At 61.2% G+C, this 57,671-nt stretch carries 53 protein-coding genes and 1 tRNA gene (1 of these 54 running past the window's edge); 22 read left to right on the top strand and 32 right to left on the bottom strand.

The genetic code is table 11. The features are described from left to right. Window positions 1-1,205, bottom strand: partial view of an ATP-binding protein gene (locus ACK59L_RS02175; RefSeq protein WP_058637485.1) — the 5' portion only. 52 nt of this gene lie to the left of the window's left edge; 1,205 of the gene's 1,257 nt are visible here — the first part of the coding sequence; its start codon is at window positions 1,203-1,205; its stop codon lies beyond the left edge, outside the window. Window positions 1,206-1,406: 201 nt separating this feature from the next. Here ACK59L_RS02175 and ACK59L_RS02170 point away from each other — a divergent pair, with 201 nt between their 5' ends. The 9 genes from ACK59L_RS02170 (at window position 1,407) to ACK59L_RS02130 (ending at window position 13,058) form a co-directional block, all read left to right on the top strand. Beyond that, a complete protein-coding gene (locus tag ACK59L_RS02170; protein ID WP_058604393.1) occupies window positions 1,407-2,123 on the top strand; it encodes an SIMPL domain-containing protein in 717 nt (238 codons plus the stop codon). 374 nt (window positions 2,124-2,497) lie between these two features. Further along, window positions 2,498-4,123: an ABC transporter substrate-binding protein gene (locus tag ACK59L_RS02165; protein WP_409271592.1), complete on the top strand. Its 1,626-nt coding sequence runs from the start codon at window positions 2,498-2,500 to the stop codon at window positions 4,121-4,123. Window positions 4,124-4,261: 138 nt separating this feature from the next. Then, entirely contained in the window at window positions 4,262-5,854 is a 1,593-nt protein-coding gene (locus tag ACK59L_RS02160; protein WP_409271590.1) for an ABC transporter substrate-binding protein, read from the top strand. A gap of 161 nt (window positions 5,855-6,015) precedes the next feature. Beyond that, window positions 6,016-7,395, top strand: a complete 1,380-nt coding sequence (locus ACK59L_RS02155; protein WP_409271588.1) for an OprD family porin — start codon at window positions 6,016-6,018, stop codon at window positions 7,393-7,395. Between the two features lie 69 nt (window positions 7,396-7,464). Then, a complete protein-coding gene (locus tag ACK59L_RS02150; protein WP_196136149.1) occupies window positions 7,465-9,075 on the top strand; it encodes an ABC transporter substrate-binding protein in 1,611 nt (536 codons plus the stop codon). Between the two features lie 88 nt (window positions 9,076-9,163). Next, on the top strand, window positions 9,164-10,174 hold the full coding sequence (locus ACK59L_RS02145; protein WP_058604498.1) for an ABC transporter permease subunit: 1,011 nt from the start codon (window positions 9,164-9,166) through the stop codon (window positions 10,172-10,174). A gap of 9 nt (window positions 10,175-10,183) precedes the next feature. Continuing rightward, complete coding sequence (locus ACK59L_RS02140) at window positions 10,184-11,110, top strand: ABC transporter permease subunit (RefSeq protein WP_409271585.1); 927 nt, start codon at window positions 10,184-10,186, stop codon at window positions 11,108-11,110. 11 nt (window positions 11,111-11,121) lie between these two features. Beyond that, a complete protein-coding gene (locus ACK59L_RS02135; RefSeq protein ID WP_196136147.1) occupies window positions 11,122-12,090 on the top strand; it encodes an ABC transporter ATP-binding protein in 969 nt (322 codons plus the stop codon). After that, window positions 12,090-13,058: a peptide ABC transporter ATP-binding protein gene (locus tag ACK59L_RS02130; RefSeq protein ID WP_409271582.1), complete on the top strand. Its 969-nt coding sequence runs from the start codon at window positions 12,090-12,092 to the stop codon at window positions 13,056-13,058. The genes ACK59L_RS02135 and ACK59L_RS02130 overlap by 1 nt, the downstream gene beginning before the upstream one ends. Before the next feature lie 221 nt (window positions 13,059-13,279). On the opposite strand, the gene ACK59L_RS02125 is transcribed toward ACK59L_RS02130, so the two are convergent. Next, window positions 13,280-14,179: a hypothetical protein gene (locus ACK59L_RS02125; protein ID WP_027913710.1), complete on the bottom strand. Its 900-nt coding sequence runs from the start codon at window positions 14,177-14,179 to the stop codon at window positions 13,280-13,282. 211 nt (window positions 14,180-14,390) lie between these two features. On the opposite strand from ACK59L_RS02125, the gene ACK59L_RS02120 reads away from it, so the two are divergent. The 4 genes from ACK59L_RS02120 (at window position 14,391) to ACK59L_RS02105 (ending at window position 18,162) form a co-directional block, all read left to right on the top strand. After that, window positions 14,391-15,191 carry a helix-turn-helix domain-containing protein gene (locus ACK59L_RS02120; RefSeq protein ID WP_409271580.1) on the top strand — a complete coding sequence of 267 codons (801 nt, stop codon included), beginning with the start codon at window positions 14,391-14,393 and terminating at the stop codon, window positions 15,189-15,191. 63 nt (window positions 15,192-15,254) lie between these two features. After that, a complete protein-coding gene (locus ACK59L_RS02115) occupies window positions 15,255-16,661 on the top strand; it encodes an FAD-binding oxidoreductase (protein ID WP_058637476.1) in 1,407 nt (468 codons plus the stop codon). 28 nt (window positions 16,662-16,689) lie between these two features. Next, the gene (locus ACK59L_RS02110) at window positions 16,690-17,031 is read left to right on the top strand and encodes a cupin domain-containing protein (protein WP_058604382.1); all 342 of its coding nucleotides are present in this window, start codon (window positions 16,690-16,692) and stop codon (window positions 17,029-17,031) included. Between the two features lie 51 nt (window positions 17,032-17,082). After that, complete coding sequence (locus ACK59L_RS02105) at window positions 17,083-18,162, top strand: polyamine ABC transporter substrate-binding protein (protein ID WP_027913706.1); 1,080 nt, start codon at window positions 17,083-17,085, stop codon at window positions 18,160-18,162. Window positions 18,163-18,271: 109 nt separating this feature from the next. On the opposite strand, the gene ACK59L_RS02100 is transcribed toward ACK59L_RS02105, so the two are convergent. Beyond that, entirely contained in the window at window positions 18,272-19,855 is a 1,584-nt protein-coding gene (locus tag ACK59L_RS02100; protein ID WP_409271577.1) for a peptide chain release factor 3, read from the bottom strand. 512 nt (window positions 19,856-20,367) lie between these two features. On the opposite strand from ACK59L_RS02100, the gene ACK59L_RS02095 reads away from it, so the two are divergent. The 6 genes from ACK59L_RS02095 (at window position 20,368) to ACK59L_RS02070 (ending at window position 28,188) form a co-directional block, all read left to right on the top strand. After that, the gene (locus ACK59L_RS02095) at window positions 20,368-21,081 is read left to right on the top strand and encodes an ABC transporter permease (protein ID WP_027913703.1); all 714 of its coding nucleotides are present in this window, start codon (window positions 20,368-20,370) and stop codon (window positions 21,079-21,081) included. Between the two features lie 13 nt (window positions 21,082-21,094). Then, a complete protein-coding gene (locus tag ACK59L_RS02090; RefSeq protein ID WP_144964423.1) occupies window positions 21,095-22,006 on the top strand; it encodes a glycine betaine ABC transporter substrate-binding protein in 912 nt (303 codons plus the stop codon). Continuing rightward, a complete protein-coding gene (locus tag ACK59L_RS02085) occupies window positions 22,003-22,656 on the top strand; it encodes an ABC transporter permease (protein WP_409271574.1) in 654 nt (217 codons plus the stop codon). Before ACK59L_RS02090 ends, ACK59L_RS02085 begins: the two co-directional genes overlap by 4 nt. Beyond that, window positions 22,653-23,810 (top strand): betaine/proline/choline family ABC transporter ATP-binding protein, encoded by a 1,158-nt coding sequence (locus ACK59L_RS02080; RefSeq protein WP_409271572.1) that lies wholly within the window; start codon window positions 22,653-22,655, stop codon window positions 23,808-23,810. Before ACK59L_RS02085 ends, ACK59L_RS02080 begins: the two co-directional genes overlap by 4 nt. 468 nt (window positions 23,811-24,278) lie before the next feature. Next, complete coding sequence (locus ACK59L_RS02075; protein ID WP_058637467.1) at window positions 24,279-25,442, top strand: type III PLP-dependent enzyme; 1,164 nt, start codon at window positions 24,279-24,281, stop codon at window positions 25,440-25,442. Between the two features lie 190 nt (window positions 25,443-25,632). Continuing rightward, the gene (locus ACK59L_RS02070; protein WP_409271570.1) at window positions 25,633-28,188 is read left to right on the top strand and encodes a PepSY domain-containing protein; all 2,556 of its coding nucleotides are present in this window, start codon (window positions 25,633-25,635) and stop codon (window positions 28,186-28,188) included. A gap of 58 nt (window positions 28,189-28,246) precedes the next feature. On the opposite strand, the gene ACK59L_RS02065 is transcribed toward ACK59L_RS02070, so the two are convergent. The 22 genes from ACK59L_RS02065 to trmJ all read right to left on the bottom strand — a co-directional run bounded on the left by ACK59L_RS02065 (window position 28,247) and on the right by trmJ (window position 47,697). Next, window positions 28,247-29,038 carry an amidohydrolase gene (locus tag ACK59L_RS02065; protein WP_058604374.1) on the bottom strand — a complete coding sequence of 264 codons (792 nt, stop codon included), beginning with the start codon at window positions 29,036-29,038 and terminating at the stop codon, window positions 28,247-28,249. Continuing rightward, window positions 29,026-30,174 (bottom strand): pyridoxal phosphate-dependent aminotransferase, encoded by a 1,149-nt coding sequence (locus ACK59L_RS02060; protein WP_409271568.1) that lies wholly within the window; start codon window positions 30,172-30,174, stop codon window positions 29,026-29,028. The genes ACK59L_RS02065 and ACK59L_RS02060 overlap by 13 nt, the downstream gene beginning before the upstream one ends. Window positions 30,175-30,307: 133 nt before the next feature. Further along, a complete protein-coding gene (locus tag ACK59L_RS02055; RefSeq protein WP_196136139.1) occupies window positions 30,308-30,862 on the bottom strand; it encodes a hypothetical protein in 555 nt (184 codons plus the stop codon). Window positions 30,863-31,137: 275 nt separating this feature from the next. Then, window positions 31,138-32,601 (bottom strand): ribosome biogenesis GTPase Der, encoded by a 1,464-nt coding sequence (gene der, locus ACK59L_RS02050; protein WP_023533412.1) that lies wholly within the window; start codon window positions 32,599-32,601, stop codon window positions 31,138-31,140. 115 nt (window positions 32,602-32,716) lie between these two features. Continuing rightward, entirely contained in the window at window positions 32,717-33,859 is a 1,143-nt protein-coding gene (bamB, locus tag ACK59L_RS02045) for an outer membrane protein assembly factor BamB (protein WP_409271565.1), read from the bottom strand. Next, complete coding sequence (locus ACK59L_RS02040) at window positions 33,860-34,501, bottom strand: tetratricopeptide repeat protein (protein WP_058604369.1); 642 nt, start codon at window positions 34,499-34,501, stop codon at window positions 33,860-33,862. It abuts the gene before it with no gap. A 39-nt stretch (window positions 34,502-34,540) separates the two neighbouring features. Next, complete coding sequence (gene hisS / locus ACK59L_RS02035; RefSeq protein WP_058604368.1) at window positions 34,541-35,830, bottom strand: histidine--tRNA ligase; 1,290 nt, start codon at window positions 35,828-35,830, stop codon at window positions 34,541-34,543. Window positions 35,831-35,855: 25 nt separating this feature from the next. Further along, window positions 35,856-36,965, bottom strand: coding sequence for a flavodoxin-dependent (E)-4-hydroxy-3-methylbut-2-enyl-diphosphate synthase (gene ispG, locus ACK59L_RS02030; protein WP_409271562.1), 1,110 nt, complete (start codon window positions 36,963-36,965; stop codon window positions 35,856-35,858). A 3-nt stretch (window positions 36,966-36,968) separates the two neighbouring features. Beyond that, entirely contained in the window at window positions 36,969-37,979 is a 1,011-nt protein-coding gene (locus ACK59L_RS02025) for a RodZ family helix-turn-helix domain-containing protein (RefSeq protein ID WP_196136137.1), read from the bottom strand. After that, the gene (pilW, locus tag ACK59L_RS02020) at window positions 37,976-38,737 is read right to left on the bottom strand and encodes a type IV pilus biogenesis/stability protein PilW (protein WP_409271559.1); all 762 of its coding nucleotides are present in this window, start codon (window positions 38,735-38,737) and stop codon (window positions 37,976-37,978) included. The genes ACK59L_RS02025 and pilW overlap by 4 nt, the downstream gene beginning before the upstream one ends. Before the next feature lie 13 nt (window positions 38,738-38,750). Continuing rightward, the gene (gene rlmN / locus ACK59L_RS02015; protein WP_023533387.1) at window positions 38,751-39,896 is read right to left on the bottom strand and encodes a 23S rRNA (adenine(2503)-C(2))-methyltransferase RlmN; all 1,146 of its coding nucleotides are present in this window, start codon (window positions 39,894-39,896) and stop codon (window positions 38,751-38,753) included. A 28-nt stretch (window positions 39,897-39,924) separates the two neighbouring features. Next, complete coding sequence (gene ndk / locus ACK59L_RS02010; RefSeq protein ID WP_023533373.1) at window positions 39,925-40,350, bottom strand: nucleoside-diphosphate kinase; 426 nt, start codon at window positions 40,348-40,350, stop codon at window positions 39,925-39,927. 88 nt (window positions 40,351-40,438) lie between these two features. Beyond that, the gene (gene iscX / locus ACK59L_RS02005; RefSeq protein WP_023533289.1) at window positions 40,439-40,639 is read right to left on the bottom strand and encodes a Fe-S cluster assembly protein IscX; all 201 of its coding nucleotides are present in this window, start codon (window positions 40,637-40,639) and stop codon (window positions 40,439-40,441) included. Between the two features lie 10 nt (window positions 40,640-40,649). Next, complete coding sequence (gene fdx, locus ACK59L_RS02000) at window positions 40,650-40,991, bottom strand: ISC system 2Fe-2S type ferredoxin (protein WP_078479079.1); 342 nt, start codon at window positions 40,989-40,991, stop codon at window positions 40,650-40,652. Between the two features lie 3 nt (window positions 40,992-40,994). After that, on the bottom strand, window positions 40,995-42,860 hold the full coding sequence (gene hscA / locus ACK59L_RS01995; RefSeq protein WP_409271555.1) for a Fe-S protein assembly chaperone HscA: 1,866 nt from the start codon (window positions 42,858-42,860) through the stop codon (window positions 40,995-40,997). A gap of 42 nt (window positions 42,861-42,902) precedes the next feature. Further along, window positions 42,903-43,424, bottom strand: coding sequence for a co-chaperone HscB (gene hscB / locus ACK59L_RS01990; protein WP_027913687.1), 522 nt, complete (start codon window positions 43,422-43,424; stop codon window positions 42,903-42,905). Window positions 43,425-43,432: 8 nt separating this feature from the next. Then, entirely contained in the window at window positions 43,433-43,756 is a 324-nt protein-coding gene (gene iscA, locus ACK59L_RS01985) for an iron-sulfur cluster assembly protein IscA (RefSeq protein WP_023533425.1), read from the bottom strand. A 29-nt stretch (window positions 43,757-43,785) separates the two neighbouring features. Further along, window positions 43,786-44,172, bottom strand: a complete 387-nt coding sequence (gene iscU, locus ACK59L_RS01980; protein ID WP_003248539.1) for a Fe-S cluster assembly scaffold IscU — start codon at window positions 44,170-44,172, stop codon at window positions 43,786-43,788. A 46-nt stretch (window positions 44,173-44,218) separates the two neighbouring features. After that, window positions 44,219-45,433 (bottom strand): IscS subfamily cysteine desulfurase, encoded by a 1,215-nt coding sequence (locus ACK59L_RS01975; protein WP_058637453.1) that lies wholly within the window; start codon window positions 45,431-45,433, stop codon window positions 44,219-44,221. A gap of 45 nt (window positions 45,434-45,478) precedes the next feature. Next, on the bottom strand, window positions 45,479-45,970 hold the full coding sequence (gene iscR / locus ACK59L_RS01970; RefSeq protein WP_023533322.1) for a Fe-S cluster assembly transcriptional regulator IscR: 492 nt from the start codon (window positions 45,968-45,970) through the stop codon (window positions 45,479-45,481). Between the two features lie 182 nt (window positions 45,971-46,152). Continuing rightward, window positions 46,153-46,938 carry a serine O-acetyltransferase gene (gene cysE, locus ACK59L_RS01965; RefSeq protein ID WP_023533458.1) on the bottom strand — a complete coding sequence of 262 codons (786 nt, stop codon included), beginning with the start codon at window positions 46,936-46,938 and terminating at the stop codon, window positions 46,153-46,155. Between the two features lie 3 nt (window positions 46,939-46,941). After that, window positions 46,942-47,697, bottom strand: coding sequence for a tRNA (cytosine(32)/uridine(32)-2'-O)-methyltransferase TrmJ (gene trmJ, locus ACK59L_RS01960; RefSeq protein ID WP_409271552.1), 756 nt, complete (start codon window positions 47,695-47,697; stop codon window positions 46,942-46,944). A gap of 150 nt (window positions 47,698-47,847) precedes the next feature. On the opposite strand from trmJ, the gene suhB reads away from it, so the two are divergent. Then, entirely contained in the window at window positions 47,848-48,666 is an 819-nt protein-coding gene (gene suhB, locus ACK59L_RS01955) for an inositol-phosphate phosphatase (RefSeq protein WP_058604358.1), read from the top strand. Between the two features lie 102 nt (window positions 48,667-48,768). On the opposite strand, the gene ACK59L_RS01950 is transcribed toward suhB, so the two are convergent. The 6 genes from ACK59L_RS01950 to queA all read right to left on the bottom strand — a co-directional run bounded on the left by ACK59L_RS01950 (window position 48,769) and on the right by queA (window position 54,835). Next, on the bottom strand, window positions 48,769-49,311 hold the full coding sequence (locus ACK59L_RS01950; RefSeq protein WP_058604497.1) for a glycine zipper 2TM domain-containing protein: 543 nt from the start codon (window positions 49,309-49,311) through the stop codon (window positions 48,769-48,771). A gap of 118 nt (window positions 49,312-49,429) precedes the next feature. After that, entirely contained in the window at window positions 49,430-50,338 is a 909-nt protein-coding gene (gene secF, locus ACK59L_RS01945; RefSeq protein WP_058637451.1) for a protein translocase subunit SecF, read from the bottom strand. 10 nt (window positions 50,339-50,348) lie between these two features. Beyond that, window positions 50,349-52,211, bottom strand: coding sequence for a protein translocase subunit SecD (secD, locus tag ACK59L_RS01940; protein WP_027913681.1), 1,863 nt, complete (start codon window positions 52,209-52,211; stop codon window positions 50,349-50,351). Between the two features lie 64 nt (window positions 52,212-52,275). Continuing rightward, window positions 52,276-52,611, bottom strand: coding sequence for a preprotein translocase subunit YajC (yajC, locus tag ACK59L_RS01935; protein WP_023533309.1), 336 nt, complete (start codon window positions 52,609-52,611; stop codon window positions 52,276-52,278). Between the two features lie 44 nt (window positions 52,612-52,655). Next, on the bottom strand, window positions 52,656-53,771 hold the full coding sequence (tgt, locus tag ACK59L_RS01930) for a tRNA guanosine(34) transglycosylase Tgt (protein ID WP_167339778.1): 1,116 nt from the start codon (window positions 53,769-53,771) through the stop codon (window positions 52,656-52,658). Between the two features lie 14 nt (window positions 53,772-53,785). Beyond that, complete coding sequence (queA, locus tag ACK59L_RS01925) at window positions 53,786-54,835, bottom strand: tRNA preQ1(34) S-adenosylmethionine ribosyltransferase-isomerase QueA (protein WP_196136132.1); 1,050 nt, start codon at window positions 54,833-54,835, stop codon at window positions 53,786-53,788. Window positions 54,836-54,940: 105 nt separating this feature from the next. On the opposite strand from queA, the gene ACK59L_RS01920 reads away from it, so the two are divergent. Further along, a tRNA-Leu gene (locus ACK59L_RS01920) sits at window positions 54,941-55,025 on the top strand. Between the two features lie 485 nt (window positions 55,026-55,510). Further along, the gene (locus tag ACK59L_RS01915) at window positions 55,511-56,995 is read left to right on the top strand and encodes a TIR domain-containing anti-phage reverse transcriptase (RefSeq protein WP_409271547.1); all 1,485 of its coding nucleotides are present in this window, start codon (window positions 55,511-55,513) and stop codon (window positions 56,993-56,995) included. Between the two features lie 212 nt (window positions 56,996-57,207). Here the strand turns inward: ACK59L_RS01915 and ACK59L_RS01910 are convergent. Next, a partial coding sequence (locus tag ACK59L_RS01910; protein WP_409271545.1) for a hypothetical protein occupies window positions 57,208-57,671 on the bottom strand: 464 nt, incomplete at its 5' end.

Here is a 57,671-nt window from a genome sequence, read left to right as displayed (position 1 = left end):
CCTTGTTCATGACTATAGAGTTTCACTGAGCCACCCGCACGGGTGACGCTGGCCTTGCTCAGGAACAGGCCCAGGCCGAAGCCCTTGCCTTTGGTGGTAATGAAAGGTTTGCCAATGGCTTCGGCGATGGCTGGCGGTACGCCAGGGCCATGGTCGCGGATGCTGATGACGATGTCCTGGTGATCCCAGTCCAGGCGCACCTCCAGGTCATCAGGACAGGCGTCGGCGGCATTGTTCAACAGGTTGAGCAGCGCCTGGGTCAGGTCAGGCGGTGGCGTCAGCCGGGGGACAAGACCATCACGCAGGCGCTGGAAGCGGTAACTGGCTTCCGGGCGCATCAGGTGCCAGCGGTTGAGGGCCTCGTCGAGCCAGACGGTGACGTCCTGCTCGACGATGGCCAGCCGGCGATTGGCCTCGGCTGCGCGAACCAGCTGTTGCAGGGTTTCCTTGCACAGCTTGACCTGGTCCTGAAGGATCTGCAGGTCTTCCTGCAGCAGCGGATCGGTGTGATCCTGGCGCATCTCGTTGAGCAACACGCTCATCGTCGCCAGCGGCGTACCCAGCTCGTGGGCTGCGCCCGCAGCCTGGGTGGCCACGGCCAGCAATTGCTCATCGCGCAGGCTTTCTTCGCGCCGCTCCGAGCGCAGGTGCTCCTGGCGCCGAAGTTCCTCGGCCATGCGCGCGGCAAAGAACGTGATCACCGCCGCGGCCAGCGCAATGCTCAGCCACATGCCGTAGACCTGCATCTTGTCCCGTGCCAGCGGCAGGCCTTCGAGCGGGTAGAACTGCACCAGCAGCAGGCTGTAGGCCGTCAGCGCGATGCCCGACAGAATCAGCGAATACAGCCAGGGCAGCGTAACCGCCGCGATCGCCAGCGGCACCAGGTAGTAGGACACGAAGGGGTTGGTCGAGCCGCCGGAGTAGTACAGCAGGGCGCTGTGTATCAACAGGTCGCACGCCAGTTGCAGGGCATATTCGAGTTCGGTGACCGGCAGCGACAGGCGCAGGCGCAGCGCCGTGAACGCGCACAGCAGCGAGGACAAGGCCAGGGTGCCGGCCAGCGACAGCCAGGGCAGTGGCAACAGCTCGGTCCAGTAGGCCACGCCCACCGAGCCGGCCTGGGCGGCCAACACAAGAACGCGAATGACGGTCAGTCGCCAGAGGTTCTGGCGTGTAGCGGACAGCGGTTGTACGGCGGCGAGCATGAGCTCTCCTGATGAGTGCTCCAGAAAATCGGCTGGAGTATACCGAAGCGGGGCATGCTGCTGCAGTGATGCGGCAAACCGCCACACTTTGTCACAGGTTCAACGGGCCAGCGCTGAACCCACTACACTGTTCCCGGTCTGATGCGCCATGCGTGGAATGGATGGCCACACCCCACGCTTTCATCTGCCAAGGAGCACCTTATGCTAATCCAACGTCGCGGCGCTGCCCTTCTCTTGTCCTGCGGTCTGCTGGCCAGCCTGCCAGCGCTGGCCGCCGATGAACCGCGCTTCAACCAGGTGTCGCTGCGCGCCGAAGTGAGCAAGGAAGTGGCACGCGACCTGATGGTCGTGACCCTCTACAGCGAAGCGCAGAACACCGACCCGAGCAAGCTTGCCAAGCAGATCACCGAGACCATGAACAAGGCCGTGCAGCAGTCGCGCCAGGTCAAGGACGTCAAGATCAGCCAGGGCAGCCGCAACAGCTACCCGGTGTACGACACCAAGGGCCAGAAAATCACCGGCTGGCGCGAGCGTGCCGAGCTGCGGCTCGAAAGCGCGGACTTCCCGGCGCTTTCACAGCTCACCGCCGAGCTGCTGCAAGACCTGAAAATGGGCGGCATGGACTTCTCCATTGCACCGGCTACCCGCAAGTCCAGCGAAGACGCGCTGCTCAAGGAGGCCGTCGACGCGTTCAAGGCGCGCGCCCAGTTGGCCACCGAAGCCCTGGGCGGCAGCGGTTACAAGGTGGTCAGCCTCAACTTGAACAGCAGCGGCTACCCACGTCCTTACCTGCGCAGTGCGCCGATGGCAATGAAAGCCATGGCAGCAGACGAGGCTGCGCCCGCGCCGGACATCGAGGCAGGCACCAGCGAAGTGAGCATGAACGCCGATGGCTTGATCGAAGTTCAGATGCCCTGACCGCAAGGCGGCAGGGGTAGGTCCAAGGCCAGCCCCTGACCAGCAGCAGATGCCCTGGCGCCTTCACTGGCCCGCCAGGGCTTTTCTTCTTCCCCTAACGGGTAGCCCGCATTTTAAGAGATTTCCTACACCCTCTTAAGCCTTTCCCGACATCTTCCTTTAATCAGCAATATTCCGCAAAAAGCCACCATTCTGCCCTCGCAAACGTTTAACTCCGTCAAAAGTTACACCGATGCGACATTCATGTACTGCCGTGCCACATTTCAAGTCCCGACTAACCTTGTGCATATTGCATTGGGCCCACCCCTGCATAAGTATCCGCAGGTCGGCTCACGAGGCCGCCTCTTCTGAACAATGACAACAATGAGGCCAACATGCTCAAACATGCAGTCATTCCGTTCCTGCTAGGCGCAGGTTTGCTCACCGGCGCCCCGTCGGCCTTCGCCGCTTCCAACCTGGTGTTCTGTTCAGAAGGCAGCCCGGCCGGTTTCGACCCGGGGCAATACACCACCGGTACCGATTTCGACGCCTCTGCCGAAACGGTTTTCAACCGGTTGACTCAGTTCGAGCGAGGCGGCACCGCGGTCATTCCTGGGCTGGCAACGCGCTGGGAGGTGGCGGAGGATGGCAAGACCTACACCTTCCACCTGCGCGAAGGCGTGAAGTTCCACACCACCGATTACTTCAAGCCCACCCGCCCGTTCAATGCAGACGACGTGCTGTTCACGTTCAACCGCATGCTCGACAAGGACCATCCGTTCCGCAAGGCCTACCCCACCGAGTTCCCGTACTTCACCGACATGGGCATGGATAAGAATATCGCCAGCGTCGAGAAACTGGACGACCACACGGTCAAGTTCACTCTCAACGACGTCGACGCCGCTTTCATCCAGAACCTGGCCATGAGCTTTGCGTCCATCCAGTCCGCCGAGTACGCCGACCAGTTGCTCAAGAATGGCAAGGCCGCCGACATCAATCAGAAGCCGATCGGCACCGGCCCGTTCGTGTTCAGCAAGTACCAGAAAGACGCGCAGATCCGCTTCAAGGGTAACAAGGACTACTGGAAACCCGAGGACGTGAAGATCGACAACCTGATCTTCGCCATCACCACCGACGCTTCGGTGCGCATGCAGAAACTCAAGAAGAACGAGTGCCAGGTCACGCTGTTCCCGCGCCCAGCCGATATCGCCCCGCTCAAGCAGGACCCCAAGCTGCAGATGCCCCAGCAGGCGGGCTTCAACCTGGGCTACATCGCCTACAACGTGATGGACCAGCTCAAGGGCAGCAATCAGCCCAACCCCATGGCCCAGCTCAAGGTGCGCCAGGCGCTGGACATGGCCGTGGACAAGCAGAAAATCATCGAGTCGGTGTACCAGGGGGCAGGCCAGCTGGCGGTCAATGCCATGCCGCCGACCCAGTGGTCGTATGACAGCAGCATCAAGGACGCTCCCTACGACCCCGACAAGGCCCGCCAATTGCTCAAGGAAGCCGGCATCAAGGACGGCACCGAAATTACTCTTTGGGCCATGCCGGTCCAGCGCCCGTACAACCCCAACGCCAAGCTGATGGCCGAGATGCTCCAGGCAGACTGGGCCAAGGTCGGTATCAAGGCCAAGATCGTCAGCTATGAATGGGGCGAGTACATCAAGCGCTCCAAGGCGGGCGAACAGGGCGCCATGCTCATTGGCTGGAGCGGGGACAATGGCGACCCTGACAACTGGCTGGGCACCTTGTATGGCTGCGACGCCATCGACGGCAACAACTTCTCCAAGTGGTGCTACAAGCCCTACGATGACTTGATCAAGCAGGCCAAGGCCACCTCCGACCAGGCCAAGCGCACCGAGCTTTATCAGAAAGCCCAGCACATCCTCAAGGAACAGGTGCCGATCACCCCGATCGCCCACTCCACCGTCTACCAGCCCATGAGTGCCAAGGTGAAGGACTTCAAGATCAGTCCATTTGCCCTGAACGCGTTCTACGGCGTCAGCGTGGACAAATAGCCTGAGGGCTGCGCCCGCCTGACGGGCGCCTGACCCACCCAATCCATACCCAGTCGTCCCGCTGCCAAGCGTGCGGGACAGGCGAACTGTTGCCGCGATTCGTGCCCGGAGCCGGCCCCGCACCCAAAAGGACTTAGCATGCGCCACCTGACCCGACTTTCTACGCTGCTCGCCCTGGCCCTCGTCGGCCAGACGCCAGCGGTGATGGCCAACAACCTGGTGTTCTGCTCCGAAGGCAGCCCGGCCGGTTTCGATACGGCCCAATACACCACCGCCACCGACAATGACGCCGCCCAGCCGATCTACAACCGCCTGGTGGAGTTCGAACGCGGCGGCACGGCGGTACACCCTGCCCTGGCCACCCGCTGGGAAGTCAGCGAGAACGGCCTGCGCTACACCTTTCACCTGCGCGAAGGCGTGAGCTTTCACAGCAACAAGGCCTTCACCCCCAGCCGTCCCTTCAACGCAGACGACGTGCTGTTCACCTTCAACCGCATGCTCGACAGGCAGCACCCGTTTCGCAAGGCCTACCCTACCGAGTTTCCCTACTTCGTCAGCATGGGCCTGGACAAGAACATCGCAGGCGTCGAAAAGATCAACCCATACACCGTGGTGTTCACGCTGCACACGGTAGACGCCGCGTTCATCCAGAACCTGGCCATGAGCGTTGCATCGATCCTGTCCGCCGAATACGCCGAGCAACTGATCAAGACCGGGCGGCCCAGCGACATCAACCAGCAACCGATAGGCACCGGCCCGTTCGTGTTCCAGCGTTACCAGAAGGACTCGCAGATCCGCTACAAGGCCAACCGTGCCTACTGGGCGCCCGAGCAGGTGAAGCTCGACAACCTGGTGTTCTCGATCAATGTCGACCCGTCGGTGCGCATCCAGAAACTGCGCCGCAACGAGTGCCAGGTCACCCTGCATCCGCGGCCGGCCGACCTGCCAGGGCTCAAGCAGGACCCCAAAGTGCAGGTCTTGCAGCAAGCAGGGTTCAACCTGGGCTATATCGCCTACAACACCCAGCACCCGCCATTCGACCGGCTTGAGGTGCGCCAGGCCATGGACATGGCGGTCAACAAGCAAGCCATCCTGCAGGCGGTGTACCAGCAAGCCGGGCAACGGGCGGTCAACGCGATGCCGCCCACACAGTGGTCCTACGACACCAGCATCACCGATGCACCCCATGACCCGGACAAAGCCCGCCAGCTGCTCGAACAGGCCGGGGTCAAGCCTGGCACCGAAATCACCCTGTGGGCCATGCCGGTGCAACGCCCCTACAACCCTAACGCCAAGCTGATGGCCGAAATGCTCCAAGCCGATTGGAGCAAGCTGGGCTTTAAAGTGCGCATCGTCAGCTACGAATGGGGCGAATACATCAAGCGCCTCAAGAGCGGTGAGCACGATGTGGCGCTGATCGGTTGGACAGGTGACAACGGCGACCCCGACAACTGGCTGGGCACGCTGTACAGCTGCGATGCCATTGGCAGCAACAACTACTCGCAATGGTGCGACCCGCAGTACGACAGCCTGGTCAAGCAAGCCAAGCAGGTCACCGACCAGGCCCAGCGCACCACGCTCTATCAGCAAGCCCAGCAGCGGCTCAAGCAGCAGGTGCCGATCACGCCAGTGGCCCACTCAACTGTCAATCAGCCCCTGAGCACCCAAGTGTCCGGGTTCAAGGTCAGCCCGTTCGGACGCAACGATTTTTCCGGCGTCAGCGTCGATTAGCACCGCCGGACAGGCGTGGCGCGCAGGTGGGGAGACCCGCGCGCCATGCATGACCATCGTCAGCTTCAGCCTCGGTGATCCCGGGGCGCTCCAGGCAACACGGCAACACCCACCCGGCCCAAAAGGCCGGCAATAACTAGAAATGAAAAGGAGCTTCTATCGTGAGACTGTTCAATTCGAGCGCGCTGGCGTTAGCCATAGGCGCGGCAACCACCACCGCCCACGCCGACCCACAGAGCCAAGCCTACCTGCCGCTCACCGTCGCAGCCCAAAGCGCCCAGGCGCAGGCCAAGGGTTTCGTCGATGGCCAGAGCTTGAGCGGGACGACGCGCAACTGGTACGCCCGCGAACGCGCCACCCGCGCACCGCTATGGCGCTACTACAAGAGCGACGGTACCCGTCACCCCACCCACACGCGTGAAAACTGGGTGCAGGGCACCATCCTCAACTACACCTCGGGCTTTACCCAGGGCACGGTGGGCTTTGCCGTGGAGGCAGCCGGCTACAATGCCATCGCCCTGCAGCAGGATCGCGAAGCGATTGCAGGGCCCAACAACCGTACCCTGACCCACAGCGACGGCGATGCCATCGGCCAGTGGAGCAAACTGGGGTTGGGCAACGTCAAGGCGCGTATGTCCAATACCACCCTGACCCTCGGTCGTCAGGCCGTCGATACCCCGATGATCGCTTTCATCGGCAACCGCGCCCTGCCCTCCAGTTTTCAGGGCGCATTCCTGCACAGCGCTGAATTCGACAACCTGACGTTCGACCTGGGTACCTTCGACCGGGTCTCGCCACGTACCGAGCAGAGCCTGAGCAAGTTCCGCAGCGAATACGGGGCGGCCGGGGTGGAAACCGACCGCGCCAGCACGGTCGGTATCAACTACCAGCCCCTCAAGAGCCTGACCACCAGCCTGTACGCCACCAAGGTCGACGATTTCTGGAACCAGTATTATTTCGGCGCCAATCACCTGTTCGGCGACAGCGCCGTGCTCAGCCTGTCCACGGGTCTTAACTACTACAAGACGGTGGACGCCGGCAGCCGCAAGATGGGCGACATCGACAACGACACCTACAGCCTGTCGCTGGGCCTGACCCATCAGGCGCACACCCTTACCGCCGCCTGGCAGCAGGTCAATGGCAACGAGTATTTCGACTACCTCCACGAAACCAACGGCATCTACCTGGCCAACTCGCTGCTGTCGGACTTCAACGGCCCGAACGAGAAATCGCTGCAGCTATCCTATGTGCTCAACATGGCCTACTACGGCGTGCCAGGGCTGAAATTCAACCTGTACAACGCGCGTGGCTGGGGCATCGACGGCACCCATTACCGAGGCAGCGCCTACGACGTCCAAGGCCTCGATGGCGAGACCCATTACGAGTGGGGCATCGGCACCAGCTACGCGGTACAGAGCGGACCGCTCAAGGACACCAGCATCCGCGCTACCTACACCACGCACCGCGCAAGCAAGGCACAGGGCGATGGCAGCCTGAACGAATTCAGGCTCGTGACCACCATTCCGTTCAACATCCTCTGACCGGCCGCCCGGCCCGCTTGCCAGCGGGTCGGGCGTCAGGCTGGAGCACAACGCAGGGAGAATTGATCCATGCAAGCTGTGACCAAGAAGACATCGGCACTGCGGCTGTTGCTGGCAACGCTGATCCTGGGCAGTACGTCTCAGCTGGCCGCCAAGCCGCTGGTGGTGTGCACCGAGGCCAGCCCCGAAGGGTTCGACGTGGTGCAATACACCACGGCGGTGACGTCCGACGCTGCAGCTGAAACCCTCTTCGACCGCCTGGTGGACTTCAAGCCCGGCACCACGGATGTACAACCAGCCCTGGCCGAGCGCTGGGACATTTCTGCCGACGGCCTGACCTATACCTTCCACCTTCGCCGTGGGGTGAAGTTCCACACCACCGACTATTTCAAGCCCAGCCGCGATCTGAACGCCGACGATGTGCTTTGGAGCTTGCGCCGCCAGCTTGACCCGAACCACCCCTGGCACGACAAGACCAGCATCGGCTACCCCTACTTCGAGAGCATGGCCTTCAAATCGTTGCTCAAGTCGGTGGACAAGACCGACGACTACACCGTAGTGATCACCCTGACCCGGCCCGAGGCGCCTTTCCTGCGCGACATGGCCATGGGCTTCACGTCCATCTATTCCGCCGAGTACGGCGATCAGTTGTTGGCAGCCGGCAAAACGGCAGAGCTCAACAGCAAGCCAATCGGCACCGGGCCGTTCATTTTCCAGCGCTACAACAAGGATGCCCAGGTCCGCTTCAAGCCCAACCCGGACTACTTCCGTGGCAAGCCGCCCGCCGATGCCCTGGTTTTCGCCATCGCCACCGACAGTAACGTGCGCCTGCAGAAGTTGCGCGCCAACGAGTGCCAGGTTGCGCTGTATCCCAAACCAGACGATGTGCCGTCGATCATGGCGGATCCGCGCCTGAAGGTCGCGCAGACCGAAGCGCTGGTGACCGGCTACATTGCCATGAACACCCAGCATCCGTACCTGAGTGATGTACGCGTGCGCAAGGCGATCAACATGGCCTTCGACCGCCAGACCCACGTCGACCAGCTGTTCGGCAAAGGCAATGCGCTGGTCGGCGTCAACCCGTATCCCCCTTCGATGATCGGCTACAACACCGCCAACCAGAACCCGCCACGCGATCTGGACCAGGCGCGTGCGCTGCTTAAACAAGCCGGTGTGCCCCAGGGCACGGTCATCACCCTGTTCACCCGCAATGGCGGCGGCCCGACCAACCCAAACCCGCGACTGTCCGCCGAGATGCTTCAGGCCGACCTGGCGCAGATCGGCCTTAAGCTGGATATCCGTGTCATGGAATGGGCCGAAATGCTGCGCCGTGCCAAGAAAGGCGAGGCGGACCTGGTGTCCAGTGGCTGGGCCGGCGACAACGGCGACCCGGACAACTTCCTCACCCCCTTGCTTAGCTGCGAGGCGGCCAGCAATGGCGAGAACTATGCACGCTGGTGCAACTCGAAATTCCAGGCACTGATCACCCGCGCCCGCGAGGTGAGCGACAACGACGAGCGTGCCAGGCTCTATAGCGAGGCATTGACGGTGTACGATGAGGACCAGCCCTGGATCAGCATGGCCCACCCCAAGGTGTTCACGGCCATGCGTGACAACGTGGAGGGCTACGTGATCAGCCCCCTGACCAGCAACAACTTCGCTACCACCCGAGTGAAGTAGAACAACAACGACCGCCGTTGCCCTGTGGGCAATGGCGGCTCTGCCGTGGCAGGTACCTGCCATGCGGCCTGATGAGGTAACTGCGACCATGTTGAGTTTTATTGCCCGGCGCCTCGGCCTGTTGATCCCGACCTTTTTCGGCATCACCTTGCTGACCTTCGCGCTGATACGCCTGATCCCCGGTGACCCGGTGGAAGTGATGATGGGCGAACGCAGGGTCGACCCGCAAATGCACGCCCAGGCCATGGAACGGCTGGGCCTGAACAAACCGTTGCCAGCCCAGTACCTGGACTACATCGGCAAGCTGGCCCAGGGCGACCTGGGCGAGTCGCTGCGCACGCGCGAGAGCGTATGGAGCGAGTTCACCACCTTGTTCCCGGCCACCCTGGAACTGGCCATGGCCGCCTTGCTGTTCGCCGGCGTGGTCGGCTTGCTGGCTGGGGTGATCGCCGCGCTCAAGCGCGGCTCGCTGTTCGACCACGGGGTGATGGGGATTTCGCTGGCCGGCTACTCGATGCCGATCTTCTGGTGGGGCCTGATCCTGATCATGTTCTTCTCGGTGAGCCTGGGCTGGACTCCGGTATCCGGGCGCATCGACCTGCTGTATGACATCGAACCCAAGACCGGCTTCATGCTCATCGACACCCTGCTCAGCGATGAAGAAGGCTCGTTCAAGGATGCGGTGATGCACCTGATTCTGCCGGCCATCGTCCTCGGTACCATCCCGCTGGCCGTGATCGCACGCATGACGCGCTCCTCCATGCTCGAAGTGCTGCGCGAGGACTACATCCGCACGGCGCGCGCCAAAGGGCTTTCCCCGGCCCGGGTCGTGTTCATGCACGGCTTGCGCAACGCCCTGATTCCCGTCTTGACTGTGTTCGGCCTGCAGGTCGGCACCTTGCTGGCCGGTGCAGTGTTGACCGAAACCATCTTCTCCTGGCCGGGCATCGGCAAATGGCTGATCGAAGCCATCGGTGCCCGTGACTACCCCGTGGTCCAGAACGGCATTCTGTTGATTGCCTGCCTGGTGATCCTGGTCAACTTCGTCGTGGACATTCTCTACGGCCTGGCCAACCCACGCATCCGTCATCAGCGCTGAGGCCCCGTCATGACCAACCCGACTGCAAAAAACCTGTCCCCGGTCAGCCCGGTGGACCAGAGCCTGCTCTACCCCTCGCCCTACAAGGAATTCTGGCAAGCCTTCGCGCGCAACAAGGGCGCGGTGATGGGCCTGGCGTTCATGTGCGTGGTGGTGTTCTGCGCGCTGTTTGCGCCCTGGGTCGCACCCCACGACCCCAGCGAACAGTACCGCGAATTTCTGCTCACCCCTCCGGTGTGGCTGGAGGGCGGCACCTGGCAGTTCATCCTGGGCACTGATGAGCTTGGCCGCGACCTGCTCTCGCGCTTGATCCAGGGGGCGCGCCTGTCCTTGCTGATTGGCTTGTCATCGGTGGTGATATCGCTGATCCCCGGCATTCTCCTCGGGTTGCTGGCAGGCTTCTTCCCGCACTTCGTCGGCCCTTCGATCATGCGCCTGATGGACGTGATGCTGGCCCTGCCCTCGCTGCTACTGGCCGTCGCCATCGTCGCCATCCTCGGCCCTGGCCTGATCAACACCGTGATCGCCATTGCCATTGTCTCGCTGCCCTCGTACGTGCGCCTGACCCGCGCCGCCGTGATGGGCGAGCTTAACCGCGACTACGTCACCGCCGCCCGGCTGGCGGGCGCTGGGCTGTGGCGCCTGATGTTCGTGACCGTGCTGCCCAACTGCATGGCGCCGCTGATCGTGCAGGCCACCTTGAGCTTTTCCTCGGCCATCCTCGATGCCGCCGCCTTGGGTTTCCTGGGCCTTGGCGTGCAACCCCCGACGCCGGAGTGGGGCACCATGCTGGCCTCGGCCAGGGATTACATTGAGCGCGCCTGGTGGGTGGTGAGCCTGCCGGGCCTGACCATCCTGCTCAGCGTACTGGCGATCAACCTGATGGGTGATGGCCTGCGCGATGCGCTCGACCCCAAACTCAAGAACGCCGCCTGAGGAGCACACCCATGTCTTTGTTGCAGATCAACAACCTCAACGTGCGTTTTGGCGACGCGGACGCCGTGCCGGTGGTGGACGGGCTGGACTTGCAGGTTCAATCCGGCGAAATCCTGGCCATCGTCGGCGAGTCCGGTTCGGGCAAATCGGTGACCATGATGGCCCTGATGGGCCTGGTTGAGGCCCCGGGCCGGATCACCGCCGATGCCATGACCTTCGACGGTACCGACATGCTCACCCTCAGCGGCCGGCAACGGCGCAAGGTGGTGGGCAAGGATATCGCCATGGTCTTCCAGGACCCGATGACGGCCCTGAACCCCAGCTACACCGTGGGTTATCAGATCGAAGAAGTGCTGCGTCAACACTTGGGCCTCAAGGGCAAGGCGGCGCGGCAACGGGCCCTGGAACTGCTGCAGAAGGTCGAGATCCCGGCCGCCGAGAGTCGCCTGGACGCCTATCCGCATCAACTGTCCGGCGGCATGAGCCAACGGGTGGCCATCGCCATGGCCATTGCCGGCGAGCCCAAGCTGCTGATCGCCGACGAGCCGACCACGGCGCTGGACGTGACCATCCAGGCGCAGATCATGGAGCTACTGGTCAACCTGCAGCAGGAGCGCAACATGGCCCTGATCCTGATCACCCATGACCTGGCGGTCGTGGCCGAGACCGCGCGCCGGGTGTGCGTGATGTATGCAGGCCAGGCTGTGGAGGTGGGCCAGGTGCCAGAGCTGTTCGACATCCCTGCCCACCCCTATACCGAAGCCCTGCTGGCGGCGATTCCCGAGCACAGCCTGGGTGCCGAGCGATTGGCCACCCTGCCCGGCATCGTTCCGGGCCGCTATGACCGCCCCACGGGTTGCCTGCTGTCGCCACGTTGCCCGTATGTGCAGGACAACTGTCGACACCAGCGCCCGGCCCTGGACCCCAAAGCCCAGAGCCTGGCCCGCTGTTTCTACCCACTGAACCAGGAGGTGGCGTGATGGCCGTCGTTCTATCGGCCCGGGACCTGACCCGGCATTACGAAGTCTCCCGCGGGTTATTCAAGGGCCATGCGCTGGTACGCGCGCTCAATGGCGTTTCGTTCGAGCTGGAGGCGGGCAAGACGTTGGCGGTGGTCGGTGAGTCTGGTTGCGGCAAGTCGACCCTGGCCCGCGCCCTGACCCTGATCGAGCAGCCCACCTCAGGCTCGCTGCAGATCGCAGGTACCGAGGTAACCGGTGCCAGCAAGGTCGAGCGCAAGCAACTGCGCCGGGACGTACAAATGGTCTTCCAAAGCCCTTACGCCTCGCTCAACCCGCGGCAGAAGATCGGTGACCAGCTGGCCGAGCCGTTGCTGATCAACACCACGCTGAGCAAGGCGCAGCGGCGTGACAGGGTGCAGAAGATGATGGAGCAGGTGGGGCTGCGCCCGGAGCATTACCAGCGCTATCCGCACATGTTCTCGGGTGGACAACGCCAGCGTATCGCGCTGGCACGGGCCATGATGTTGCAGCCCAAGGTGTTGGTGGCCGACGAACCGACGTCTGCGCTGGATGTGTCGATCCAGGCCCAGGTGCTGAATTTGTTCATGGACATGCAACAGCAGTACGGTACCGGTTACGTGTTCATCTCCCACAACCTGGCGGTAGTACGGCACGTGGCCGACGATGTACTGGTCATGTACCTGGGCAGACCGGCGGAGATGGGGCCCAAAGCCGACATCTACGAAAAGCCGCTGCATCCGTATACCCAGGCCCTGCTGTCTGCCACACCCGCTATTCATCCAGATCCGTCCAAACCGCGTATCCGCATTGCCGGCGAGCTGCCCAACCCGCTCAACCCGCCGGATGGCTGCGCTTTTCACAAACGCTGCCCCTACGCGACCAATCGCTGCGCCAATGATGTACCGGCATTCAGGCAGGTGGAGACCCGGCAGGTGGCTTGTCACTATGCGGAGCAGTTTCTCTAAGGAAGGTATGGATCGGCCGGTCCGGCGGGCCGGCAAGACCGCTGCCAATTCACTGGCTTTCAGAACCGGTGCAAAACGACAGATCGACAAGTAAGACATAAACGAAAAGGGCCGCTAAGCGGCCCTTTTCGTCAGTGCATGAACAGTGCAATCAGAATGATGATTGGAATCGGTACACCCAGCATCCATAGCAATATCGAGCGCATGTTCGTTCTCCTTACTTAGCGTTGAATAGTGCGGTGAGCGACGTAGTCGCCTTCAAGCCACTGGACCTGGTCGCGACGACGACCACCGTACAGCGCGGCGAGGCTGGCGAAGAAGGCGCCGCACAGCAGGGCCACGAAGGTCCACAGGGCAGTCCAGGCAGCCACTTTGGCAGCGGTGTCTGCAGCCTGCTTGGCATCGGTCTTCAGTTGTTGAACTTGAGCCATGACCTGATCGACGCGCGCTTCAGCTTCCGGCTGGGACAGGCGGGTGCGCTGGGCAACCAGCTGCGCCAGGTAGGCACGGTCTTCAGGTGCCAGGGCACCGTCACCGGCAAAGCCTTTGGCCAGAATGCGAGCGGCAACGCCGTTGGCCGCATCATCGCTGACAGGCGCTGGGCCCTCGCCACGGAACAGGCCGTCGACGAAGTAGTCCAGGGACTCGTCCGAGGCATTGGAGGCGGCAGCACCACCGGCAGCGGCGGTCATGCCGGCCGCTTGAGTCGCTGCACTGGCACCTGCACCGACGATGTTGCCGGCGGTACCCAGTACCAGCATGGCCGTCACCAAGGTAGCCACGGCCCACGACAGGAAGCCGTGTGCAGTGTCGCGGAAATACACTTCGTCACCGTGCAGGTTGGCCCATTTCACGCGCAGCCGGCCGGCAATGTAGCCGCCCATGCCCGAAGCGATGATCTGGGTCAGCAGCAACCAGACAATGGTGGAAATACCCAGGGCTTTGGCACTGGCCCCTTCATCTGCCCACGGCGAGGTCGCGGCAAAGCCGAGCCCTGCACCGAGCACTACCAGAAGGAGAGAGATGGCAGCAGCACCGGCTGCGCCAGCGAAGATGGCTGCCCAGGAAACACCTGAGCGGCTTTGTGTATCGACAACGGGATAGTCGGCAGATGAGATCATGATGTGGTCGCCTGTGTTGTTAGCGAGAAGTCCATTCGCGCATTAAACGTTGCAGCCGCTGTGCCAGTTGCCATAAAAAATCCCGCCCTTTTAAATCAAGGAGTTACAAAAACAGGTTAATTATTGACCGTGCAAAATGCGCGAATCGGCCTCCAGCATCAGGTGTTCTGCAATTCTTGTCGCCACGCCAGGGAACAGGCATGATCCTGCCATGACCCTGCCCGATGGCCCGTCCCAGACGCCGATCACCGCCGACACCGTGATGCGCTACCACCTGTGCTGGAAGCATCGCGATCTCGATGGCGTGATGGCGCTGTACCACCCCGACATTCAATACCACGACTTCTTCCAGAATCGCGTGCTGAGCCATGCCGAGCTGCGTGCGTACGTGAGCGCCTGCCTGCCCCATGCCGCCGGCGAGGACATCGTGCACAGCGACCGTATCCGCGTCGATGGCTGTACGGCGTACATTCAGTACCAGGTCACCGTGCAGGGCGGGGACGGCCTGGTGGCGTTCCAGTCCAGCGAGGCGATCACGGTAAAGGACGGCCTGATCTGGCAGGTCAATGAGTACGCCACACTTGTGCGTCAGCAAAGTGCCGGCAGCACCCGCCGCACTTCACGGCCCGCCACCAGCCGGCTAGGGCTGTCCCCGCGTCAGTTGTCGACCATGGCGCAAGACCTTGAACACTACTTCCAGCGACAACGCCCGTACCTGGATCCTGAGCTGAGCCTGCAACAGGTCGCTCAGGCCAGCGGTTACAGCCGCAATCAGATCTCCTACCTGTTGAACCAGGTGCTGGGCCAGAGCTTTTATCGCTACGTCAACCAGGCGCGCCTGCAGCACCTGATGACGATCCTGGCAACTGACAGCGGCCAGGCGTCCATCGATGACGTGGCGTTCAACGCCGGTTTCAACTCGCTGTCCGCGTTCTACAAGTGCTTTCGCGAGCATACCGGGCTGACGCCCAAGGCCTACCTCAAACAGATTTCCTCGCGTGCACGCACGTAAGACAACCGCTGCCGTTGCCCACTAGCATCGCTCCATCACCTGACCGCTTGTGGAGCCCGGCCCATGCAGCCCCTGCGTACCCTCAGCTTGTGGATGGACCAGCTGCAAGAGCCGCTGCGCGCGCGCCCTGCCCTGCGTGAAAACGTCGAGGCAGACGTCTGCATCATCGGCGCTGGCTACACAGGCCTGTGGACCGCTTACTACCTCAAGCGCCAGGCGCCGCACCTCAACATCGTGGTGATCGAGGCCAACATCGCCGGGTTCGGTGCCTCGGGGCGCAACGGCGGATGGCTGATGGGCAATTTGCTGGGTGAAGATCGCCTGCTGGCCAGCCTGTCACCGCTGCAGCGCCGCGCCAGCATCGACCTGCTGCATGACATTCCGGACGAAGTACAGCGCGTCTTGCACCGCGAACAGCTCGATTGCGACTACCGCAAGGGCGGCGTGTTGTACTGCGCGGCGCGGTATCCCGAGCAGGAGCGAAGCCTGCGTGCCTACCTGGACCACTTGTACAACCTGGGCATGACCGAGGACGATTACCGCTGGCTGCGCCCAGCACAGCTGCAGGGCCAGTTGCGCGTGAGCAACGCCTATGGCGCCATCTACAGTCCGCACACGGCCACGATACAGCCGGCCAAGCTCGTCCGTGGCCTGGCCAGCGCGGTCGAGGCCATGGGGGTGCCAATTTACGAGAACACACCGGCGCTGGACTGGCAGCCTGGCGAAGTGACCACCCCGTTGGCACGCCTGCGGTGCAACTGGATCGTCCCGGCGGTGGAAGGCTATGCCGCCAGCTTGCCGCCGTTGGGCAAACACCAGTTGCCGGTTCAGAGCCTGATGGTGGCCACCGAACCCTTGCCGCAAGCCACGTGGGCGCAGATCGGCCTCGACCAGGGGCAAGCCTTCAGCGAGGGCAGCCGGCAAGTGACCTATGGTCAGCGCACCGCCGACGATCGCCTGGTGTTCGGTGCCCGAGGTGGCTACCGCTTCGGTGGCAGGTTACGCGAGGACTTCAACCTCCAGGCCCATGAGATCGAGCTGCGTCGCTACCTGTTCAGCGAGCTGTTTCCACAACTGCGCCATGTGCGCATCACCCATTCGTGGGGCGGCAACCTAGGGATGGCGCGGCGCTTCCGGCCGCACATGCTGTGCGACCGACAGCGGGGTATCGCGTTGGCCGGTGGCTATGGCGGCGAAGGCGTAGGCGCGACCAACCTGGGCGGTCGCACCCTGGCCGCACTTATCCTGAATCAGCAGAACGCGCTTACCGGACAGCCCTGGGTACACGACAACAGGCCGCTATCGAGCTTGGCCAGCTGGCCTGCGGAGCCCAGCCGCTGGCTGGGGTACAACGCCATCATCCAGAGCTTCGTCCACGAGGATCGCACCCTGGCCAACCCCGCGACACCGCCATGGAGACGGCAACTGGCCACCAAACTGGCAGATTTCATGGAAGGCTTCATGCACTGATTCTTCACCCAAACAGGATCGACCTGTCATGAGCATCACTCAGTTCAAACGGGCAGACAGCGCCGTTTTGCAGTCCAGCAGCCCTGTTGCCGTACCCCTCGGCCAGCCCGTGGCGGTGACATCGATCACGTGCGTGCAACGCAGCGATGGCGTGGAAACGGGCATCTGGGAATGCACCCCAGGACGCTGGCGACGGCAAATCACGCAACAGGAGTTCTGCCATTTCATCAAGGGCCGCTGCACCTTCACCCCTGACGATGGCGAACCCTTGGTCATAGAAGCCGGAGACGCATTGATGCTACCGGCCAACAGCACCGGCACCTGGGATATCCAGGAAACCGTGCGCAAGACCTACGTACTCATCTTCTGATCCGCTGATCGCCTGCCTTCGATAACAACACACAAAGCAAGGTAACCCGACATGCGCACGCTAATCATCGCCCCCTTGATGCTGGCCGCCAGCGTGGCCAGCGCGGCAGAAACCGTCAAGATCTACAACTGGTCCAGTTATATAGCGCCCGACACTTTGAAGCAGTTCCAGCAAGCCACCGGCATCGTGCCCACCTACGACGTCTACGACAGCAACGAGACCCTCGATGGCAAGTTGATGACCGGCAATTCCGGCTACGACGTGGTGTTTCCCTCCAACCATTTCATGGCCCGGCAAATCCAGGGCAAAGCCCTCAAGCGGCTGGACAAGTCGCAGTTGCCCAATTGGAAGAACCTCAACCCGGTGCTACTCAAGGCACTGGAGGGCAATGATCCGGGCAACCAGTACGGGTTCCCGTACCTCTGGGGCAGCACGGGCATCGGCTACAACATCGACAAGGTCAAAGCCGTATTGGGCGACGACGCGCCGGTCGATTCCTGGGACCTGATCTTCAAGCCGCAGTACATGAGCAAGCTCAAAGGGTGTGGCGTGGCGGTACTGGACAATGGCCCCGAGTTGCTGCCCATCGCCCTGCACTACCTGGGTCTGCCCCACCACAGCCAGAACCCGGCCGACTACGACAAGGCCAAGGCGCTGCTGATGCAGGTGCGACCGTACATCAGCTATTTCCATTCATCCAAGTACACGGCGGACCTGGCCAATGGCGACGTCTGCGTCGTGGTCGGGTTCTCGGGGGATGTGCTCCAGGCAAAAAATCGCGCCGAGGAGGCCCACAACGGGGTCAAGGTCGGATACTCGATACCCAAGGAGGGGGCGCCGATGTGGTTCGACATGGTGGCCATGCCCGCCGATGCGCCGGACGAAAAGGCCGGGTATGCCTACATGAACTACCTGCTGGAGCCGCAGGTGATGGCCGCCATCAGCAACCACGTGCAATACGCCAACGCCAACCTGCAAGCCGATGCACTGGTTGACCCGGCGCTCAAGGCCAACACCATGATCTATCCGAGCGAAGCGGTGATGGGCAAGTTGTACGCGCTTGAAGCGATGCCAGCCAAGATTGACCGTATCAGGACACGTATCTGGACCAGTGTGAAGGCGGGCAACTGATGCCTGCCCTTGCGGGAACGGCGTCGAACGGTTGAGATGAGCGAGACGGGCGTCGAGCCGCCCTGTTCGCCCAACGGCCTGGCCACCGAAGTGGCCGGGCCCTTTACGCTCAGTGGTGCTCGCGCGTGGCGCGGAACTTGACGTCAGGCCAGCGCTCTTCCATCAGCGACAGGTTGACCCGGGTAGGTGCCAGGTAAGTCAGGTGCCCGCCACCATCGATGGCCAGGTTCTCCATGGCCTTGTTCTGGAATTCCTCCAACTTCTTCTTGTCATCGCAGGCGATCCAGCGCGCCGACCATACGGTGATGGGCTCATAGGCGCACTCGACCTTGTACTCTTCCTTCAGGCGGCTGGCCACCACGTCGAACTGCAGCACACCGACCGCACCGAGGATGATGTCGTTGCTGCGCTCGGGGAAGAACACCTGGGTAGCACCTTCTTCGGCCAGCTGCTGCAGGCCCTGACGCAACTGCTTGGACTTCAGCGGGTCTTTCAGGCGCACGCGGCGGAACAGTTCCGGGGCGAAGTGCGGGATACCGGTGAAGCCCAGTGCCTCGCCTTCGGTGAAGGTGTCACCAATCTGGATGGTGCCGTGGTTGTGCAGGCCGATGATGTCGCCGGCAAAGGCCTCTTCCAGTTGCTCACGCTCGGAAGAGAAGAAGGTCAGCGCATCACCGATGCGCAGGTCCTTGTTCAGCCGCACGTGGCGCATTTTCATGCCCTTTTCGTACTTGCCCGAGCAGATACGCATGAAGGCGATACGGTCGCGGTGTTTCGGGTCCATGTTCGCCTGGATCTTGAACACGAAACCGGTGAATTTCTCTTCCACGGGCTCGACGGTACGCTCGTGGGCAACACGGCCCAGCGGACGCGGCGCCCAGTCGACGACGGCATCGAGCACGTGGTCGACACCGAAGTTACCCAGTGCGGTACCGAAGAACACAGGGGTCAGTTGACCGTTGATGAATTCGTCCTGGTCGAACGCGTGGCAGGCGCCCTGCACCAGCTCCAGCTGCTCGACGAACGCGTCGTACTGGTCGCCCAGGTGAGCGCGGGCTTCGTCCGAGTCCAGCTTGCGAATGATCTTGGCTTCGGTACGCTCGTGGCCATGGCCCGGCGTGTAGACGATGATGTAGTCACCGGTCAGGTGGTACACACCCTTGAAGTCACGGTAGCAGCCGATAGGCCAGGTAATCGGCGCAGCCTTGATCTTCAGAACGGCCTCGATTTCGTCGAGCAGTTCGATCGGGTCGCGGATGTCACGGTCGAGTTTGTTGATGAAGCTGACGATGGGCGTATCGCGCAGGCGACACACGTCCATCAGGGCGATGGTACGCGGCTCTACACCTTTACCGCCGTCGAGCACCATCAGCGCCGAGTCCACGGCCGTCAAGGTGCGATAGGTGTCTTCGGAGAAGTCTTCGTGGCCGGGGGTGTCGAGCAGGTTGATCATGTGCTCGCGGTACGGGAACTGCATCACCGAGGTGGTGATGGAGATGCCGCGCTGCTTTTCCATTTCCATCCAGTCGGAGGTGGCGTGGCGGTCGGACTTGCGCGACTTCACGGTGCCGGCGACGGAGATGGCCTTGCCCATCAGCAACAGCTTCTCGGTGATGGTGGTCTTACCGGCGTCGGGGTGGGAAATGATTGCGAAAGTGCGGCGCTTCGCGACTTCGGCGGCCTGGTTGGTCATGGGAAATCGCCTGACTGGGGGATCAAAAAGGGGCAGCATCATACCTGAAATTCGACTCGGCGAAAATCGGCCAGTGGCGGACGGTTGGGTACCGCGCCGTCCCTCGCTGGCAAGCCAGCGCCTACCTGAGGTGCGCAAACGCCTGCCGTGCGGGGATGGGAACTGGCGCTGCACAGGCAGAACGCGAATACGTGCAAGACCAGTGCTTTCAACGTCTCCAGCTGCATTTATCGATTCTTTTCACTTGCTAGATCGCTGCTAGCCAGTGATTAGTGCTGGCCAAACGCCCCCTGAGATGGGAACCTTTGCCCCCGAGGAGACGTCCACTCCCCTGTAAACCGCTTCGGTTGGGGAACGGTTTCACCAGCGTTTTCGAACCCGACGGGGTTTGGCTCATGGCCTGATCGGCGCCTATGGCTCGCATCGGGCTGCTAATCGCGAACACACCACCGCTGCCTCTCGGGGCTGGCCAAGAAGAAGTGTGCTCGCCGACGACAAGAAGGAGTCCACCTGTGGCGACACGCTACGGAAAAGGGCTGTTGGGATGGGCCGCCGTGCTCGTCATCCTGGCCCTGCTGGTCCATTGGATCGGCCTCGACACAATCGCGCGCTACCGCGATGATCTGACGTTCTACCTGCAAGCGCACCTGGTTCTGGTGCTGGCTTCGATGGCGGCGGCATTGGCCGTGGGCATTCCCGCCGGCATTGCCTTGAGTCGACCGCATAGGGTCGACAAAGCCGAGCGGTTCATGCAGTTCTTCAACATTGGCAACACCATCCCCCCCCTGGCTGTACTGGCCATCGCCCTGAGCGTACTAGGTATCGGCGCAGGCCCTGCCATTTTCGCCCTGTTTCTCGCCTCCCTCCTGCCCATTGTGCGCAACACCTACGAAGGGCTTAAAAACGTTCCCGCCTCGCTCAAGGAAGCCGCTACCGGTATCGGCATGACGCCGCGCCAGCAGTTGTGGCAGGTGGAGCTGCCCAATGCCGTGCCCATCATCGTCGGTGGCGTGCGTGTAGCACTGGCGCTGAACGTGGGCACCGCCCCGCTCGCCTTCCTGATCGGTGCCAACAGCCTGGGCAGCCTGATTTTCCCCGGCATTGCCCTGAACAACCAGCCCCAGCTTTTGCTGGGCGCCGCTTGCACGGCACTGCTGGCATTGCTGCTGGACGCACTGGTGACGTTCGCCAGCAAGCGCTGGCTGGAACGTGGCCTGGCCCAATAACCCGAGGAAAACCATGAAGAACGCAATCGCCTTGCTCCTGGGCGCGGTCCTGCTGTCGGCGGGTTTTGCCCAGGCGGCAGACAAACCGTTGATCCGTATCGGCGCCCGGGTGTTCACCGAACAGACCGTGCTGGCCGAAATCACTGCTCAATACCTGCGCGCCAATGGCTTCGAGGTGCGCGTCACTGGCGGCCTGGGCAGCAGCCTGGCCCGTCAGGCGCAGGAAACCGGGCAGCTTGACCTGATGTGGGAATACACCGGGGTCTCGCTGGTGTCCTACAACCATGTGGAAGAACGCATGCCCAGCGCGGCGGCCACCTATGCCCGGGTCAAGGCTCTGGATGCCGAAAAGGGACTGGTCTGGCTCAAGCCTTCCAAGTTCAGCAACACCTATGCATTGGCATTGCCCAGCGAAGTGGCCAAGGCCTACCCACAGGTCAACACCATCAGCCAGTTGAACCAGGTGTTGATGGACGAGCAGGCGCGCAAGCATGTGGTTGCGCTGGACACCGAGTTCGCCAACCGGCCCGACGGCCTGGATGGCCTGCAGGCGCGATATGGCATGCACCTGGGGCGCGCCAACATCCGTCAGATGGACGCAGGCCTGGTCTACACCGCGCTGCGCAATGCCCAGGTGTTCGCAGGCCTGGTGTACACCACCGATGGCCGACTCAACGCGTTCAAGCTCAAGCTGCTTGAAGACGACAAGCACTACTTCCCGGATTACACGGCAGGCCCGGTGGTGCGCAAGGCCGTGCTCGACGCTCACCCGCAGTTGGCCAGCCTGCTCGCCCCCCTTGCCGAACAATTGGACGACGAGACCATGCGCCAACTCAACGCCAAGGTCGATGTGCAGCACCAAAGCCCCTCCTCGGTCGCGGCCGCCTTCCTGCGAGAACATCCCCTGAAGGAGGTGACGCCATGACATTGTTCGATACCTTCGCGCACCTGGACTGGGTCCTGGTGTTGCAGCTGACCTGGCAGCACATCATGTTGGTGGGCGTGGCCGTGGGCCTGGCCATCCTGATCGGCGTGCCGCTGGGCATCGTCATGACCCGCTTCCCCTTCCTGGCCGGGCCCGTGCAGGCCAGCGCCACGGTGCTGCTGACCATCCCGTCGATCGCCCTGTTCGGGCTGCTATTGCCGTTCTACTCCACCTTCGGCCAGGGCCTGGGCCCGCTGCCTGCCATCACGGCGGTGTTCCTCTATTCCCTGCTACCAATCTTGCGTAACACCTACCTGGCGCTGACCAACGTCGAGCCCGGTATTCGCGAGGCTGCCCGGGGCATCGGCATGACCTTCGGTCAACGCCTGCGCATGGTCGAGTTGCCCATCGCAGTACCGGTGATCCTCGCCGGCGTGCGTACTGCCGTGGTGATGAACATCGGCGTGATGACCATCGCCGCCACCATCGGAGCCGGTGGCCTGGGCGTACTCATCCTCACCTCCATCAGCCGCAGCGACATGTCGATGCTGCTGGTCGGCGCAGTACTGGTCAGCCTGCTGGCGATCATCGCCGACCTGCTCCTGCAAACCCTGCAACGTGCCCTGACTCCAGAAGGAATGCGCTCATGATCGAACTGAAGAACCTCAGCAAGACCTTCAACGTCAACGGCAAGGACGTCAAGGCCGTGGACGCGGTCAGCCTCACGGTCAACGAAGGCGAAATCTGCGTGTTCCTGGGCCCGTCAGGGTGCGGCAAGAGCACCACCCTGAAGATGATCAACCGCCTGATTACCCCCACCTCGGGGCAGGTGTTCATCAATGGCGAAGACACCAGCGGCCTGGACGAAGTCAGCCTGCGTCGTCACATCGGCTATGTGATCCAGCAGATCGGCCTGTTTCCGAACATGACCATCGAGGAGAACATTACCGTCGTGCCGCGCCTGCTCGGGTGGGACAAGCAGCGCTGCACCGAGCGCGCTCGCGAGCTGATGCACATGATCAAGCTCGAGCCCAAGCAGTACCTGCAGCGCTACCCCCGCGAACTCTCCGGTGGCCAGCAGCAGCGGATCGGGGTGATCCGCGCCCTGGCAGCCGATGCCCCGGTGCTGTTGATGGACGAACCGTTCGGCGCCGTGGACCCCATCAACCGGGAGATGATCCAGAACGAGTTCTTCGAGATGCAGCGGGCCTTGAACAAGACCGTGATCATGGTCAGCCATGACATCGACGAGGCTATCAAGCTGGGCGACAAGATTGCCATCTTCCGGGCGGGCAAGCTGTTGCAGCTGGATCACCCAGACACCTTGCTGGCGCACCCGGCCGATGACTTCGTGAGCAACTTCGTCGGCCAGGACAGCACCCTCAAGCGGCTACTGCTGGTCCGTGCCGAAGATGCGGCTGACAATGCCCCGGCGGTGAGCCCGCAGACCCCAGTGGCTGATGCGCTGGAACTGCTGGACGAACATGATCGCCGCTACGTGGTGGTGACCGACGCCGCGAACAAGGCGCTCGGCTATGTGCGTCGACGCGACATGCACCGCCAGCAAGGCACGTGCGCCGACTTCCTGCGGCCATTCAACGCCACGGCGGCACACGATGAAAACCTGCGTATCCTGTTGTCGCGCATGTACGAGTTCAACCGCGCCTGGCTGCCGGTACTGGACGCCGAGCAGGTGTTCCTGGGCGAGGTCACCCAGGAGTCGATTGCGGCCTACCTGAGCTCGGGCCGCTCGCGCGGGGCGAAATCCACCATCGTCTCGCCCGCCGAGATGGTGACGTCCTAAAAGCCTTACATCGCAAAAAAGGCGTGACGAGGGCGGACGGAACAAAAAATTCATGGACCGTTTTCTGAACGCCAGTACCAGGCTCGGGTGGCCATAAATATGAACACCCGAGCCTACCTGCCGCACCGCTCGATCATCTCCAAATGCGCCTCGTGCCCAAGCAGAGGGGCTTGGGTTTACGCACCCTGCCCAAGGCTATTCCACAATTCTTTACGTCTGAAGCGCACTGGGGAACATCAGCCGTTCACATGGGTCGTTTATCCCGGGCGTGGCAACTCGAACATCGCCGATTCGTCAGGGATTGCCTGTTGATTCTGCCGAGTTCACGCCCTAAAGTGCGCGCCGAACGTCCATGCTGGAAACGATCCATCCGGCTCAAGTACTGAGTAGGCGAACCAAAGTGGGGATACGGAGGGCGTTCAGTTTGCAGCCACTTAAATTTTCAGTTTGCCCATGGAGTCCCTGAGCATGTCGATCCAGGTCGAAGACTATTTCGCACGCGACACCTTCCAGAAGATGAAGGCGTTTGCCGACAAGCAGGAAACGCCGTTCGTACTCATCGATACCCAGATGATCAGCAAGGCTTATGACGACCTGCGCGCCGGGTTCGAATTCGCCAAGGTGTACTACGCCGTCAAGGCCAACCCAGCCGTCGAAATCATCGACCTGCTCAAGGACAAGGGCTCGAACTTCGACATCGCCTCCATCTACGAGCTGGACAAGGTGATGAACCAGGGTGTCAGCGCCGATCGCATCAGCTACGGCAACACCATCAAGAAATCCAAGGACATTCGTTACTTCTTCGAGAAGGGTGTGCGCCTGTACGCCACCGACTCCGAGGCCGACCTGCGCAACATCGCCAAGGCCGCGCCGGGCTCGAAGGTGTATGTGCGTATCCTGACCGAAGGCTCCACCACTGCCGACTGGCCGCTGTCGCGCAAGTTCGGTTGCCAGACCGACATGGCCATGGACCTGTTGATCCTCGCCCGTGACCTGGGCCTGGTGCCCTATGGCATCTCCTTCCATGTGGGCTCGCAACAGCGCGACATCAGCGTGTGGGACGCCGCTATCGCCAAGGTGAAGGTGATCTTCGAGCGGCTCAAGGAAGAAGACGGCATCGAACTGAAGCTGATCAACATGGGCGGCGGCTTCCCGGCCAACTACATCACCCGCACCAACAGCCTGGAAACCTACGCCGAGGAGATCATTCGCTTCCTCAAGGAAGACTTCGGCGACGATTTGCCGGAAATCATCCTGGAGCCGGGCCGCTCGCTGATTGCCAACGCCGGCATCCTGGTCAGCGAAGTGGTGCTGGTGGCACGCAAGTCGCGCACGGCCGTCGAGCGCTGGATCTACACCGACGTCGGCAAATTCTCGGGCCTGATCGAAACCATGGACGAGTCCATCAAGTTCCCGATCTGGACCGAGAAAAAGGGCGAAACCGAGGAAGTGGTCATTGCCGGCCCTACCTGTGACAGCGCCGACATCATGTACGAGCACTACAAGTATGGTCTGCCGCTGAACCTGGCAATCGGCGATCGCCTGTACTGGCTGTCGACCGGTGCCTACACCACCAGCTACAGCGCGGTGGAGTTCAATGGGTTCCCGCCGCTCAAAGCCTACTATCTGTAATTTATGACGGGGCCCAAAGGCCCCGTTTTCATGCCTGCGCAATAAAGCCGACCGCACCTCGATCACCGGCGTTACACCCGCAGCTACTCACCTTGTGAATGTGAACGGATCTCAATTGCCGCGTGCTGGAGCTTCCATTAACATCCGCCAGCGCGACGCAGGGTGCGGCGGCGACACAGGGTGATCGAAGGTGTTGAAGAAGACGCTGTTCCAGCTGCATTGGTTATTCGGCATCACGGCCGGGCTGGTACTTGCAGTAATGGGTATCACTGGGGCGCTCTATTCGTTTCAGGACGAACTGCTGAGCGCGTTCAATGCCGATGTACTCAGCGTGAAGGTCCATCCTGAGGGTGTGCTGCCGCCCGCTGAACTGGTGCGGCGCGTCGAGGCCCAGCAACACGACAAGGTCGCCATGCTGTGGGTCGATGTTCGTGAGGGCGAAGCTGCCAGGATCTTTTTCACCCCTGCAGCGGGCGAGCGGCGCGGTCCGTTGCGCTACGCAGACCCGTATACGGGCCAGCTGCTGGGCGAAGTGTCGGGGCAAGGCTTCTTCACCCTCATGCTTACGCTTCACCGCTTTCTGGCCATGGGCGACACGGGCAGGCAGATCACCGGTGCCTCGACGCTGCTGCTGGTGTTCTTCTGCCTGTCGGGCCTGTACCTGCGGTGGCCGCGCCATGCCACAAACTGGCGAACCTGGCTGACGCTGGATTGGGCCAAAAAAGGGCGCGCGTTCAACTGGGACCTGCACGCCGTAGCAGGCACCTGGTGCCTGCTCTTCTACCTGTTGTTCGCCCTGACGGGTCTGTTCTGGTCCTACGAATGGTACCGGGCAGGCCTGAACCGGCTAATGGTCGATCCGCCGGTCGCCGGGCAGCCGCAGCCGCAACTGAAAAAAGGCCGGGGCTCCGGCGCTGCGCCCATCGACCCAAAGGCACCGGCGCTGAACGTCGACTACGACGCCATCTGGGCCAGCCTGCGCAACGCCGCAGGTCCAGGCCTTGCCAGCTACAACCTGCGCCTGCCCCCAGTTGGCGGCCAACCGGCCAATCTGTTCTACCTGCTTGATGATGCCGAGCATCCCAGGGCCTTCGACACCTTGGTCCTGGACCCTGCCAATGGCAAGGTCAGCCGTCACGAACGCTACAGTGACAAGTCATTCAAGGCCCAACTGCTCCAGAGCGTGTACGCACTGCATGTCGGGGAATATTTTGGCCTGGTGGGGCGCATCGTTCTGACCCTGGCCAGCCTGGCCATGCCGGTCTTCTTCGTCACAGGCTGGCTGCTCTACCTGGATCGACGGCGCAAGAAACGTCAGGTTAGGGCTGCCCGCCGCCACGTGACCCGCGATGAGGTCACTAGCGAGAGCTGGCTGATCGGCTACGCCAGCCAGAGTGGTATGGCCGAGCAGCTGGCCTGGCAAAGCGCCGGGCAACTGCAGGCGGCGGGCTTGCCGGTGCAGGTCAAGGCGTTGGGTACGTTGTGTGAAGAAGATCTGCGTGCGGCACGCCGTGCGTTGTTCGTCGTCAGTACCTTCGGGGATGCAGAAGCCCCTGACAACGCGCGAGGCTTTGAGCGCAACGTGCTGGGTCAGCCTTTGCCCTTGCATACACTCAGCTATGCACTGCTGGCGCTGGGTGATCGTCAATACCCACAGTTCTGCGGGTTCGCCCGGCGGCTTCAGGCGTGGTTGACCGAGCGTGGTGCTCACTGTGCATTTAGCCCCGTGGAGGTCGACAACGCTGATCAGGCAGCCCTTCAGCAATGGCATCAGGCGCTGGCACTGCTGACCGGCACCGCGCCGGTATCCGCTTGGCAAGCCCCCCGTTTCGGCAACTGGTCGCTGATCCGCCGTGAACTGCTCAACCCTGGCAGCCAGGGCCAGCCGGTGTATCTGCTCGGCCTGCAGGCGCAGGAGCCTGCCGTGTGGGAAGCCGGCGACCTGGTGGAGATTATGCCGCTCAACGGTCGGCCGAGGGTCGATGCCTTCGTCAGAGACCTGGGGCTGGACGCCGACACGCACGTGCAGGTCGAGGGGGTGGTAGTCAGGCTTGCTCAGGCACTCGCAGGCCGTCAGTTACCTGCCGTCGGTGGGCATCTGGTCGGGCTGCATGCCCAGGCGGTGGTGGACGCACTGGTGCCGCTCGGCAGCCGCGACTATTCCATCGCCTCGATTGCCAGTGACGGGGTGCTGGAGCTGATCGTGCGCCAGGAGCGACACCCAAGTGGCGACTTGGGCGTAGGCTCTGGTTGGCTGACCGAATACCTGCCGCTCGACGGCACACTGAGCCTGAGGCTAAAGCGCAACAGTGGCTTCCATATGCCCCAGAGCAATGTACCGATGATCCTGATCGGCAACGGTACTGGCCTGGCGGGCCTGCGCAGTCTGCTAAGGGCCCGCGTCGCTGCGGGCGAGCGGCGTAACTGGCTGCTGTACGGCGAACGCAACCGCGCCCATGATTTTCTGTGTGGCGAGGAGCTGCAAGGGTTGCTCGCCGCTGGGGAGCTGGCACGGCTGGACCTGGCGTTCTCTCGCGACCAAGCCGAAAAAATCTACGTGCAGGATGTGTTGTTGCAACAGGCCGCGCTGTTCGAACGCTGGATGGATGAAGGTGCCTGCGTGTACGTCTGCGGTAGCCTGCAGGGCATGGCCGCTGGCGTCGATGCGGCACTTGCAGGCCTGCTTGGAGATGCTGCCGTGCAACGTCTGATCGAGGAGGGGCGATACCGGCGGGATGTGTACTGATCGGCAACAGGCAAAGCCGGCGTCCTGGCAGTAATCCTCCAGGATGCCGGCGCTGCGATCAGTGCAACTCGAAGGTATCGGCATCCAGGTTGGCCGGGAACTTGGCTCTGTAGGCAGCCAGTTCCGAGGCACTCAATACCACGGTGAACACGCCATCGGCCTCTCCAGCACTGAGCAAGCTCTCGCCCTGAAAATCCAGCACCTGGCTGTCACCGCTGTACGCGAAGCTCTTGCCGTCAATGCCCACCCGGTTCACAGCCGCCACATAGCACAGGTTTTCGATCCCTCGGGCCGGCAACAGGCGGTTCCAGTGCAGGCGCCGTGCCGCCGGCCAGTTGGCTGTGTACAACAGCAGGTCGGTGTCGGTGGCATCTCGGCTCCAGACCGGGAAGCGCAGGTCGTAGCAGATGAGCGGGCGAATGCGCCAGCCCTTGAGCTCGAACTGCACCTGCCGCTCGCCCGGCGTGTAGTGCTCGTGCTCACCGGCCATGCGGAACAGGTGACGCTTGTCGTAGTGCAGGATCTCGCCATCAGGCCGTGCCCAGAGCAGGCGGTTCCGGTGGCTGCCATCGGCTGCCTGAATGATCACGCTGCCCGTGACCACGGCGTTGCACTTCTGCGCTTGAGCCTTGAGCCACTTGTACGTGGGGCCATTCTCCGGCTCGGCGAGGCTTTCGGACTGCATGGAAAACCCGGTGGTGAACATTTCCGGCAAGATCACCAGGTCCACCTCGCCCACCTGCTCAAGCAGCACGTCGAAATGGGCGAAGTTGGCTTCCCGGTCGTGCCAGGCCAGGGTGGTCTGCACCAGAGCCAGCCTGAGGTCTGGCAGCGTACTCAGATCGCGCATAGTTTCTCCGCTGCCTGACGCAGCGTCTCCTCTCGTTTGGCAAAGCACAGGCGCAGCAGCCGTTGACCGGGAACAGCTTGCTGATAGAACACCGAGATCGGGATGGTGGCCACACCATGCTCGCGGGTCAACCACGTCGCCATCTGCACGTCATCGAGGTCCGGACGGACATGGGAATAATCAACCAGCTGAAAATAAGTGCCGGCCGTGGGGGTGAAGCTGAATCGCGAATCTTGCAACAAGCCGCAGCACAGGTCGCGCTTGGCTTGATAGAAAGCCGGTAACGCATCGACATGTTCGGGATGCTCGGCCATGAAGTCAGCCAGGGCGTACTGCAAAGGAGTCACGCCACAAAAGTTGACGTATTGATGCACCTTGCGCAGTTCGGTGGTGAGGGCCGGCGGTGCGATGACATAGCCCGTCTTCCAGCCGGTGACGTGGTATGTCTTGCCAAAGGAACTGACCACGAATGCACGTCTGTAGAGCTGCTCGTGAGCCAGTACGCAAGCATGCTGCACGTCGTCATAGACCAGGTGCTCGTAGACTTCATCGCTCAGTACGTAGATATCTCGATTGGCGATCAGCTGCGCCAGCTGGTCCAGATCCTTCCGGGACAGCAAGGCACCGCTTGGGTTATGGGGCGAGTTGAGCACGACCAGTCGTGTACGTGGCGTAAGTGCGTCCGCGAACTGCTGCCAATCGATGGCAAAGTCGCTGGGGTCCAGCTGCAGATGCACGCAACGGCCGCCGGCCAGTGTCACCGAGGGCGCGTAGCTGTCGTAGCAGGGGTCGAAGATGATGACCTCGTCCCCTGGCCGCACGACAGCCTGGATAGCGCAGAAGATCGCCTCCGTGGCGCCGGGCGTAATCGTCACTTCATGGTCGGGGTCTACCGTCGCACCATAGAGGCGCTTGACCTTCAAGGCCACCTGCTGGCGTAAGGCTGCAAGGCCCGACATTGGCGCGTATTGATTGTGACCCGCCATGACATGTCGGCCCACCGACTCGAGCAGGGCCTGGGGCCCGTTGAAATCCGGGAAGCCCTGGGAAAGGTTCAGCGCACCGGTCTGGGCGGCGAGCTCTGACATGGTGGTAAAGATGGTCGTGCCGACGTTCGGCAATTTGCTGGGGATCATGGCGCCCTTGCTCCTGGTGCAGCCGGCACGGGAAGAAAGCACGAGCATAGCGGATCGTTTCGTCGGTAAGAAGCCAGTCAAGGCGGGTGTCGCTCGTCACAGGCTTTCCCGACGACCGCTGTCGGGGGCTGGCTCAACCTTCTGCTTGGGCGACGAACTCCAGTATGAAAGTCGCGGCGGGTGCCACGTCCGTAGTATGGAAGCGCAACCTGTCGCTTGGCTGGCTTTTCCAAACGGGTATGTTTTTCGTCTCATTGGGTTTGAAGCTAAACCAGGTCCAGCCAACTGGGACTTTTTTGTAGCCGACTAGCACGCGATCATGGGCCGAGACATGGCGGGCATCGAGGGTTTGCAATTGAACCTGATTCACATTGGGCTCGCCGTCAATGTTCCCGGCCAGGTGGATAATTTGCAGGGCAGGACCGGGCGTACCCAGTTCTGTGTCCGATGCATGAAGGACACGCCCCCCACGTCCAGTAACCTGCTTGCCTGCTGACGTTCGAAACTCAAACGCCATACCCCCCTCGAGCGATGGGTGAGCGAGCATTCCGATGTCGAAGCACTCGGGCGTATCAAGCGTTCCGGCTACCTGCAGTTCATTCAAATGATTGACGATAATTGCGTGACGTTCGCCATCCTTGAGCAGATAGAGCTTACCCTTGGCTTTTTGTAAAAAGATATCGTTCATGACGTTCCCTTTGATTGATCAAGCACAGCATTCACAGGTACGTGAATAGCCAATGAGCCACCAATGAGGAGCACAGACTCAGCGCCTCGTGCACCACCCGCACACAAACTACCGGTGCAAATTGGAAGGCGACATAGATCAATGTTTCCTCCCGAGCTTGGCGGCATGGCCGTACTCGTGAGGAAACAGGAAACAGGAAACAGGGTGCGGCGCTGGAGACGCGCGGCACGGGGGGCGAAGCATGGAACGGTCAGCGTGACGCGCCCAGCAGGCGCCTATCGCTTATCGCGACGTTTCTTCTCAGCCTTCTTGTGATGCGACATCAAGCGACGCTTCTTGTTGACCTGCCGGTCTGTGAGAGTGTTCTTCTTGCCCTCGTACGGGTTCTCACCGCCCTTGTACTCGATGCGAATCGGCGTGCCGACCAGCTTGAGCACGCGACGGTAAGTGTTTTCCAGGTAACGCGAGTACGACTTGGGAATGCTGTCGGTCTGGTTGCCGTGGATCACGATCAGCGGCGGGTTGGCCCCACCGAGGTGCGCATAACGCAGTTTGATGCGACGGCCGTTGACCAGCGGCGGCTGGTGCTCGCTGACGGCGTCTTCGAGGATCTGCGTCAGACGGCTGGTCGGCCAGCGGGTCACGGCTGAGGTGAATGCGGCCTGCACCGACTTGTACAGGTTGCCCACGCCGGTGCCGTGCAGGGCCGAAATGAAGTGGATATCGGCGAAGTCAACGAAGAACAGCCGGCGCTCAAGTTCGGTCTTCACATAGGCACGCTCACCCGGCTCCATGCCATCCCACTTGTTCAGGGCGATGACGATGGCGCGGCCAGCTTCCAGGGCAAAGCCCAGCAGGTTCAGGTCATGATCGACCACACCTTCGCGAGCATCCATGACGAAGATCACCACGTTGGCGTCCTTGATCGCCTGCAGCGTCTTGACCACCGAGAACTTTTCGACTTCCTCGTGGATCTTGCCGCGCTTGCGCACACCGGCGGTGTCGATGAAGGTGTACTTGTCACCATCACGCTCGAACGGGATGTAGATACTGTCGCGGGTGGTACCCGGCTCGTCGTAGACCACCACACGCTCTTCACCGAGCATGCGGTTGACCAGGGTCGACTTGCCGACGTTGGGGCGACCAATGATGGCAATCTTGATGCCATCTTTTTCGCTTGGGCCAGGGATGCGAACGGCCTCTTCGCCTTCGGCGACATCCTGGTCCAGGGCTTCTTCTTCGGCATCGCGCGGCAAGTGGCCGAGTACGGCCTCCATCAACGCATTGATACCTCGACCCTGGGAGCCTGCCACCGGAATAGCATTACCCATGCCCATCGGCGAGAACTCGGCACGGGCTACGTCAGCGTCGATGTTGTCGATCTTGTTGGCGACCAGGATCGCCGCCTTGTTGCGCTTGCGCAGGTGCTCGGCAATCATCTGGTCTGCCGCCGTCATGCCTGCACGGGCGTCGACCAGGAACAGCACATAGTCGGCTTCTTCGATGGCCATGAGCGACTGCTCGGCCATTTTTTCGTCCATGCCTACTTCATCACCGGTGATGCCACCGGTGTCGATGAGGATGAAGGAGCGACCCTGCCAGCTGGCATCACCGTACTGGCGATCACGGGTCAGGCCCGACAGGTCACCCACGATGGCATCGCGGGTCTTGGTCAGGCGGTTGAACATGGTGGATTTGCCGACGTTCGGGCGGCCCACCAGGGCGATTACGGGAACCATTCGGCTCTCCACTCTTGAATTCTTGAAAATACAAAGGCCGCTGCAAGGCAGCGGCCGGAGTTCGGGCGGCGTGTCCTACGCCGCAGCCTGAAGCCGCACGGCTTCAAGCATAGCTTCAGCGGATGGTCAGTGCCTCGAGCTTGCCGCTGTTGCCGAAGACATAGATGGTGTCCCCAACCACCAGTGGCCGTGCGCGCAGGCCACTGCTGTCGACACGCTCACGGCCAACGAAGCGACCGTCGACCTGGCTGAGCAGGTGCAGGTAGCCTTCGAAGTCGCCTACTGCCACGTAGCTGCTGTACACCTCGGGGGCGGTCAGCTGGCGACGGGCCATGGCATCGTTGGACCACAAGGCGCTGGAGGATCGCTCATCGACGCTTTCCACGGTACCCGAGGCTTCACTCACGTAGACGTTGCCAAAGCCCTGGGCGACCCCTACGTAGCTGGAGGCATCGCGCTGCCAGAGCACGCGGCCGCTTTCCAGGTCCAGGCCCGCAACGCGCCCCTGGTACGTGCTGACGTACAGGGTACCACCAGAAAGCAGCAGGCCGCCGTCGATGTCGACGACACGCTCAAGCTCCGAACGGCCCTGCGGGATCGCCACACGGCTTTCCCATACAGGTACGCCATTGCTGATGTCGACTGCCACGACCTTGCCGGTGGAAAGGCCCGCGACTGCCAGGCGGTTGGTCACGATCGGCGCGCCGGTGCCGCGAAGGGTCAGTACCGCCGGGGTGCTTTCATAGATCCAGCGACGGTCACCGGTGGCGGCATCCAGCCCGATCAGGCGATCGTCCTGGGTCTGCACCACCACCACATCACCGTTGTTGGCCGGAGGCGCCAGTACTTCGCTGGTCACGCGGGCGCGCCAGCGCTCCTCGCCGGTGCTCGAATCCAGGGCGATCACTTCACCCTTGAGGGTGCCGAGCATCACCAGGCCGTAGCCTACGCCAACCGCGCCGGAAACCGGCAGGTCAAGGTCCTTGTTCCACACCACGTTGCCCGTGATGCGGTCCAGGGCATAGACATCCCCAGTGACGTCGGAGGCATAGATCCGGTCATTCTCGATGGCGGGCACGAGGGTATTGTAAGTTTCACCCTGGCCATCACCGATGGAGCGGCTCCACTGCTTCTTGAGCACCACTTCCTCGGTGAACTTGATCAGTTCGGCAGGAGGCAGTTCCTTCTTGCTGTTGCTGCTGCACCCTGCGGCCAATACCGCCAAGGTCAGCACTGCTGCTTGTTTCCAACCGATCACTTACGCGTCCCCTCTGGCCAGATCATCGAGCTTCAACTGCAAGCCACCCACTGCCGCCTCGTCGGACAACGCAGCCTTGGCCTTTTCGTAGGCACCGTGCGCGTCAGCAGCGCGGCCCAGCTGTACCAGCAGGTCCCCTTTCAACTCCTCGCGACTGGCGAGGAAGGCTTTCTCGGCATCCCCATCCAGCAACTTGAGGGCATCCTCGGCCTTGTTCTGGGCAGCCAGCACACGGGCCAGACGCTGGCGTGCGATCTCGCCAAGGGTGGCGTCTGCTGGCTTGTCCACAATAGCCTTGAGCTCGCCAGCGGCATCGTCGAGCTTGCCGCTCTCGACCGCTACCTTGGCCACGAACAGGCTGCCGTACTGGGCATAGGCCGTGCCGCCGAACTCGCTCTTGAGCTTGCCGGCCAGCTCCGCAACCCGGGTGGCGTCCGGCTGACCCGTAGGCGTGAGGCTGGTTTCCAACAGCGCCTGATACAGCTGCGAGGCACCTTGCGACTGGTTGTTCTGGTACTTGTGCCAGGTGTTCCACCCCAGCACCACCACGCCGGCGAGCAGCGCACCGGTCAGCAGCGGCTTGCCGTTACGGTTCCACCAGTCCTTGACCCCTGCCAGGTCATCATCATCGGTACTCGACACCCCAATACTCCTTTTCGCCTATTCGCTCGTTGAACCGCGTTACGCGTGTGCGATCGCGGTTTCCAGGTGCCCTGCAAGGGCATCCCAGGCAATGTTCTGTTGTTCGCCCTGACCACGCAGGGGTTTGAAGCCGACTTCCTGTTTGGCCAACTCGTCATCGCCAAGAATCAAGGCGAACAGCGCGCCGCTCTTGTCGGCTTTCTTGAACTGGCTCTTGAAACTGCCCCCGCCCGCATTCACGGCCAGACGCAGGCCGGGCAGACGGTCACGCACCGCTTCGGACAGTCGCAGGCCCGCCAACTCGGCCTGCTCGCCAAACGCGCAGAGGTAGACATCGACCTGACGGCTGATGGAGTCCGGTACCTTGCCCAGGGTTTCGAGCAGCAGAATCAGACGCTCGATACCCATGGCAAAGCCAACGCCAGGGGTGGGCTTGCCGCCCATTTGCTCCACTAGCCCATCGTAGCGGCCGCCGGCACATACGGTGCCCTGGGCGCCTAGCTTGTCGGTGACCCACTCGAAGACGGTCTTGCTGTAGTAATCCAGCCCCCGCACCAGCTTGGTGTTGAGCACGAACGGAATGCCGGCAGCGTCCAGGCGGGCCTTCAGGCCTGCGAAGTGCGCACGGGATTCTTCGTCCAGGTAATCTTCGAGCTTAGGCGCATCGACCAGCACCGCCTGAGTATTGGTGTCCTTGCTGTCGAGGATGCGCAGCGGATTGCTCTTGAGGCGGCGCTGGCTGTCTTCGTCCAGTTGCTCCAGGCGCGCGGACAGAAACTCCACCAACGCGTCGCGGTAGCGGGCGCGCGCTTGGCTGGTGCCAAGGCTGTTGAGTTCGAGCTTGACCGCATCCTGAATACCCAGCAAGCCCCACAGGCGCCAGGTCAGCATGATCAACTCGGCATCGATGTCCGGGCCATCGAGGTTGAACACCTCCACACCGATCTGGTGGAATTGCCGGTAGCGGCCCTTCTGGGGGCGCTCGTGGCGGAACATTTGCCCGATGTACCACAGCTTCTGCACCTGGCCATTACCGGTGATGCCGTGCTCCAGCACCGCGCGGACGCAGGCCGCCGTCCCTTCCGGACGCAACGTGAGCGAGTCACCGTTGCGGTCCTCGAAGGTGTACATCTCCTTTTCGACGATATCGGTCACTTCACCGATCGAGCGCTTGAACAGCTCGGTGAATTCCACGATGGGCGTGCGGATCTGGCTGTACCCGTAGGTGTCCAGCAGGCCGGCAACGGTACCTTCGAAATAGCGCCACAACGGCGACTGCTCAGGCAGGATGTCGTTCATGCCACGGATGGCTTGCAGCGATTTGCTCACGAATGATCCTTACGAATTCTGTGTATCAGCCACGGGCGATCAGTGCCGCGTCGGCTTCGACCTTCTCGGCCGCTTTCTGTCGGATGAGCCTTTCGAGATCATCGACCAGGTTGTCGTTGGTCAGTTTCTGCGCAGGTTTACCGTCGATGTAGACCAGGTTGGGCGTACCACCGGTGAGGCCGACATGCGCTTCCTTGGCCTCCCCCGGGCCATTGACCACACAGCCGATGACGGCCACGTCCAACGGTACCAGCAGGTCCTCGAGGCGCCCTTCGAGCTCGTTCATGGTTTTTACCACATCGAAATTCTGCCGCGAGCAGCTCGGGCAGGCGATGAAGTTGATACCTCGGGAACGCAAATGCAGGGACTTGAGGATGTCATAGCCTACCTTGACCTCCTCCACCGGGTCTGCCGCCAGCGAAATGCGGATGGTATCGCCAATGCCTTCGGCCAGCAGCATACCTAGGCCAACGGCAGATTTCACCGTACCCGAACGCAGGCCACCGGCTTCGGTGATCCCCAGGTGCAGGGGTTGCACGATTTGCCGCGCCAACAGGCGATAGGCTTCGACGGCCATGAACACGTCCGACGCCTTGACGCTCACCTTGAAATCCTGGAAGTCGAGGCGATCAAGGTGCTCCACATGACGCAGCGCCGATTCGACCAGGGCAGCAGGCGTAGGCTCGCCGTACTTTTTCTGCAGGTCCTTTTCCAGTGAGCCTGCGTTGACCCCGATACGGATCGGGATACCGCGGTCGCGAGCGGCGTCCACGACGGCCCTGACCCGGTCTTCACGACCGATGTTGCCGGGGTTGATGCGCAGGCAGTCCACACCCAGCTCGGCCACGCGCAAGGCGATCTTGTAGTCGAAGTGAATGTCGGCGACCAGCGGCACACTGACCTGCTGCCTGATGCGGCCGAAGGCTTCGGCGGCGTCCATGTCAGGTACCGAGACGCGAACGATGTCCACACCGGCATCGACCAGACGCTGGATCTGCCCCACCGTGGCGGCGACATCATTGGTATCGGTGTTGGTCATGCTCTGCACTGCAATGGGCGCATCACCACCCACCGGCACATTGCCGACCCATATCTTGCGGGATTCGCGACGTTTGATCGGGGATTGGCCGTGCATGAATTACTGTCCCAACTTCAGGCGAGCGGTTTCGCCACTGGTGAACGGGGCAACGTCGACGGACTGGCCGTTGTAGCTGACCTTGGCGCCACGGGCAAAGCCCAGGCGGAGCGCAAAGGGCGCCTTGCCAGTCAGCTCGAGGTTGTCCCCCTTGCGCTTGATGCCGCTGAACAGCACCTTGCCATTGCCATCGGAAACCTGAGTCCAGCAATCGGCGACGAACTCAATCGCGACCTTGCCGCTGCCCGCTGGCGCAGCTGCGGGCTCGGCTGCGTCTGCACTTGTCGCAGGTGTGGCTGCCGTCGGCGCGCTGACAACAGGGGTAGCAGTGGCCGGCACCGGAGCCGGCTGAGGCGTTGCGGTACCAGTGACCGGAGCCGACCCAGCGGCAGGCGTGTCGGCCGCCGGTGCCTGACTGGTACTTGCAGCCTGCTGCTCGTCGGCGCTCTGGGCCAGCGGCAGGGGGGCGCTTTCAGGTTGCTGGGCGGCAGAGACGGCTTGGTCTTCGGGTTCGTCAAGCGGGTGAATCTGGGTGGTGCCGTCGGCGCTTTCGACCTCAACATGCTCAAGGGCAACGCTAGAGAGGTCCTTGCCGCGCATGCTGCCCTGGTCCTGCCACCAGACGAAACCGCCACCCACCACAGCCAGCAGCAACAACAGGCTGACCCCGCGCAGGATATTGTGGGACAACCGTGAAGGCTCTTCGATACGCCCCAGCGAATGGACGTCGCTGCCTTTGGCGTGAGTGCCGGTGTAGCGATCGAAGGCTTCGACCAGGGCGGCCTGGTCCAGCTCCATCAACTTGGCGTAGGCGCGGATGTAGCCTCGGGCGAAGGTATGCCCGGGCAGCTTGTCGAAGGCGCCGGTTTCCACATGGTTGAGCGAGCTGACAGTAAGGTTGAGCTTGCGGGCCACCTCGGCTTGGGACCAGTCCCGTTTCTCACGGGCCAGGCGCAACAGCTCACCAGGGTTCTGGCCAGGCGCTACAGCTACTTCGGGATGCGCGGCGTTCATCGTTGCTCCGACAGGTATTGCTGATATTCCGGCGTACCGGGATAAAGTCGTTGTAATTGCTGCCCCAACTCGGCCACCGTGCCTTGCTCATCGAACACCTTGGCAAGGCGGCTACCCAGCAGCAGGCTCCGGGCATCGTGGCCACTCAACCGGCTGAAACGATCGTAGTAATCCCGGGCCGGCACATAATGCCTGTTTTCGTAGGACAACTCAGCCATTTCCAGCAACGCTTGTGGTTGTCGCTGGTTAAGCTGCAATGCTTTTTGCAAATAGGCGTGAGCCTGATCGCGCTGGCCGAGCCTCAAGGCTGTCAGGCCAAGGTTTTCATAAACCCGTGAACGCTCAGGATACAGGGTATCGGCGCTGGCAACGCGAAACATCTGCTGCGCTTCGGCAAACCGCCCTTGAGCATAAAGGAAACTGCCGTAATTGTTGCGAATTCGCGTGGTGCTGGTGCCCGCCCCGAGCGCCTGCTTGAAATGACGCTCCGCCAGCGCAGGCTCGCCTTCGGCCTGATAGACCAACGCCAAGGCTGCATGCGCGTCGGCATCGTTGCCATCCAGCGCCAATGCCTTTGCCAAGGGCGCCTTGGCCTGGCCCAGCATCCCCTGTTGCAGGTAGCCCAGCCCCAGTTGCACATAAGCGCGCCCGGCCTCGACCCTGCGCTGTTCAGCCACCTGTGCATCGCTGCCCCCACCCGACATGCAGCCGGCGAGCAGCGAAAGCGCAAGGATCGGCAGCGCAGCGCGCAGGTTCATAGGCCAGTTCCGGTCAGTGGGCGGCCGGGCTGTCCGGCCGCTCGGCGTCTGCCGACAGCTGCCGGACGGCGATGTAACGTTCGCTGCGCCGGGTGCGGTCGTTGACCTGCCCCACCAGCTGGCCGCAGGCTGCATCGATGTCATCACCGCGGGTGGTGCGCGTCGTCACGTTGTAGCCGCCGTGGTGGAGCAGGTCCTGGAAACGACGAATGGCGTTGTTGCTGGGGCGCTCGTAACCGGAGTGCGGGAACGGGTTGAATGGAATCAGGTTGATCTTGCACGGCACGTCGCGCAGCAGTTCGATCATCTGCGCCGCATGCTCGGGCTGGTCGTTGACGTCCTTGAGCAGGGTGTACTCGATGGTGAGCACACGCTTGCCACCCAGGGTCGCCATGTAACCCATGCACGAGTCGAGCAGCATCTTGAGCGGGTACTTCTTGTTGATCGGTACCAGCTTGTTGCGCAGCTCGTCATTGGGTGCATGCAACGACAAGGCCAGGGACACATCGATGTGCTTGGCCAGCTCGTCGATCATCGGCACGACACCCGAGGTGGACAGGGTGACGCGACGCTTGGAGATGCCATAGCCCAGATCTTCCATCATGATCTTCATGGCGGCGATGACATTGTCGAAATTGAGCAGGGGTTCGCCCATGCCCATCATGACCACGTTGGTGATGGCGCGGTCGATCTTGGCAGGCACGGTCCCGAAGGATTTGTTCGCAAGCCACACCTGGCCGATCACTTCGGCGGCGGTGAGGTTGCTGTTGAAGCCTTGTTTACCGGTGGAGCAGAAGCTGCAGTCCAGGGCACAACCGGCTTGCGACGACACGCACAGGGTGCCGCGATCGTCGGTGGGAATGTAGACGGTTTCGACGCAGCTGCCAGAGGCAACGCGGATCACCCATTTGCGGGTGCCGTCTGCGGAAATGTCTTCGCTGACCACTTCCGGCGGGCGAATTTCGGCAACGGCCTCGAGCTTTTCACGCAAGACCTTGCCGACGTTCGTCATGGCGGCGAAATCATCGACGCCAAAGTGGTGAATCCATTTCATCACCTGACCGGCGCGGAAGCGCTTCTCTCCGATGGAATCGAAGAATTGTTCCATTTCCTGCAGGGTCAAACCCAGCAGGTTGATTTTGTCAGTCGATGTCGTCATGGATTCACCCTCACCCGTAAGCTTTCGCTTAGCGAGTGGTTACCTCGGTAGCAGCGAAGAAGTAAGCGATTTCGCGAGCGGCAGCAGCTTCGGAGTCCGAACCGTGAACGGCGTTGGCGTCGATGGACTCGGCGAAGTCGGCGCGGATGGTGCCGGCAGCTGCTTCTTTAGGGTTGGTAGCGCCCATCAGCTCACGGTTCTTGGCAATGGCGTTCTCGCCTTCCAGGACCTGAACGACAACCGGACCGGAAGTCATGAAGGCAACCAGGTCACCGAAGAAGCCGCGCTCGCTGTGCTCGGCGTAGAAGCCTTCGGCCTCGGCCTTGGACAGTTGCTTGATTTTCGAGGCAACGATTTTCAGGCCGGCTTCTTCGAAGCGGGTGGTGATCTTGCCGATGACGTTCTTGGCAACGGCGTCAGGCTTGATGATGGAGAAAGTACGTTGAACAGCCATGGAAAACTCCAGAATATGAGTGTTACGAAAAATTAAACCCGCGAATTATACGCGGGTTCCAGGGGATTGCCTAACCTGCGGTACGTGTTCAGTCGGCTTCGTCGATCCAGGCCGCCTGGATGGCCTCGAGCACCTTCTCGCCGGCGCGCGACGGATCGTCGCTGAAACCAGGCAATGCCACCACCCAGCGGTGCAAATCGACGAAATTCACATAGCGAGGATCGACGTCCGGCTTGCTTTCTGCAAGCTCGATGGCGATATCAAGTACATCAATCCATTTCAGACTCATGTCCAGGACCTCAGTGCGGCGCTTCGGCAGCGTGGTTGAGCGAATACTTGGGGATCTCGATGGTGAGGTCCTGATCGGCTACCACCACCTGGCAACCCAGGCGTGACTGCGCTTCCAGGCCCCACGCCTTGTCCAGCATGTCTTCTTCGAGCTCGTCGGCTTCTTCGAGGGAATCGAAGCCCTTGCGCACGATGCAGTGGCACGTAGTGCAAGCCTTCACACCGCCGCAGGCGCTCTCCATCTCGATGTGATGGTCGTGGGCCAGCTCCAGGATGTTGGTGCCGGCAGGCACGTCAACGGTCAGCCCGTCCGGGCAGAACTTCTCATGCGGCAGGAATGTCACCAGCGGCATCGATTACTCCTCGATCTCATTCAGGTTGCGCCCGGCCAGTGCGGCTTTGACCGTCGAATCAAGGCGTCGGGCGGCAAATGCGTCGGTCACCTGCGACAGACGCTTGGTCTGTTGCTCGATGGCAGCGCCATCGGTGCCCGCCAGCAAATCACGTAGTTCTTGCATCTGGAATTCAATGGCCTGGCGCTCTTCTTCGCTGAGCAAGCGCTGACCGTCGGCGTCCAGAGCGCCCTGCACCGCTTCAAGCAGCCGCTCGGCGTCCACCTGGTGCTCTCGCAACTGGCGGGCCTGCTTGTCGGTACCGGCATGCTCGAAGGAGTCCTTGAGCATGCGCGCGATTTCGCCATCGGTCAGGCCGTAGGACGGCTTGACCTGAATGCTGGCTTCCACGCCTGATGCCAGTTCGCGGGCAGCGACGCTGAGCAGGCCGTCGGCATCGACCTGGAAGGTGACGCGAATTTTCGCCGCCCCTGCCACCATGGCCGGGATGCCGCGCAGTTCAAAGCGCGCCAGTGACCGGCAATCGCTGATCAGTTCGCGCTCGCCCTGCAGCACATGGATCATCATGGCCGACTGGCCGTCTTTGTAGGTGGTGAATTCCTGAGCGCGCGCCACCGGGATGGTGGTGTTGCGCGGGATCACTTTCTCCATGAGCCCGCCCATGGTCTCAAGGCCCAGCGACAGTGGAATCACATCGAGCAGCAACAGCTCGCCGCCTTCGCGACGATTGCCGGCCAGGGTATCGGCCTGGATCGCGGCACCGATGGCCACGACCTGATCGGGGTCGATGGAGGTCAGCGGGCTACGACCGAACAGGCCACCGACGGCATCGCGAACCCGAGGCACGCGCGTGGAGCCACCTACCATGACCACGGCGCTCACTTCCTCGAGCTCGACACCGCTGTCACGCACGGCACGGCGGCAGGCCTTGAGGCTGCGCGCCACCAGCGGCTCGATCATCGCATCGAAACCGGCACGGGTGAGCTCACCCTGCCATGCGCCATGGGTGACGCTCACCACCTCGGCATCGGTCAACGCTTCCTTGGCGGCGCAAGCGGTCTGCAGCAGCGCACGCTGGGTAGCCGGATCGAGGTCGGAGGACAGGCCCGCCTGCTCGATGATCCAGCCTGCAATGGCGTGGTCGAAGTCATCGCCACCCAGGGCGGTATCGCCGCCGGTGGCCAGCACCTCGAACACCCCCGCCGTCAGGCGCAGGATGGAGATATCGAAGGTACCGCCACCCAGGTCGTAGATGGCGACCACGCCCTCGGCGTTCTGGTCAAGGCCATAGGCCACGGCGGCAGCAGTGGGTTCGTTGAGCAGACGCAGGACGTTCAGGCCAGCCAGGCGTGCCGCATCCTTGGTGGCTTGGCGCTGGGCGTCGTCGAAATAGGCTGGAACGGTGATCACCGCACCTACCAGTTCACCTCCCAACGTGGCTTCGGCGCGCTCGCGCAGCACCTTGAGGATGTCTGCCGACACCTGCACCGGGCTCTTGGGGCCCTGTACCGTGTCGATGAAGGGCATGTGCGATTCGCCACCGACGAAGCGGTAGGGCAACTGCTCGCCCAACTGCTTGACGTCGGCCAGGCCGCGGCCCATCAGGCGCTTGACCGACAGCACGGTGTTCAGCGGATCGCTGGAGGCGGCGTCACGCGCTGCTTGCCCGACGTCGCTGCCACCAGCTTCGAGGTAACGCACCGCCGAAGGCAGAATCACATTACCTTGCGCATCGGGCAGGGGCTCGCTGACGCCACTGCGCAGTGCAGCAACCAGGGAGTTGGTGGTGCCCAGGTCAATCCCTACCGCCAGGCGGCGCTCATGGGGCTGGGGCGTTTGACCGGGTTCGGCAATCTGCAATAGGGCCATGCTTATCTGAATACCTTAGGTGCCATCACGGGCAGCACCGGGTTAATCGTCGAGGCGCTCTTCCAGTTGGCGCACTTCTTGGGCGAGCTTGTCGAGGAATTGCATGCGGCGCATCAGGCGTTCGGCCTGTTCACGCGCGTCGGCAACATCCCAGCAGGCGGCGAAATCCTCGTTAAGCGTGTCCTGAGCAGCCTTCAGGCGCTTCTTGAACACGGCCACGCCATCGAGGTCGGCTTCGTCCTGGAGGTCTTCGAGCTCTTCACGCCACTGCATCTGCTGCAGCAGGAAATCCGGGTCATGGACCGTGACCTCCTGCGGCACTTCGTGGCCACCGATCGCCAACAAGTAGCGCGCACGGCGTGGCGCACTGCGCAGCGTCTGGTAGGCGTCGTTGAGGGCAGCGGATTTCTCCAGCGCGGAGCGTTGCTCGCGCTCGGAGGCGTCGGCAAACCGATCAGGATGGACTTCGCGGGCCAGCTCGCGGTAGCGAGTGGCCAGCATCTCCAGGTCCAGTCGAAAACTCGGCTGCAGGTCGAACAGTGCAAAATGACAAGGAGTACCCACGGCCTGCCTCAGACGTTGAAGCTTTCGCCGCAGCCACACTCACCGCGCACGTTGGGGTTGTTGAACTTGAACCCTTCGTTCAACCCTTCCTTGACGAAGTCCAGCTCGGTGCCGTCAAGATAGACCAGGCTCTTGGGATCGATGATCACCTTGACGCCATGGTTCTCGAACACCTGATCCTCGCCAGCCAGCTCGTCGACGAACTCCAGCACGTAGGCCAGGCCCGAGCAACCGGTGGTGCGTACGCCAAGGCGAATGCCTTCACCCTTGCCACGCCCTTCCAGGGAACGCCGCACATGGTTGGCGGCGGCTTCTGTCATGCTGATAGCCATGAGAACTCCTTACCTTGCAACGGGCGACGTTAGATCAAGCCTTTCTTCTGCTTGTAATCGCGAACAGCAGCCTTGATGGCATCTTCGGCGAGTACCGAGCAGTGGATCTTGACCGGCGGCAACGCCAGTTCTTCAGCCAGCTGCGTGTTCTTGATGGTCTCGGCTTCGTCCAGAGTCTTGCCCTTCATCCACTCGGTGGCCAGGGAGCTGGAAGCGATGGCCGAACCGCAGCCGTAGGTCTTGAACTTGGCGTCTTCGATCACGCCCTGCTCGTTGACCTTGATCTGCAGGCGCATCACGTCGCCACACGCCGGTGCGCCGACCATGCCGGTGCCGACATCCGGGTCCTCGGCATTCATCTTGCCGACGTTGCGCGGGTTTTCGTAGTGGTCGATGACCTTTTCACTGTATGCCATGGTGCAATTCCTTCCTCATCAGGGAGCCGCTCTTGCCGGCGACTGCTTAGTGGGCGGCCCACTCGATCTTGGAGATGTCGACGCCGTCTTTGTACATGTCCCAGAGTGGGGACAGTTCACGCAGCTTGTTCACGGCCTCGCAGACTTTCTGCGCGGCGTAGTCAACTTCTTCTTCAGTGGTGAAGCGGCCGAAGGAGAAGCGGATGGAGCTGTGTGCCAGCTCGTCGTTACGGCCCAGTGCACGCAGCACGTAGGACGGCTCGAGCGAGGCGGAGGTGCACGCCGAGCCGGACGAGACGGCGATGTCCTTGAGCGACATCAGCAGCGATTCGCCCTCGACATAGTTGAAGCTCAGGTTCAGGTTGTGCGGCACGCGAGCAGTCAGGCTACCGTTGACGTACAGCTCTTCGAGGCTGGAGACCTGCTTGAAGAAGCGGTCGCTCAAGGCCTTGATGCGTGCGTTTTCAGCCGCCATGTCCTGCTTGGCAATGGCGAATGCCTCGCCCATGCCGACAATCTGGTGAGTCGGCAGCGTACCCGAACGCATGCCGCGCTCATGACCACCGCCGTGCATGGCTGCCTCAAGGCGTACCCGCGGCTTGCGGCTGACATAGAGCGCGCCAATCCCCTTGGGGCCGTAGACCTTGTGCGCGGAGAACGACATCAGGTCGACCTTGAGCTTCTGCAGGTCGATTTCGACCTTGCCGGCAGACTGAGCGGCATCGACATGGAACAGCACGCCGCGCGAACGGGTCAGTTCACCGATGGCGGCGATGTCGTTGATCGAGCCGACTTCGTTGTTCACGTGCATCAGCGACACCAGGATGGTGTCGTCACGCAGGACCGCCTCGACCATGGCCGGGGTGACGATGCCATCTTCGCCCGGTTCCAGGTAGGTGACCTCGAACCCCTCACGCTCGAGCTGGCGAGCGGTATCGAGTACCGCCTTGTGCTCGATCTTGGAGGTGATGATGTGCTTGCCCTTGGTCTGATAGAAGTGCGCAACACCCTTCAGGGCCAGGTTGTCGGACTCGGTGGCACCGCTGGTCCAGACGATTTCGCGCGGGTCGGCATTGATCAGCTCGGCGACCTGGCGGCGACCGTTCTCGACCGCTTCCTCGGCCTTCCAGCCAAACACATGGGAACGCGAAGCCGGGTTACCGAAGTTACCGTCGGCCGTCAGGCACTCGGCCATCTTCTGGGCTACGCGTGGATCGACCGGGGTGGTCGCGGAGTAATCGAGGTAGATCGGCAACTTCATTTTTCTCTCCTATCAGGCGGTGGCGTCGCTCGTCGTCCCGAAGGATCAATCGACGGCGGACGTCTCAATCTTGTCCAGCGGGGCAGACAGACCGGCGACGCGACGCAGGTCCTGGCGCTGGGCGACTTCCTGCACCTCGCGGCGCATGACGAGGTCGGCCAGACTGATGCCACTGAGGAACTCGTGGATCTGCTGACTGAGGTCGCACCACAGGTGGTGGGTCAGGCAGGTATCACCGGCATGGCAGTCCCCGAGCCCTTGGCAGCGGGTGGCATCGACCGATTCGTTGACCGCGTCGATGACCTGGGCGACCTGGATGGTTTCCATGCCGCGCGACAGCTGGTAGCCGCCACCGGGGCCGCGAACACTGGAAACCAGGCTGCTGCGGCGCAGCTTGGCGAACAGCTGTTCCAGATAGGAAAGGGATATGCCCTGGCGCTCGGAGATGTCGGCCAAAGACACCGGCCCATGCTGCGCGTGCAACGCCAGGTCGAGCATGGCAGTCACGGCGTATCGGCCTTTGGTAGTCAGTCGCATGGCTATTGGGTACCACGGGAGTTACGGGATGTGTGCAAGTATGCGATTCCCGAGCATTTAAGTCAACTATTAGACCTAGTGCCTTAGTCGGGTTTGCATGAGGGGAGGCGGCCGCGATTGTAGCAGACACGGGGGCGATAACACACGCCCCTGTGCCAGACACCGCGCCTGGCGCGGCGGGATCAATGCGGCTGGATGTCGCGCTTGGCCAACTGCGCCTGTTCGGTGAAGTCATCCTCTGGCAGCGCAGGAAGCTCCTTGGCACAGTAATCGCTGCCCATTCGCGTGAGCGCCCCGCACATACCCTCCAGGCGCTCATCGACGGCCTGCAGGTGATCGAGCATCTGGCCAATGGCGCGGGCGACCGGGTCAGGCATATCGCCACTGACCCCGTAGGCATCGAAACCGATCTTCTCGGCCATGGCCTTGCGCCGTGCCTCGACATCGCCCTGCTCGTCCTTGACGATGATGCGCCCGGGGATGCCGACAGCCGTCGCACCGGCGGGCACGGCCTTGGTCACGACCGCGTTGGAACCGATCTTGGCCCCCGCGCCCACGGTGAATGGCCCCAGCACCTTCGCCCCTGCCCCGACCACCACGCCGTCTTCGAGCGTTGGGTGGCGCTTGCCTTTATTCCAGCTGGTGCCGCCCAGCGTTACGCCTTGGTAGAGCGTGACGTCGTCACCAATCTCGGCGGTTTCGCCAATGACGATGCCCATACCGTGGTCGATGAAGAACCGGCGACCGATGGTGGCGCCCGGGTGAATCTCGATACCGGTCAACCAGCGACCGAAGTTGGACACCAAGCGTGCCAGCCACTTGAAATCCCTTCGCCACAGGGCATTGCCCAACCGGTGCAGCCAGATGGCATGCATGCCGGGGTAGCAGGTCAGCACCTCGAAAGCGTTGCGCGCCGCCGGGTCACGGTGGAATACACTTTGAATATCTTCACGCAGACGTTCCAGCATCTGTCAGTCCTTCCGTTTATGCGGCTCACCCCGAACCACCTTCTGGGTCTCGGTAAGAATGCCGCGCAAAATGCTCATTTCCGTGCGCTCCACTGCCACCCGACCGTATAGCCGGCGAAGACGCGGCATCAGGTGCTTGGGCTTGTCGGGGTCAAGGAAACCAATGCCAACCAGGGTTTTCTCCAGGTGGTCGTAGAACAGCTCCATCTCATCCATGGTCGCCAAGGCATCGGCGTCGGGCTTCTCGACCTGGGCCGGCGAGCGGTCGGTCGCAAGGCTGGCCATGCGCACTTCATAGGCAAGCACCTGAACGGCTGCGGCCAGGTTCAGCGAACTGAAGTCCGGGTTGGACGGAATATGCACATGGAAGTGACATCGCTGCAGCTCTTCGTTGGTCAGCCCGGCATGCTCGCGCCCGAACACCAGGGCGATCTGCTCGCCCCCGGCGGCGTGCTGCACTGCCTTGTCGCCGCACTCCCGAGGGCCGATGAGCGGCCATGGGATGCTGCGCTCGCGTGCGCTGGTGCCCATTACCAGGTTGCAGCCGACCAACGCCTGCTCCAGGCTGTCGACAACGATGGCGTCATTGAGCACATCGTCCGCGCCGGAGGCGCGAGCACTGGCCTCTTCGGCAGGAAACTGCCTTGGCTGCACCAGCACCAGACGCGACAAGCCCATGTTCTTCATGGCGCGCGCAGCGCCGCCGATATTGCCGGGGTGGCTGGTATTGACCAGCACGACACGAATATTCTGCAGCAAGGTCTCGTGCTCACAGTGGCGGAAATCAGGGCCTGGAATCTTACAGAACCGACAGGCGTAACGCCACGCACGCGAATGCGCACTTCTGCCGCCCTATTTTTCTGATAGAATGTTCGGCTTTCTTCTTTAACATCTCCAGGTGACCCGCCCATGCAGCCTATGCTGAATATCGCCCTGCGCGCCGCTCGCAGCGCCAGTGAACTGATCTTCCGCTCCATCGAACGCCTGGATAGCATCAAGGTCGATGAGAAAGAGGCCAAGGACTACGTTTCCGAAGTCGATCGCGCCGCCGAACAGAGCATCGTCAATGCTCTGCGCAAGGCCTACCCGAACCACTCCATCCTGGGCGAGGAAACCGGCCTGCACGCCGGCTCCGGCGAAGAAGGCAAGGACTACCTGTGGGTCATCGACCCGCTGGACGGCACCACCAACTTCCTGCGCGGCATTCCGCACTTCGCCGTCAGCATCGCCTGCAAGTACCGTGGCCGCCTCGAACACGCCGTGATCGTCGACCCGGTTCGCCAGGAAGAATTCACCGCCAGCCGTGGCCGTGGCGCCCAGCTCAATGGTCGCCGCCTGCGCGTCAGCTCGCGTACCAGCCTGGACGGTGCCCTGCTGGGCACCGGCTTCCCGTTCCGGGACAACCAGATGGCCGACCTGGACAACTACCTGGGCATGTTCCGTAGCCTGATCGGCCAGACCGCCGGCATCCGCCGCGCTGGCTCGGCGAGCCTGGACCTGGCCTATGTTGCTGCAGGCCGTTTCGATGCATTCTGGGAGTCGGGCCTTTCCGAATGGGACATGGCCGCAGGCGTGCTCCTGATTCAGGAAGCGGGCGGCCTGGTGAGCGACTTCAATGGCGGCCATGACTTCCTCGACAAAGGCCACATCGTCGCCGGCAACATCAAGTGCTTCAAGGCAGTACTGACTGCCATCCAACCGCACCTGCCAGAAAGCATGAAGCGTTGAACGTTTGACGCAGGAAAACAAAAGCACCCCTCGGGGTGCTTTTTTTATGCCTGCCAGCCATGCATCAGTGGCGCCAGCACAGGGCCAACGCCGGCAGCAAGATCACTGACCCGCGTCGCTGAGAATCAGCTTGCCATTTTTGTCCACTGGAATGGTGGGCCCTGGCTCACGATTCATTTTCACCTGGCCGACCTGATCGCCGATGGTGTACTTGACGTTGTAGCCCACCACTTTTTCACTGACGTCATTGACCGTGTTGCAGCGGGTCTGGGTCGTGGTATAGGTGTCACGCTGCTGCATGCCCTCCTGCACCTTGTTGCCCGCATAACCACCACCCACCGCACCGGCCACGGTCGCGATTTTCTTGCCAGTGCCGCCGCCGATCTGGTTGCCCAACAGGCCACCGGCCAGCGCGCCGACCACGGTGCCGGCGATTTGATGCTGATCCTTGACTGGCGCCTGGCGAGTAACGGTCACGTCCTTGCACACTTCGCGCGGGGTCTTGACCTGCTGCTTGATCGGCTGCACGTCGGTGACCTGAGCATACTCAGGCCCTTTGTTCACCAAGCTGTAGGTCGCCACAGCACCTCCGGCAGTGACACCGACAGCACCTAGCACCGCACCCACCAGCATTGATTTATTCACGTGAACCTCCTGATCGTACATACGGGACTTGGCCCGCTTTCTCCTTGCCTTGGAGCAAAAAAAAGGGCGCGAGTTCAACACTCGCGCCCTTTCGTCCGCCAAGCGGAGCATCAGTGGGTCATGGACGGTCGTCCACACCCTCGGTCTTGGCCGGCGGAATCAGGTCTTCGCTGTTCAGGTTGAGCCAGATCAGCACCACGTTGGCGATATAGATCGACGAGTAGGTACCGGCCATGACGCCGATGAACAGTGCCAGCGAGAAGCCAAACAGGTTGTCACCGCCGAAGAACAGCAAGGCGGCAATGGCCAGCAAGGTGGACACCGAAGTCGCCACGGTACGCAGCAACGTCTGGGTGGTGGAGACGTTGATGTTTTCGATCAGAGACGCCTTGCGCATGACCCGGAAGTTCTCGCGCACCCGGTCGAACACGACAATGGTGTCGTTGAGCGAGTAGCCGATAATGGCCAGCACCGCCGCCAGCACCGTCAGGTCGAAGGTGATCTGGAAGAACGACAGAATGCCCAGGGTCACGATCACGTCGTGGATCAGCGAGATGATGGCCCCCACAGCGAATTTCCACTGGAAGCGGAACGCCAGGTAGATAAGGATGCCACCCAGCGCCAGGAGCATGCCCATGCCGCCCTGGTCACGCAGCTCTTCACCCACCTGCGGGCCGACGAACTCGACACGCTTGACGGTGGCAGGGTTGTCACCGCCTGCCTTCTGCAGGGCCGCGGCTACCTTGTTGCCCAGCTGCGGGTCGTCACCCGGCATGCGCACGAGCAGGTCGGTGGTGGCACCGAAGCTCTGCACCACCGCCTCGTGGAAACCCGACTCGACCAGCTCGGCCCGCACCGCCTTGAGATCGGCCGGGCGCTCATAGGTCAGCTCGATCAACGTGCCGCCGGTGAAGTCCAGGCCAAAGTTCAGGCCCTTTTGCCACCAGCTGAACAGGGCCAGCACGGTGAGCAGTACGGTGACGCCGAAGGCGACATTGCGTACGCCCATGAAATTGATGGTTTTCATCGCAGCTCCCTCAAACCCACAGCTTCTTGATGTCACGCCCGCCACAGGTCAGGTTGACCATTGCGCGGGTCACCATGACGGCGGTGAACATCGAGGTGAAAATCCCGAGGGACATGGTGACCGCAAAGCCCTTGACCGGGCCGGTACCCATGGCGAACAGGATACCGCCGACCAGCAGGCTGGTCAGGTTGGCGTCGATGATCGCGGTATAGGCGCGGTTGAAACCTTCATGGATGGCGCGCTGCACCGACATGCCGGCTTTGAGCTCTTCGCGGATACGCGAGAAGATCAGTACGTTGGCGTCCACCGCCATACCCATGGTCAGCACGATACCGGCAATACCCGGCAGGGTAAGGGTGGCGCCAAGCAACGACATCAGGGCCAGCAGCAGCACCATGTTACCCGCCAGGGCGATGGTGGCTATGACACCGAAGCCGCGGTAGATGGCAATGATGAACAACGAGACGAACAGCATACCCCACAGCGAGGCGTCGATGCCCTTGGTGATGTTGTCGGCACCCAGGCTTGGGCCGATGGTACGCTCTTCGGCAAAGTACATCGGTGCGGCCAGGCCACCAGCACGCAGCAGCAAAGCCAGCTCGGACGATTCGCCCTGGCCGTTCAGCCCCGTGATACGGAACTGGCTACCCAGCGGCGACTGGATGGTCGCCAGGCTGATGATCTTCTTCTCTTCCTGGAAGCTCTGGACCGCAACGTCCTTCTCGACACCGTCGACCGTCTGCTTCACGTAGCGCGTGACAGGCTTCTGCTCGATGAAGATCACCGCCATGCTGCGACCGACGTTGCTGCGGGTAGCGCGGCTCATCAGTTCGCCGCCATGCCCGTCCAGACGAATGTTCACTTGCGGGCGGCCATGCTCATCGAAACTGGCCTGGGCGTCGGTCACCTGGTCACCGGTGATGATCAGGCCACGCTCGACGGGCGCCGAACGCCCCCCTTCACGGAACTCGAACACTTCGGTGGTGGCTTTGGACGCGCCCGGCTCGGCACCGAAACGGAACTCCAGGTTCGCCGTCTTGCCCAGGATACGCTTGGCTTCGGCAGTGTCCTGCACACCCGGCAGCTCGACCACGATGCGGTTGGCGCCCTGGCGCTGCACCAGCGGCTCGGCGACGCCCAACTCGTTGACACGGTTGCGCACGGTGGTGAGGTTCTGCTTGATCGAGTATTCGCGAATCTCGGCCACTTTCGCCTGAGACAGCGCCAGACGCAGCACGGCGAGGTCGTTGCGCTCGGTGGTGGTCAGGTCGAAATCGTTGAAATTCTTGCGGATCAGGGCGCGTGCCTGTTCGCGTGTAGCATTGTCAGCAAAGCCGAGCATGATGCCGCCGTCCTGCTGCGGCAGGCTGCGGTAGCGGACCCGCTCCTTGCGCAGCAAGGTCTTGACCTCGCCTTCGTAGACTTTCATGCGGGCGCTCATGGCCTTGTCCATGTCCACTTCCAGCAGGAAGTGCACGCCACCAGACAGGTCCAGGCCCAGCTTCATGGGGCTGGCGCCCAGATTGCGCAACCACTGCGGGGTGGTTTGTGCCAGGTTCAGCGCCACGACATAGTCATCGCCCAGCGCCTTGCGCACCACATCCTTGGCGGGCAGCTGGTCTTCCTGATTGGTCAGACGAATCAGGCCACTGCCCTTCTCACCCAGGCTCACGCCTTTGACTGCGATGTTCGCATCGACCAGCGCCTTGCTGACGCGATCGAGATCGGCCTGGTTGACCTGCAGCGCCGAGCTGGCACCGCTGATCTGCACGGCCGGGTCATCCGGGTAGAGGTTGGGAGCGGAATAAATGAAACCGATCGCCAGTACCAGCAGGATCAGTGCGTATTTCCACAGAGGGTATTTGTTCAGCATCACGCCGCCCGTTCAAGACGCGGGGCGCGTTGCGCGCCCCGACTGGAAAAATGAAACCGGTAACTCAGATAGCCTTGAGCGTACCTTTTGGCAGGGTCGCGGCAATGGCGCCCTTCTGGAACTTCAGCTCGACAGTGTCGGACACTTCCAGCACCACGAAATCATCGGCCACTTTGACGATCTTGCCGGCGATACCGCCGTTGGTGACAACTTCGTCACCTTTTTGCAAGTTGCCCAGCAGGTTCTTCTGCTCTTTGGCGCGCTTGGCCTGTGGACGCCAGATCATCAGGTAGAAGATGACCAGGAAACCAACCAGGAAAATCCACTCGAAACCAGTACCGGCGGGGCCGGCGGCAGGGGCTGCAGCGTCCGCGTATGCGGCGGGGATCAAGAAGCTCATGGGTGCACTCCTAATGCAAATATTTTAATAATGGATGCAGACAGTCAGTCCAAGGGCGGTACAACAAGCCCGCGCTTGGCGTAGAAGGCGTCGACGAAGGCGGCCAATTTACCTTGTTGAATAGCCTCGCGTAAACCGGCCATCAAGCGCTGGTAATGGCGCAAGTTATGGATGGTATTCAACATGCTGCTGAGCATTTCGCCGCACTTGTCCAGGTGATGCAGATAGGCGCGGGAGAAGTTGCTGCAGGTGTAGCAATCACAGGTCGGATCCAGTGGCGATTCATCATGGCGATGGAACGCGTTGCGGATCTTGATCACCCCCGTGTCGACGAACAGGTGGCCGTTGCGCGCATTGCGCGTAGGCATCACGCAGTCGAACATGTCGACGCCGCGGCGCACACCCTCAACGAGATCCTCCGGTTTGCCTACCCCCATAAGGTAACGAGGTTTGTCAGCCGGCATTTGCCCTGGCAAGTAGTCCAGCACCTTGATCATCTCGTGCTTGGGCTCACCCACCGACAGACCGCCAATGGCCAGGCCGTCGAAGCCGATGTTCTCGAGCCCCTCCAGCGAGCGCATGCGCAGGTCCTGGTACATGCCGCCCTGAACGATGCCGAACAGCGCGGCGGTGTTGTCGCCATGGGCGTTCTTCGAGCGCTGGGCCCAGCGCAGCGACAGCTCCATGGAGGTACGGGCGATGTCGTGCTCGGCAGGGTACGGGGTGCACTCGTCGAAGATCATCACCACGTCCGAGCCCAGGTCGCGTTGCACCTGCATGGATTCCTCCGGGCCCATGAACACCTTGGAGCCGTCCACGGGAGAGGCGAAGGTCACGCCTTCTTCCTTGATCTTGCGCATGGCGCCCAGGCTGAAGACCTGGAAGCCACCGGAATCGGTAAGAATCGGGCCTTTCCACTGCATGAAATCGTGCAGGCCGTTGTGCTTCTTGATTACCTCGGTGCCTGGGCGCAGCCACAGGTGGAAGGTATTGCCCAGGATCATCTCGGCGCCAATGGCCTCAATGTCACGGGGCAACATGCCCTTGACCGTGCCATAGGTGCCCACCGGCATGAACGCCGGGGTTTCGACCGTGCCACGGGGGAAGGTGATGCGGCCACGACGGGCCTTGCCGTCGGTGGCCAGCAGTTCGAAGGACATTCGGCAGGTGCGACTCATGCTTGCTCCTCGGGGCCGCGAGGCGCCGGATTGCGGGTGATGAACATGGCATCACCGTAACTGAAGAAGCGGTACCCCTGCTCGACCGCCGCCGCGTAGGCAGCCATGGTCTCGGGGTAACCGGCGAAGGCCGAGACCAGCATCAGCAGCGTGGACTCGGGCAGGTGGAAGTTGGTGACCAGCGCATCGACCACGTGGAACGGGCGACCGGGGTAGATGAAGATATCGGTGTCACCGCTGAAGGGCTTGAGCTGGCCATCACGGGCAGCGCTTTCGAGCGACCGCACACTGGTGGTGCCCACGGCGATCACACGCCCGCCACGGGCGCGGCAGGCCTCGATGGCGTCGACCACAGCCTGGCTCACTTCGAGCCATTCCTTGTGCATGTGGTGGTCTTCGATCTTGTCGACCCGTACTGGCTGGAATGTGCCGGCCCCCACGTGGAGCGTGACGAACGCCCGCTCTACCCCCTTGGCGGCGATCTGCTCGAGCAGCGCTTCGTCGAAATGCAGGCCCGCCGTGGGGGCGGCGACAGCACCTGCCTTTTCGGCGTAGACCGTCTGGTAGCGCTCCCGGTCGGCGCCTTCGTCAGGGCGATCGATGTAGGGCGGCAGCGGCATGTGACCAACCCGGTCGAGCAACGGCAACACCTCTTCGGTGAAACGCAGCTCGAACAAGGTGTCATGGCGCGCGACCATTTCAGCTTCACCACCACCGTCCACCAGAATGACCGCGCCCACTTTGGGCGCCTTGCTCGCACGCACGTGAGCCAGCACGCGATGGCTGTCGAGCACACGCTCGACCAGCATTTCAAGCTTGCCCCCGGACGCCTTCTGGCCGAACAGCCGGGCCGGAATGACCCGGGTGTTGTTGAACACCATCAGGTCGCCAGGGCGCAGGTAGCCGAGCAGGTCGGGGAATTGCCGGTGCTCGAGTGCACCGCTTGGCCCATCGAGCACCAGCAGGCGGCTGCCATGGCGCTCGGCCAATGGATGGCGGGCGATCAGGGAATCGGGAAGTTCGAAGGAGAAATCGGCAACGCGCATGATGATGTTCGGTTCGGCAGGGCCGGGAAGTTTAGCCCAAGGAATGAAAATTGACCATGAAAGACGATTGACCGACCGACGGCACCTCTCTATACTGCGCGCCACGCCCTGATGGCGGAATTGGTAGACGCGGCGGATTCAAAATCCGTTTTCGAAAGGAGTGGGAGTTCGAGTCTCCCTCGGGGCACCATCATTTTCCTTGTAAATCAAGGACTTAGAGAAGGGGTAGAAAGAAATTTCTACCCCTTTTTCTATCCAAAAAATCTACCTTTTTCACTTCGTTTTCTCATTTTTCCTGCCCAAATCCCCGACCACGTCCGCTAGAGCGGGTGGGTTGGCCCGGTCGTGTCCTTCCTGCCAACGATGCGTATCAGCACCAGCTAGGGCCAAAGATAGGAAATCATCCAGCTTGTATAGACAAGAATAGGCGTGCTGGCAGCCTATCGACTAATGTCCTATTGCCATCCGACCGCATTTCAGGCATAAAGCTCGAAGCACCCCTCCAAGCTTTAACTATGCAGTGCAACCACTGCAATCATCGTTAATGTAAGGACATATGCTACTGTGAGTGACGTTGAGACTAATGATTCGCAATGTTATGAGTCTCGCGAGGCGTAAGGTAAATGGCGGGGGGTGCTACTTACTACTCCGGTAGCAGTCAGGCCGGAGAAAGCCTTGAAGCTACTTAATCCCCCTTCACGCTCTATTTTAAAACTCAGTTCCATTGATTCATTATGCGAACTGCTGGAAGTGAAAAAAGGGCATCTCCTTTATATCTGCTATAAACGAGCAGATGATCTAAAATACCAATCATTTGAAATGCCCAAAAAACGGGGCGGCTTCAGAAAAATTGATGTCCCTCAAAAAGGCTTAAGGGTAATTCAACAAAATCTCGCCAAGCTTCTCGAAGAGAATGTTGAATTTAAGTCATGTGTTCAGGGCTTCATCAAGAAGCGTGGCATACTGGAAAATGCCAACCTTCACAAGAAATCCAATTGGGTTTTAAACGTCGATATCAAAGACTTTTTTGGATCTATTAATTTCGGGCGTGTCCGAGCCGTTTTCATAGCAAAGCCATTTGAAATGCACCCCGACGTAGCAACTGTCATAGCCCAAATTTGTTGCTTCAATAACTACTTGCCTCAAGGTGCCGCCACCTCCCCTATTGTCTCCAACATTGTCGCGAGCACTCTGGACAACCGAATAATCAAACATATTCGAAGCCATCGCCTATTGTACTCCCGATATGCTGACGACATTACCATTTCAGCCAAACGAGTGTTTCCGCGAGAGATTGCTCACATTAGCGAGGGCAATACGATCATCGGGGAAGACCTTGCCAATATTTTCTCGCGAGCAAGCTTTGAAATCAATGACAAAAAAAGCAGGCTCCAGTCAAAATACAGCCGTCAAGAAGTAACAGGGCTGATTACAAATAAAAAAGTCAATGTCCCGGCGGAATACAAGCACAAACTCAGAACCGCAATCCACCACTGGATAGATAACCCAGTTGAAGCTGAGAGAAAATACTACATCGATATTCTAGGGTTAAAAGTCGAGGATGCTGAGCTTACTGGCGACGGCAGCAAGCTAAAGCGTAATATTTACGGCAGATTATCATTCCTTGCGATGGTGAAAGGTAATGATGATCCAACATACGTAAAGCTTATCCTTAAAATGGCTAAGCATGATCCAAGCCCCCCAAAATTTATCAAGCCTCTTAAGGAGCAATACCAGATGTATGACGTATTCCTATGTCACGCCTCCGAAGACAAAGCGGAAATTGTCGAGCCTTTGTACAACGAGCTAAACAAGCTCAATATTCATGCATTTTATGATGCAAAAGAAATCGGCTGGGGTGATTCCCTCATCGGGACAATCAATAAGGCACTTTTGAAATCGCGTTACGTCATCGCAGTGATGACTGATAAATCAGTTGGTAAAGCTTGGCCACAGCAAGAGATCAACTCGGTTCTGAACGGTGATATCTCGGGTGGAACCAAACGGCTCCTGCCGCTGATCCATGGCGACAAAGAAACCATCCTGGGCAACAATTTTTTGATGAACGACAAGCTCTATGTAGAGTGGAATAATAATCCCGCTGAAATCGCACAGAAGGTACAAGCGTTGCTGGCTCAGAAAGCAGAGCAAACGAATTGATCAAGGCGGTTATCCAAGCGGGGACTTGTACCCGCTTGGATAACTGGCAACACTCGCCAGCGGGCTAACTTGGGGCGTGCAGTGGCTCGCCAATCTGGGGGTATGCTTCGCATGAAAAGCAAAGGCCAGAAAAAGGGCCTAATCGTCATGGCCTTTAATCCTCTGGACGGAAAACGGAAAATTGACACAAAAAAAGCCTCTTTCGAGACTCTTTATATTTTGAGCATATCGACTACATCGCGATAATAGCTCTTGCTGTCATTGAATGTTGCCATGAACTCTATGTTATCGACCCGATACACAGGGTTAAAAAGTGATGGTCTTGTGGCCTTCTTTTCCTGACTTTCACACTCTTGATAGTCAAACTGCTTGGATGTTGTTATCAGCGTTAAATAGCCCATATTCACTTTGATTGTTTTGATGACCTTTCTGTTTTTCACAAGACTGATAGACACTCTATACTCTGTTCGCACTTCATGAAATTTGAAGAAGTCGTCAGGCTGTAACATCTCGTCAAAAGCCATCATCACAAATTTATCAGCAACAACGTTGTTGATTGGCTGGTCTGCTTTTGCGATATGCTGAGTTAACTTATGACACTTTGAAACAGACGACACAGCCTTAAACTTGTGCGTTTTAGTGAGTTTGATAGACACAGCATCATGCTCAAACTCAT

This window comes from Pseudomonas sp. KCJK9111, assembly GCF_046231935.1.
Taxonomy (GTDB): Bacteria; Pseudomonadota; Gammaproteobacteria; order Pseudomonadales; family Pseudomonadaceae; genus Aquipseudomonas; species Aquipseudomonas parafulva_B.
Note: the sequence above shows the minus strand (reverse complement) of the source record. Positions and strands in the feature narration are given on the sequence as shown.

Coding starts and splice junctions, on each gene's coding strand:
- ACK59L_RS02170 (WP_058604393.1), top strand. CDS start 1,407: ATGCTAATCCAACGTCGCGGCGCTGCCCTTCTCTTGTCCTGCGGTCTG.
- ACK59L_RS02165 (WP_409271592.1), top strand. CDS start 2,498: ATGCTCAAACATGCAGTCATTCCGTTCCTGCTAGGCGCAGGTTTGCTC.
- ACK59L_RS02160 (WP_409271590.1), top strand. CDS start 4,262: ATGCGCCACCTGACCCGACTTTCTACGCTGCTCGCCCTGGCCCTCGTC.
- ACK59L_RS02150 (WP_196136149.1), top strand. CDS start 7,465: ATGCAAGCTGTGACCAAGAAGACATCGGCACTGCGGCTGTTGCTGGCA.
- ACK59L_RS02145 (WP_058604498.1), top strand. CDS start 9,164: ATGTTGAGTTTTATTGCCCGGCGCCTCGGCCTGTTGATCCCGACCTTT.
- ACK59L_RS02140 (WP_409271585.1), top strand. CDS start 10,184: ATGACCAACCCGACTGCAAAAAACCTGTCCCCGGTCAGCCCGGTGGAC.
- ACK59L_RS02135 (WP_196136147.1), top strand. CDS start 11,122: ATGTCTTTGTTGCAGATCAACAACCTCAACGTGCGTTTTGGCGACGCG.
- ACK59L_RS02130 (WP_409271582.1), top strand. CDS start 12,090: ATGGCCGTCGTTCTATCGGCCCGGGACCTGACCCGGCATTACGAAGTC.
- ACK59L_RS02125 (WP_027913710.1), bottom strand. CDS start 14,179: ATGATCTCATCTGCCGACTATCCCGTTGTCGATACACAAAGCCGCTCA.
- ACK59L_RS02120 (WP_409271580.1), top strand. CDS start 14,391: ATGACCCTGCCCGATGGCCCGTCCCAGACGCCGATCACCGCCGACACC.
- ACK59L_RS02115 (WP_058637476.1), top strand. CDS start 15,255: ATGCAGCCCCTGCGTACCCTCAGCTTGTGGATGGACCAGCTGCAAGAG.
- ACK59L_RS02110 (WP_058604382.1), top strand. CDS start 16,690: ATGAGCATCACTCAGTTCAAACGGGCAGACAGCGCCGTTTTGCAGTCC.
- ACK59L_RS02105 (WP_027913706.1), top strand. CDS start 17,083: ATGCGCACGCTAATCATCGCCCCCTTGATGCTGGCCGCCAGCGTGGCC.
- ACK59L_RS02100 (WP_409271577.1), bottom strand. CDS start 19,855: ATGACCAACCAGGCCGCCGAAGTCGCGAAGCGCCGCACTTTCGCAATC.
- ACK59L_RS02090 (WP_144964423.1), top strand. CDS start 21,095: ATGAAGAACGCAATCGCCTTGCTCCTGGGCGCGGTCCTGCTGTCGGCG.
- ACK59L_RS02085 (WP_409271574.1), top strand. CDS start 22,003: ATGACATTGTTCGATACCTTCGCGCACCTGGACTGGGTCCTGGTGTTG.
- ACK59L_RS02080 (WP_409271572.1), top strand. CDS start 22,653: ATGATCGAACTGAAGAACCTCAGCAAGACCTTCAACGTCAACGGCAAG.
- ACK59L_RS02075 (WP_058637467.1), top strand. CDS start 24,279: ATGTCGATCCAGGTCGAAGACTATTTCGCACGCGACACCTTCCAGAAG.
- ACK59L_RS02065 (WP_058604374.1), bottom strand. CDS start 29,038: ATGCGCGATCTGAGTACGCTGCCAGACCTCAGGCTGGCTCTGGTGCAG.
- ACK59L_RS02060 (WP_409271568.1), bottom strand. CDS start 30,174: ATGATCCCCAGCAAATTGCCGAACGTCGGCACGACCATCTTTACCACC.
- ACK59L_RS02055 (WP_196136139.1), bottom strand. CDS start 30,862: ATGAACGATATCTTTTTACAAAAAGCCAAGGGTAAGCTCTATCTGCTC.
- der (WP_023533412.1), bottom strand. CDS start 32,601: ATGGTTCCCGTAATCGCCCTGGTGGGCCGCCCGAACGTCGGCAAATCC.
- ispG (WP_409271562.1), bottom strand. CDS start 36,965: ATGCACGGCCAATCCCCGATCAAACGTCGCGAATCCCGCAAGATATGG.
- ACK59L_RS02025 (WP_196136137.1), bottom strand. CDS start 37,979: ATGAACGCCGCGCATCCCGAAGTAGCTGTAGCGCCTGGCCAGAACCCT.
- pilW (WP_409271559.1), bottom strand. CDS start 38,737: ATGAACCTGCGCGCTGCGCTGCCGATCCTTGCGCTTTCGCTGCTCGCC.
- rlmN (WP_023533387.1), bottom strand. CDS start 39,896: ATGACGACATCGACTGACAAAATCAACCTGCTGGGTTTGACCCTGCAG.
- ndk (WP_023533373.1), bottom strand. CDS start 40,350: ATGGCTGTTCAACGTACTTTCTCCATCATCAAGCCTGACGCCGTTGCC.
- iscX (WP_023533289.1), bottom strand. CDS start 40,639: ATGAGTCTGAAATGGATTGATGTACTTGATATCGCCATCGAGCTTGCA.
- fdx (WP_078479079.1), bottom strand. CDS start 40,991: ATGCCGCTGGTGACATTCCTGCCGCATGAGAAGTTCTGCCCGGACGGG.
- hscA (WP_409271555.1), bottom strand. CDS start 42,860: ATGGCCCTATTGCAGATTGCCGAACCCGGTCAAACGCCCCAGCCCCAT.
- iscA (WP_023533425.1), bottom strand. CDS start 43,756: ATGGCTATCAGCATGACAGAAGCCGCCGCCAACCATGTGCGGCGTTCC.
- iscU (WP_003248539.1), bottom strand. CDS start 44,172: ATGGCATACAGTGAAAAGGTCATCGACCACTACGAAAACCCGCGCAAC.
- ACK59L_RS01975 (WP_058637453.1), bottom strand. CDS start 45,433: ATGAAGTTGCCGATCTACCTCGATTACTCCGCGACCACCCCGGTCGAT.
- iscR (WP_023533322.1), bottom strand. CDS start 45,970: ATGCGACTGACTACCAAAGGCCGATACGCCGTGACTGCCATGCTCGAC.
- cysE (WP_023533458.1), bottom strand. CDS start 46,938: ATGCTGGAACGTCTGCGTGAAGATATTCAAAGTGTATTCCACCGTGAC.
- suhB (WP_058604358.1), top strand. CDS start 47,848: ATGCAGCCTATGCTGAATATCGCCCTGCGCGCCGCTCGCAGCGCCAGT.
- secF (WP_058637451.1), bottom strand. CDS start 50,338: ATGAAAACCATCAATTTCATGGGCGTACGCAATGTCGCCTTCGGCGTC.
- secD (WP_027913681.1), bottom strand. CDS start 52,211: ATGCTGAACAAATACCCTCTGTGGAAATACGCACTGATCCTGCTGGTA.
- yajC (WP_023533309.1), bottom strand. CDS start 52,611: ATGAGCTTCTTGATCCCCGCCGCATACGCGGACGCTGCAGCCCCTGCC.
- tgt (WP_167339778.1), bottom strand. CDS start 53,771: ATGTCCTTCGAACTGCTGGCCACCGACGGCAAGGCCCGTCGTGGCCGC.
- queA (WP_196136132.1), bottom strand. CDS start 54,835: ATGCGCGTTGCCGATTTCTCCTTCGAACTTCCCGATTCCCTGATCGCC.